This is a genomic window from Paraburkholderia strydomiana (assembly GCF_046030495.1).
Classification (GTDB): domain Bacteria; phylum Pseudomonadota; class Gammaproteobacteria; order Burkholderiales; family Burkholderiaceae; genus Paraburkholderia; species Paraburkholderia strydomiana_A.
The window spans coordinates 114,306-170,249 of the sequence record NZ_JAQQCJ010000015.1 but is presented as its reverse complement, the minus strand read 5'-3'; the positions used below and the strand labels follow the sequence as shown (position 1 = coordinate 170,249).

Below are 55,944 nucleotides of genomic sequence, written 5' to 3'. Positions count from 1 at the left end.
TTCGACGCGTCGTGCCGCACGGTCGAAAGCGCTGGTTCGCGGCGCGGCGCGCAAATGGCCGTGCTCGATTGCAGCCATCCCGACCTGCTCGAATTCATCGAGGCCAAGCATTCGAAGGGCCGTTGGAACAACTTCAACGTGTCGGTCGGCGTCACCGACGAGTTCATGCACGCCGTCGAAGAAGATCAGCCCTGGCAACTGGTGCACCGCGCCGAGCCGTCGCCGGCGCTGCGCGCGGCCGGCGACGTGCGGCAACGCGACGACGGCCAGTGGGTGTACAGCGAACGCCCGGCCCGCGAGATCTGGGACCGCATCATGCGCTCCACCTATGACGTCGCGGAACCCGGCATCGTGTTCATTTCGCGGATGAACGAGGACAACAATCTGCGCGCCGTCGAAACCATCCGCGCGACCAACCCGTGCGGCGAGCAACCGTTGCCGGCGTACGGCTGCTGCAATCTCGGACCGTTGAACCTGACGCGCTTCGTGATCGATCCGTTCGCGCAGATGAAAGGCGGCAAGCCTTCGTTCGACTGGGACGGTCTCGCGCGGCGCACCCGCACGCAGGTGCGTTTTCTCGACAACGTGCTCGACGTCACGCTGTGGCCGCTGCCGCAGCAATACGACGAGTCGCGCGCGAAGCGGCGCATCGGCGTCGGCTTCACCGGTCTCGGCGACACGCTCGTGATGCTCGGCTTGCGTTACGACTCGCAGGAAGGCCGCTTCTTCGCGGTGCGCATCGCGCAGTTGATGCGCGACGAGGCGTACCGCGCGTCGGTGGAGCTGGCGAAAGAGCGCGGCGCGTTTGCGCTGTTCGACGCCGAGCGCTACCTGGAAGCCGGCACCTTCGCGTCGCGCCTGCCCGAGGACATCAAGCAGGCGATCCGCCGCGACGGCATCCGCAACAGCCATCTGCTGTCGATCGCGCCGACCGGCACCGTGAGCCTCGCGTTCGCGGACAACGCGTCGAACGGCATCGAGCCGGCCTTCTCGTGGACCTACACGCGCATGAAGGTGATGGCCGATGGCGGGCGCGAATCGTTCGACGTCGAGGACTACGCATACCGGCTCTATCGCGAACTCGGCGGTGACGTGAAGAATCTGCCGGACTATTTCGTCAGCGCGCTGCAGATGTCGGCGCGCGACCACCTCGACATGATGGCGGCCGTGCAGCCTTACGTGGACACGTCGATCTCGAAGACGGTCAACGTGCCCGCCGACTATCCGTTCGAAGCGTTCGAAAGCCTCTACTTCGATGCGTGGAAAAACGGCCTCAAGGGCCTCGCCACGTATCGCCCGAACGAGACGCTCGGCGCGGTGCTCAGCGTGAGCCCGCCGCAAGCGGATGACACGCTCGCCGAGAACGATCTCGATCCGTTGCGTATCGCGATCGATCATCGGCCCAAAGGCGAGTTGCCGGCGATCATCGAGAAGGTCGAATATCTGACCCAGGCCGGCAAGAAGTCGCTCTACGTGGCGGCGTCGTTCATCGAGGTGACCGGGCGTCTGGGCGGTGAGGACGTGACGATCGAGCGGCCGATCGAATTCTTCATCCCCACCGGCCAGCGCGACGAATCGCAGCAATGGATCACGGCGACGATGCGCTCGCTGTCGCTCGCCGCGCGCGGCGGGTTCGTCGCGCGCAACCTGCAGGATATGCGCAAGGTCTCGTGGGATCGCGGACAGGTCCGGCTCGGCGACGTGCAACGCCTTGACGGGCATCGCGCGCCGCGCTGGCACGATTCGGAAGTGGCCGCGCTCGCGTTTGCGATCCAGCAGATTCTGCATCGGCGGGGCTTTCTCGATGCCGAGGGCAATCAGGTGCCGTCGCGCATGCTGGCGCGTCTGCCGCGTGGCCAGATGAAAGCTGAGACGGCGTTGTCGGCGGACTTCGGGCTGCGCCCGCCACCCGCTGACGCCAGTGCCGAAGCCGATGTGTTGGCGCAGCCCGGCGGCGCGCAGGGACTGCACACGATGCTCGGGCGCAAATGCGGGTCTTGCGGTGCGAACGCGGTGATTCGCAAGGACGGATGTGATTTCTGTACGGCGTGCGGTGAAGTGGGGGCGTGCGGGTAAAGCCGTGGACGTTGGTTGACCTTGGTTGAGGGCGCCGGCCGACGCCCTCAACCGTCAATCTGCGAGGCACGCAACAGCATCACCTTGCTCGATCCGATCCCCCTGCATCCCGCTGCGCCACCGCGCAATCCTGCGAAGCCGCGTTTCAGCCGACTCTCGCGTAATAGAGATTCTGCGGATGCTTCGCTTCGGCGAAGAAGAACCAGCGCTCCGCGACGAGACCCGCGTACTGCACGAGACAGGCCGCGGCCAGCAATCCGAGCGACACGCCGATCGAATCCAGCCGCGCGCCGAGCGCCATCAGCACGACCGGCACGACGAACGCGGTGACGAGAAAACCCCACTTGATGCCGCGCAGCGTCCCCGCCGACTTGCCGTGAAAGAACTCGCGCAGATTGAACGCGCCGGCCGTGAAGCCGCGCGACACCTGCACGAGCTTCGGATTGCGGATCCCGGTCGCGCTTTGCACCGTCGACTTCGGCCGCAAACGCGCATTGCGCACCAGCGACGCCGAGCGGCTCGCGCAGCCCGCGAGCGTGAGCGCGCATGCGCAGACGGCGAGCCCCACGGTCAACGCGGGCGCGCACCACGCGCTCAGCGCCGTGACCAGCGTGAAGCCCGACGCGCAGCCGAGCAGCACGAAGTTGACCAGCGTGAGCGGCGTCGCCCATTCCTGCAGGAAGCGCAGACACGCGTAGATCATTGCGGTGCAGACGAACAGCGTCGCGCTCGCCAGCACGCCGAGCCAGCCCAGCGCGAGCGACCACGGCGAACCGAACCCGTGCGCGACGCCGTAAAAAAACGCGCAGGCGAGAAACGCCGGCAGGCACAGACATTCACGCGAGAGCCACGAGGTTCGCCACATCGCGATCGCCCGCCATGCGCGCTCGGGGTGACCGAGATGGAAGAACGACGCGATCAGCCCGAGCCCGCCCAACAGCACCGACACCGCCGCGCCGATGACATAGAACGCAGCCGTGGGGGGCGCGACGAAACCCAGTTGCGCCGCGCTCTCCACGCCGACGAGCGCGATCAGCAAGCCTTGGGCCGCGCCGCTTAAAGTAGTGAGGAAAACTACGGAGAATGCCGGATTCATCGTGAGGTCCTGTGTGGATTCCGTTGGATGGGCGTTGAGATGCGCGTTTAGATGCGCGTCGCCATCGACGCGAGATGCAGTTCGCCGCGCTCCAGTTGCGCGTCTGGCGAAGCGGGTGGGAGCGTCGCGTCGGTAGCGGACGAGCCGGCCACTTTGCACGAGCACGCGTCGCTGCCGCAGCCCGACGCCGCGGTGGGCACGCGCGGCAGATAATGATTCGCGGGCCGCGTGTTCCACTCGGGCATCAGCTGATAGCCGCCCCGCTCCTCGATCGCTTTCGACACCACCGACTGCGGATCGTGAATGTCGCCGAAGAGCCGCGCCGAGGTCGGGCACGCGAGCACACAGGCCGGCTGCCGATCACGCTCGGAGAGATTTTCATCGTGAATGCGATCGACGCACAACGTGCACTTGGTCATCTCCTTGCGCGCTTCGTCGAGTTCGCGCGCGCCGTACGGACACGCCCACGCGCAGTACTTGCAGCCGATGCAGCGGTCGAAATCGACCAGCACCAGGCCGTCTTCCTTACGCTTGTAGCTCGCCCCGGTCGGACAGACCGGCACGCACGGCGGGTCCTCGCAGTGCAGACACGATTTCGGAAAATGGATCGTCTCGGCATTCGGGAAACTGCCGGCTTCGAAAGTCTGCACGCGGTTGAAGAAGGTGCCGGACGGGTCCGCGTCGTACGGGTTCAGGTCGGCGAGACTGCCCGATTCGCCCGACGTGTTCCACTCCTTGCAACTCGTCACGCACGCCTGGCATCCCACGCACACATTCAGATCGATCACCAACGCCATCTGGGTCATCTAACGCTCCTTGCCCCTGCCAGCTAGACAGTGCTTGCCGCTTTCAGTGGCGCCATTGCTGCCACCGCCCTTGCTTTGCTGCTTGACCTCGCCACTTGCGTTGCGACTTGCGCTCGCAAGTGCGCCGCTACTCCCGCCGGTTCGCGCCCCGCAGCCGCGCCGCGAACTCGCCTCGTCCCGCGAAGTAGGTTTGCACGATCCGCGAGACCACGCCGTTCGAACCCGGCAGTGCCGGCATCGCGTCGAATTGCGGCAGCGTGTGCCGCGCATCGGCTTCAGCCGGATAGATCCGCACGCGCACGTCGTACCACGCGGCCTGGCCGGTCACCGGATCGGAGTTCGACAGCCGCGAGGCCGCTGCGTCGCGACCGGGCAGTTCGTCGGTGATCAGGTGATTGAGCAGGAAGCCGCGCCGCGCTTCGTTTGCGCCCGGGCCGAGATTCCATGCGCCCGCCGCCTTGCCGATCGCGTTCCACGTCCACACGGTGCCAGGCTCGACGGTCTCGCTGAAGCGCGCCATGCAGCGCACGCGACCCCATTGCGATTCCGCGTAAATCCAGCTGCCATCCTCGATGCCGTTTTCGGCGGCCATCAACGGGTTCATGTACAGATAGTTCTCCCCATGAATCTGCCGCAGCCATGCGTTCTGCGAGTCCCACGAGTGGTACATCGCCATTGGGCGCTGTGTCACGGCAGCGAGCGGGAAGCGCGCGAGATCGGTGGCCGCGCTTTCGAGCGGCGCGTACCAGAACGGCAGCGGATCGAAGTACTTTTCTACGCGCGCGCGCAGATGATCCGGCGGCTGCCTGCCGCTCGTGCGCCCTTGCGCGGCGAGCCTGAACTTCTGCATCACGTCGGAGTAAAGCTGGATCAGGATCGGCTCGTTGAATTTGCGAAAGCCATTCTTGACCGCCCAGTCTAGATACGGGCCATTGCAGTTGCGCATGTACTGCAGCGTCTCGGGCAGCCGGTAATGGAACACGCAATTGTTCTTCGCGTACTGTTCCCATTGCTTTGGATTCGGCTCGCCCACCAGCGCCTTGTCGCCATCCTTGCCGCGCCAGCCGATCAGAAAGCCCACGCCGGAGTCCGGCGCGGTCGTGTGATTGATGATGAAGTCGGGATAGTCGCGAAAGCGCCGCACGCCATAGGCGGTGGTGAACGCGGGAAACTTCAGCCGCGACGCGAGTTCGATCAGCACTTCCTGGAACGGTTTGCACTCGCCCGTGGGCGGCACGACCGGCACGCGCACCGAATCCACCGGACCGTCGAATTCGGAGATCGGCCTGTCGAGCATCGACATCGCGTCGTGCCGTTCGAGGTAGGTCGTGTCCGGCAGGATCAGATCGGCGAAGGCGGTCATCTCCGACTGGAACGCGTCGCACACCACGAGAAACGGAATCTTGTACTCGCCGTTCGCGTGCCTGTCGGCGAGCATCTCGCGGACTTTCATCGTGTTCATCGACGAATTCCACGCCATGTTGGCCATGAAAATCATCAGCGTGTCGATCGGATACGGATCGCCGCGCCACGCGTTGGTGATCACGCTATGCATCACGCCATGCACGGCGAGCGGATATTCCCACGAGAAAGCCTTGTCGATGCGCACCGGGCCGCCGTGTTCGTCGATGAACAGGTCTTCGGGCGCGGCGGGCCAACCGAGCGGGCCGGTCGCGAGCGGCGTGTTCGGCTTGATGGCGTCGGGGCTGTTCGGCGGTTTGGCCGAGGGCGGCACCGCGCGCGGAAACGGCGACTTGTGGCGAAAGCCGCCGGGACTGTCGATCGTGCCGAGCAAGGACATCAGCACCGCGAGCGCGCGGATCGACTGGAAGCCATTGGAGTGCGCGGCGAGTCCGCGCATCGCGTGAAAGGCCACCGGGTTGCCGGTCACCGTTTCGTGCGTCTCGCCCCATGCGTCGGTCCAGCGGATCGGCAATGTGATGCGGTGCTCGCGGCTCGTCTGGATCATCTCGCCCGCGAGGCGGCGAATCGTATCCGCCGCGATGCCGGTGATTTCGGCGGCCCACTCGGGCGTGCAGTCGGCCACGCGCTCGCGCAGCAACGCGAACGACGGCGTGACCGGCGTGCCGTCGCCGAGCGTATAGCGGCCGTCGAGCGCGGGCGTCACGCCAGGTGCGTGATGCGGCACCGCGCGCCCGGCTTCTGCATCCCACCACAAATGATTCTGCGGAAACAGCGGATTGCCGGCCGGCCGTTCCTGATCACGCACGAACAGGCCGAAGTTTTCGCTGGCCTCGTCGAGATCGACGAGTTCCGCCGCGTTCGTATAGCGGCGCACGAACTCGTGATCCCACGCGTCGGCGGCGATCAGTTCATGCAGGAACGCCATGAAGAGCGCACCATCGGTGCCGGGTTTGATCGGCACCCACTCGTCGGCGATCGCCGCATAGCCGGTGCGGATCGGATTGATCGCGATGAAGCGGCCGCCCGCGCGCTTGAACTTCGAGATCGCGATCTTCAGCGGATTCGAGTGATGGTCTTCGGCGGTGCCGATCATGAAGAACAGTTTCGCGCTGTCCAGATCCGGCCCGCCGAATTCCCAGAACGAGCCGCCTATCGTGTAGATCATGCCCGCCGCCATGTTGGCCGAGCAGAAGCCGCCATGCGCGGCGTAGTTGGGTGTACCAAACTGTTTGGCGAACAGCCCGGTCAGCGCCTGCATCTGGTCACGGCCAGTGAAGAGCGCGAATTTCTTCGGATCGGTCCCGCGGATCGCGGCAAGGCGCTTTTCAAGCACGTCGAAGGCAACTTCCCACGATACCGGCTCGAACTGTGCGCTGCCCCGCTCCGCACCGGCCTTGCGCATCAACGGCTGGGTCAGGCGCGCGGGGGAGTACTGCTTCATGATGCCGGAGGCGCCCTTCGCGCAGATCACCCCCTGATTCAGCGGATGCTCCGGATTGCCGTCGATGTAACGCACCTCGCCGTCACGCAGATGCACGCGAATGCCGCAGCGGCAGGCGCACATGTAGCAGGTGGTGGTTTTGATGTCGAGCCGTTCGTTCTGCGTGCGGGCGTGGTGTTCCATGCGGAATCTCCGTCGCTGCTGCGGGGGTGCAGCGGGATGGTGCAGTACCGACCATCCTATTCGCGCTGGCGTCAGAAGGGAAATCGCGATTCGCGACGGAAACTATCCGCGTGGCCGATAGTTTCCGTCGGGCTTTCAGTGAGGCGCTGTTTCAACCACGGGCTGACTGGCCGTGCGCGTTCAACCGCGTCCCTGCAGTTGCGCGATCAACGCGTCCGGGATCTCGACGCCCTCCTGCTGCGCCGTCCGCGCGAGGCTTTCGCGCCGATAACCCGGCAAGCGCACGTCGTCGTCCTCGAGCATGATCCCGATCAACGCTTCCACGCGCGACAGATAAGCGTCGTCGCCGGCGAGCGCGCCCGGATCGATCGCCCAGAACAGATGGCCGATGCGCGAGCGCTCGCCTTCCTCGGTCAGGAACGAGCCCGCTTCGTAGCCGAAGTTCGCGCCGGTCAGCGCGGCCGCCAGCAACTCGACGACCAGCGCGAGCATCGCGCCTTTCGCGCCGCCGAACGGCAGCATCATGCCGTCGAGCGCGGCACGCGCGTCGGTGGTCGGCAAGCCGTCGCGGGTGGTCGCCCAGCCTTCGGGAATCGGCTTGCCGTCGCGCGCGGCGATCGCGATCTTGCCGCGCGCGATCTGCGACAGCGCGAGGTCGATCACGAGCGGCTCGCCGTTGCGACGCGGGAACACCGCCGCGATCGGATTGGTGCCGAACAGCGCGCGCCGGCCGCCCCACGCCGGCATCGCCCCCGGCGAATTGCTGAACGCGAGCGCGACCATGCCCGCTGCGCCCAGCGCGGCGAGATGAGCCGCACCCACGCCGAAGTGATGGCTGCGCTTCACACCCGCCACCGCGCTGCCGAATTGCCGCGCGCGTTCGATCAATGTCGACACCGCGAGATCGCAGGCCGGATACGCGAGACCGTCCGCGGCGTCGATCAGCACCGTCGCGCCGCGATCCGCGACGATGGCCGCGTGCGCGGCGGGATCGACGCGGCCGTTGCGCAACTGCGCGCAATACATCGGCAGACGCGACACGCCGTGGGACGACAAGCCGCGCAGGTCGGCATAGACCAGCGCGCGCGCCGTCGAGTCAGCGGTTGCCGGCAACGCGCCGGCGTGACGCAGTGAGCCGACGGCAAGCTCGGTGAGCGCGTCGGGAAGCAGTCGGGCCATCGATCATTCCTCTGGTTGGGTGGTTCAGGGGGCGTCAGTTTGACATGGCCTTTGGCGTCGCATCCGGGTTGGCGTCCGGTGATGTGTCCGTCAACGCCGCGGCCACCCGTTCGGCGACGAGCGAACTCACCCGCTCGTTGGCCTGCCTCGTCAAGCCGGCAATATGCGGCGTGAGAATCAGGTTCGGCGCATCGGCAAGCGGCGAGCCGCGCCGCAACGGTTCGTCCGCGAAGACGTCGAGCGCGGCGCCCGCCAGGCGCCCTTCGCGCAACGCGGCGGCGAGCGCATGTTCGTCGAGCGTGCCGCCGCGCGCCGTGTTGATCACGATCGCGCCGTGCCTGAGCCGCGCGATGCGCTCGCTATCGAGCAGATGGCGCGTCGCGTCGGAGAGCGGCACGTGCAGCGTGACGACATCGGCGAGCGCGAGCGCATCGTCGAGCGCCATGCCGCGTGCGCCGGTGCTGCGCCAGCACGGCGCGGCGGCGGGCTGTTGCGGATCGTAGCCGACCACCGTCATGCCGAGTCCGCGCGCCAGCCCGGCGACCCGCTGGCCGATCCCGCCGAAGCCGATCACCGCCAGCACGCTGCCGGCGGCTTCCCGCCCGCTCGACAAAGCCTCGCGCGGCCAGGCGCCCGCCGCGACCTCGGCGCTGTGCAGATACGCGCCGCGCAGCAACACGAGCGTGGTAGCGATCACGTATTCGGCGACGGCCTGCGCGTTCGCGCCGGTCGCCGGGAACACGGCCACGTTACGCGCGGCACAGGCGGCGAGATCCAGATTGTCCAGACCGACGCCGAGCCGTCCGACCACGCTGAGGTTCGCGCCGGCATCGAGCAGCGCCGCCGTGACCCGGGTGCGGTTTCGCACGATCAGCGCGTGCGCGTCGGCCAGTTCGGCGGCGAGCCGCTCGGGCTCGCCGAACAGCGTGGGATCGAAGCGCACGTCGAAGCGTTGCCGCAACGTGTCGATTGCCGCCTCGTCCATGAACTCGCTGATGACGATCTTCTTCGCGATGGTCGTCATTTAGCCGCCCTTTCCCGCGGCGAGGCGGCTGGCTTCGTCGAGACCGGGGTGCGCCGGTTGCGGCTTCGGCTGCGGTTGCCGCGGCGCCTGAACCTGCGCCTGCACTTCGCGCGGCGCGGCCAGGAATTCGCGTGCCGCCCGCGCATCGAATGCGCCTTCCCAGCGCGCGACCACCAGCGTCGCCACCACGTTGCCGATCATATTGGTCAGCGCGCGGACTTCGTTGAGCACGCGGTCGACGCCGAGAATCAGCGTGATGCCCGCCACCGGAATGATGTTGTGGGTCGACAACGTGGCAGTCAGCGCGACCAGCGCCGCGCCCGCCACCCCCGCGCCGCCTTTGGAGGTCAGCATCAGGATCGCCAGCAGCCCGACCTGCTGCATCAGCGTCAGATGCGTGTTGGTGGCCTGCGCGATGAAGAGCGAGGTCATCGTCAGATAGATCGCCGCGCCGTCGAGATTGAACGAATAGCCGGTGGGCAGCACGAGGCCGACGATCGCGCGCGGGCAGCCCATGCGTTCGAGCTTCTCCATCAGACGCGGCAGCACGGATTCCGTGGTGGACGTGCCGAGCACGATCAGCAGTTCCTCGCGGAAGTAGCGCAGAAGCGGCCACAGCCCCACGCCGGCCCAGCGCGCGGCCGCGCCGAGCACGATCGCGATGAACAGGATACTGGTGATGTAGAAGCACAGGATCAGCAGGCCCAGTTGCTGCAACGTGCCGATGCCGTACTTGCCGACCGTGAACGCAATCGCGCCGAATGCGCCGAGCGGCGCGAGCCGCATGATCATCTCGACGATGCGCATGAGCGTGTCGCCGAACTGCTCGATGCCGCGCATCAGCAAGCGGCTGCGTTGCGACATGATCGACAGCGCGATGCCGAACAGCACCGAGAACAGCAGCACCTGCAGCAGATCGCCGCGAGCGAACGCGCCCACCACCGAGTTCGGCACGATCATGTCGATGAAGCCCGACGAGCTCACGTGCGCGTCCGCCACGTAATGCGACATCGCGTGGGTATCGAGCGAAGCGGGATCGATGTTGAGTCCCTCGCCCGGGCGCAGCACGTTCGCGACGACGAGGCCGAGCACGAGCGCGACGGTGGTCACGACCTCGAAGTACAGCAGCGTCTTGAAGCCGACTCGGCCGACCTGCTTCAGGCTTTCCATGCGCGCGATGCCCACCGACACGGTGCAGAAGATCACGAGCGTGATCAGCATCTTGATGAGGCGAATGAACGTATCGCCAAGCGGTTTCATTTCCACACCGAACTTAGGCCAGAAATAACCGACGAGAATACCGGCGGCAAGTCCGATCAGGACCTGCACGTAGAGATGTTTGAGCACGCGCAAGATGGTGTCTCCTCCACTCGCTGCTGCCAGATGTCGAGCCGGCGCCGCTGCCGCCTGAAATGCCGGCACGGGCGGCTTCGCGGCCGGTCTCCGTGCCGGCGTGCGCCGGGAATGTGGGGGCCGCTCCGTTCGTGGCTGGCGGGCTTGCCTGCTAATCCTGCAAAGCGAGACTACCAGATGAACGCAGCGGCCGGACCGCCGCAATCAGGCGCTTTCGAACAGACGCGTCAGCACGAACTCGCGATGACCGAGCGCTTCCGCCGCGGTGAAGCGGCCGTTGATCGTGGCCATCATGCATTTGAGCAGCTTGTCGCCGCTCTGGTCGAGATTCTGCTCGCGCTGCAGGATGCCGGTCACGTCCACGTCGATATGCTCGCCCATCGTGCGGACCGTGCGCGGATTCGCGCAGATCTTGATGACCGGCACGATCGGATTGCCGATCACGTTGCCCTGCCCCGTCGGGAAAAAATGCACCGCGAAGCCCGATGCCGCGCACAGCGTCACCATCTCGGCGGCCGCCGACGACGAGTCCATGAACCACAGCCCCGCATGCGTCGGCTCCTCGGCTTTGTCCAGCACGCCGTCGACCATGCACTTCTTGCCGATCTTCTGGATGTTGCCGAGCGCCTTCTCTTCGATCGTGGTCAGGCCGCCCGCGATGTTGCCCTTGGTCGGCTGCGACTCGGAGAGGTCGTCGGTTTTCCAGCGGTTGATCATCTCCTGATAGCGGTCGAACATGAACTGGAAGCGCTCGCGCACGCCGTCGTTCGCGCAGCGCGCGGCGACGATCTGCTCGCCGCCGGTCAGCTCCGAGGTCTCGCCGAACACGAGCGTGGTGCCGAGGCCATACAGTTTGTCGAATGCATTGCCGACGGTCGGATTCGCGCCGCAGCCCGACGTGGTGTCCGACTCGCCGCATTTGGTCGACACCCACAGATCCGAGATCGAACACTCCTCGCGATCGAGCGAGGTCGCGTACTGCACCATTTCCTTTGCCGCCTTCGACGCCCGCATGATCGTGTCGTGATCGCCGTGCAGTTCGATGCCGAAGCCCATCACCGGCTTGCCCGTTTTCGCGATGCCGCCGACCACGCGCTTGGTCCAGCCTTCCTCGATGCCGATCACGATCACCGCCGCGACGTTCGGATTGCTGCCCGCGCCGATCAGCGTGCGGAAGTGCAGATCCAGATCGGCGCCGAACTGCAGCCGCCCATACGGATGCGGCAGCGCCATGGTGCCCTTGATGTTGTGTTCGACCGCTTGCGCCGCGGCGTTCGACAGATCGTCGACCGGCAGGATGATCACGTGGTTGCGTACGCCCACGCGGCCATTGTCGCGACGATAGCCGCGGAAAGTCGTATCCAGGTCAATCACGCTCATGGTGTCTCTCTCGTTCGGGTTGGTGCGGCTCGATTCCGCGAAGTGATAGTGCTCGCTGCGTGGTGCGGCAGCGCCGCTTACCAGCGCTTCGTCTTGATGTTGTGCACGTGCGCGTGCTCGCCGGCCTTGATCGGCGCAACCACCTTGCCGATGTCCACGCCGTACTTGAACACCGTGTCGCCCACGGCCATGTCTTTGAGCGCCACCTTGTGACCGATCGGAATGTCCTGCTTCGCCGGGAAGCTGACGATCTCGTCGTCGTCCATGATCCATGCGTTCAGTTGCGTGCCCGCCTTGATGCCCTCGACGACCGCCACGCCGACTGTGTCCTTCGCTTCGTGCAGAACGATGTGGATCGTCTTGCGTTCGGGCGACGCACCCGCTGCCGGGGTGCTGTTGATGTCTGCCGTGGGATTGCTCATTAGCGTCTCCGTTCGTGTGATGAATGCGGTGGGGTGCCGCCGGGGCAACGCGCTCGAAACGCGCTGCGGTGAATCGATATTAGGCGGCGACTTAGCGGATGTCAACTAGGTCATCTATATGTGTTAGAGGAGTGTTTTCCACTAGTGCCGCGCCGCTCGCGGCCTGCGAGGCCCGTGCCAGAGCGGCTGCGCGCCGATCCGTCGAGCCCGGTGCGCGATCTCGCGTTTCCCCGAGTTTGATTTCGCCTACATCATCGCCTAGACTCCACACTCATACAGATGACCTAAATAACACCGATCATCTCGAGGCGGCGTCAGGCGCTTCGAGATGCATCCGAAAAAAGCTGAACGCATGCCGGCGCCCGTGCGCGAAAAAGTCACGCCGCGCACCACCGGCCACTGGAGACACGCATGATGCTTGCCCCACTCTTCACGGCGCTCGCGCTATTCGCGCCGGCGCCGCATCCCCGGTCATTCATTCAGGCACGCGCGCCCACGCGCACGCCCTAGCGGCCCTCCCCCTGCTCGCCCCGCTTTCGTCCGATCTTCCCCACGCGCGCCGCCACGGCGCTCCACCAACATAGGGTGTGCCAGCCATGAACGTGCAGAGACTGTTTCGAACGATCGGCATGAGCTGTGTCCTGTCGGCCATGCTGGCCGCCGGCGCCGCGCGAGCCGAACTGAGCGAGGTGAAGATCGCGCGGCAATACGGCGTGAGCTACCTGCCGCTGATGATCATGCAGGACCAGAAGCTGTTCGAGAAACACGCGGCGCAGGAGGGCATCAAGGATCTGAAGGTGTCGTGGGTCGAGTTCGCGGGCGGCAACGTGATGAACGACTCGCTGCTCTCCAACTCGTTGCAGATCGCCTCGGGCGGCGTCGCGCCGCTCGTGCTGCTGTGGTCGCGCACCGCCGGCACGCCGGTCGAGGTCAAGGCGCTCGCCGCGATCAATTCGATGCCGCTGCTGCTCAATACGACCAACGCGAAAGTGAAGACGCTGAAGGACTTCACCGGCCAGGACAAGATCGCGTTGCCGGCGGCCAAAGTGTCGATCCAGGCGATCACGTTGCAGATGGCCGCCGAAAAAGCATTCGGCGCGGGCAACCAGGGACAGCTCGACAAATACACCGTGTCGCTCTCGCATCCCGATGCGCAGCAGGCGCTGATGTCCGGCAACAGCGAGGTCACCGCGCATTTCGGTTCGCCGCCGTTCCAGGAGCAGGAATTGCAGAAGCAGAACGTGCATACGGTGCTCAATTCGTACGACGTGCTCGGCGGCAAGTCGAGTTTCAATCTGGTCTGGTGCACGACGCGCTTCTATCAGGAGAACCCGAAACTCACGAAGGCCTTCATGGACGCGCTAAATGAATCGCAGGCGTGGATCAATCACGACAAGCACGCAGCCGCGGTCGCCTACCTGCGCATCTCGAAGGAGAAGAGCAGCGTCGAGGAAGTGGAAAAAATGATCACGTCGCCCAACGTGTCGTTCACCACGGTCCCGCAGAACACGATCAAATACGCCGACTTCATGGCGCGCACCGGTCTGATCAAGAAGAAGCCGGCCTCGTGGAAGGACATGTTCTTCCCCACCGCTCAATCCCTGCAAGGAAGCTGACATGCGCGCCGCGACTCAAGCCACGCCTTATCCCGACTCCGCGCCGCTACTCGCCGTGCGCGGCGTGACGCTGCAATACAAGACCCCGAAGACGCTCGTGATGGCGACCTACCGCGTCGACTTCGAAGTGTTCAAGAGCGATCGCTTCGTGTTGCTGGGGCCGTCCGGCTGCGGCAAGTCGACCTTGCTGAAGAGCGTCGGCGGCTATCTCGCGCCGACCGAAGGCACGATCTCGCTCAAGGGCAAGACGGTCACGCGGCCGGGCCCCGACCGGATGATGGTGTTCCAGGAATTCGACCAGCTATTGCCCTGGAAAACGGTCCGGCAGAACGTGATGTTCGCGCTGCAGGCCTCGCATCGGCTGCACGGCAAGGAGATCGAAGAGCGCGCGATGCACTACATCGAGAAGGTCAATCTCGCTTCGTTCGCCGACAGCTATCCGCATACGCTCTCGGGCGGCATGAAGCAGCGCGTCGCGATTGCGCGCGGCATGGCGATGGAGCCCGACATCCTGCTGATGGACGAACCGTTCGCCGCGCTCGACGCGCTCACGCGCCGCAAGATGCAGGACGAACTGCTCGCGCTGTGGGAGGAGACGCGCTTCACGGTGCTGTTCGTCACGCACTCGATTCCGGAGGCGATCAAGGTCGGCAGCCGGATTCTGCTGCTGTCGCCGCACCCGGGCCAGGTAAAGGCCGAACTGGAAACGGCGAGCACGCCGCAAGAGGCTGTTGCGCTCGAAAAGCGCATCCAGCACATGCTGTTCGAAGACGAGATCGAGAGGGCGGAAAATGTCTGACATGCTTACTCATGACGGTTCCGGTCAGCGCGACGCGCCCGCGGTCGTGCGGCGCTCCGAGGTGGTCCGCGAGCCCGCGGAAACCCGCGAGTTCAGCGTCGTCGAAAAGCCGTTGTCGCCGTTCGAGCGGCTCTACAACCAGGCATGGATCCGCAAGCTGATCATCTTGCTGTTGCTCGCGGGCGTGTGGGAAATCTATGGCCGCGTGCTGAACAATCCGCTGCTTTTTCCGACCTTCAGCGCGACCATCGAGGCGTTCTTCAAAAGCATCGCGAGCGGCGAACTGCCGGGCAAGGCATGGGCGTCGATCCATGTGCTGCTGATCGGCTACGCCTGCGGGATCGTGCTCGCGGCCCTGCTCACGGCGGCGGCGATTACCTCGCGCATCGGCACGGATTTTCTGGAGACGATGACCTCGATGCTCAATCCGCTGCCGGCCATCGCACTACTGCCGCTCGCGCTGATCTGGTTCGGCCTCGGCAACGGCAGCCTGATCTTCGTGCTGGTGCATTCGGTGACGTGGTCGGTCGCATTGAATACGCACTCGGGATTTCTGTCGGTGAGCAATACGCTGAAGATGGTCGGGCGCAACTACGGTCTGCGCGGCGGCCGCTATGTGTGGCAGATTCTCGTGCCCGCCGCGTTTCCGAGCATCCTGACCGGGCTGAAGATCGGCTGGGCCTTCGCGTGGCGCACGTTGATCGCAGCGGAGCTGGTGTTCGGCGTGAGTTCGGGTTCGGGTGGTCTCGGCTGGTTCATCTACGAGAACAAGAACCTGCTCGACATCGCCAACGTGTTTGCCGGACTGTTCACGGTGATCCTGATCGGACTCGCGGTCGAGAACCTGATTTTCCGCGTGCTGGAGCGTCACACGGTGCAGCGCTGGGGCATGCAATGAAGGTAACATGATGAACGAACCGAACCGGGACCGCCGTGAGTGCAATCCGCTATTTCGTGACGTTTCTGTCGGTGGCGCGGCACGGCTCCTTCGCGGCCGCCGCTGAGGAAGTGTGTCTCACGCAGGCCGCGGTCGGCCTGCAGATGCGCTCGCTCGAACGCGATCTCGACCTCGTGCTGTTCGATCGCGCGGCGCGTTCGGTATCGCTCAGCGCGCAAGGCCGCGCGGTGCTGCCGCTCGCGGAAACGCTGGTGGCCAACTACCGCCAGATTCTCGCGACCGGCGACGCCGGTGAACTGTCCGGCACGGTGCGCGTGGGCGCGCTGGTGTCATCGCTGATGGGCGCGTTCGCCGATGCGATGCTCAAGCTCAAGCAGCGCTATCCCCGTCTCGATCTGAAGCTGTTCACGGGCTTGTCGAGCGATTTCGCCGCACGCGTGGAAAGCGGCGAACTGGATGCGGCGATCGTCGCGCAGTCGCCGTCCGCATTGCCGGCCGCGCTCAAATGGACCATGCTGTATAGCGAGCCGATGGTGTTCATCTCACCGGCGGGCGCGCCGCACGCGTCGATCGACGCGCTGCTCGAAGAGCCCTTCATCCGCTTCGACCGTCACACGTGGACCGGCGTGCTGGTCGACAACGCGCTGCGCCAACTCGGCACGGCGCGCCACGAAATCATGGAATTGAACTCGATCGAAGCGATCTCGGAGATGGTGCGGCGCGGCTTCGGCGTGTCGATCGTGCCGCTGCTCGCCAACGCGAACTGGACCCGCGAGTCGGGGCTCCAGGTGACGCCCTTGCCGGAGCGGGTGACGCCGCGCCGGGTCGGGCTGCTCGAGCGGCGCGATCATCCGCGCGAGGCGTTCACGGACGCGGTCAAGCGTCATTTCATCGACACCGCCGAGCTTTCCTCTTCAAGCAACGACTCGCCCGGCCGCACCCGCGTGAACTGAACGCGCTGGCGGCTCGCGGCGAAGCGCTCGCCTTCGAGGCGCAGGCACATGTATTCGGACGTCTCCAGATCGCCCGCTTCCGGAAAGTCCTCGCGATAATGCGCGCCGCGCGAGTTCTCGCGCAGCAGCGCGGATTCGGTGATCGCGCGGCTCACGAGGATCAGGTTGCGCAGATTCATCCAGTCGTGCCACGACAGATTGAAGCGTAAGTCGCGGCCGTCGACGCCGGTCTGTTCGAGCTGCGTCTCCAGTTCGCCGAGCTGGCGGCGCGCGCGTTCGAGCCCCTCGGCGTCGCGCAGGATGCCGACGTCGTTCCACATCACTTCGGCGAGCGCGTCGCGGATCGCTTCGAGGTCGCCCGGCGGCTGATGCAATGGACGCGTGCAACGCGCCATCGCCGCGTTGAGCGCGTCCGTGTCGGCGGTGGCGAAATAGCCGTGACGCGGCACCCAAGCCGCCAGTGTGTCGCCCGCAATGCCGCCGAACACCGTCGAATTCGCGACGCCATTGCCGCCCAGCCGGTTCGCGCCGTGCACGCCGCCTGCATCCTCGCCGGCGACGAACAGGCCCGGCAACGTGGTCGCGCACTGCGCGTCGAACACGACGCCGCCCATCATGTAGTGCGCGGTCGGCACCACTTCGACGAGGCCGCCCGCCAGATCGAAACCGCAATCGGCGCAACGCTCGACCATCCCCTTGAACTTCTGACGCACGCTGTCCGCGCCGAGATGATGCATCTGCAGATAGACGCCGCCATTGGGCGTCGCGTGCCCGGCGCGCAATTCGCGGAAGATGCTGCGCGACACCACGTCGCGGGTGGCGCGCTCGGCGCGCGGGTCGTACGCCTGCATGAAGCGCTCGCCCGCGCCGGTCAGCAGATAGCCGCCCGCGCCGCGCAACCCCTCTTCGAGCACCGTGCCGGTCATACGCGTACCCGCGCCCGCGAGCAATCCGGTCGGATGAAACTGCACCATCTCCATGTCGCGCAGCGTGAGGCCGGCGCGCAACGCCATCGCCATGCCGTCGCAGCTCTTGTCGCCGCTCGGCGTGTGATAGCGATACATGGTCGGGCCGCCGCCGGTCGCAAGCAGCACCGCGCGCGTGCGCACGAACACGAATTCGCCGCTGCGCATGTCGATCATCAGCACGCCGGCGAGCGTCGCGCCGTCGCGGCTGCGGATGAACTCGACCGCGCGATGCTCTTCGAGCCGCTCGATGCCGCGCGCCCACACCTGCTCCGCAAGCCGGTTGATGATTTCGATGCCGGTCTGGTCGCCCTTGTGCACGGTACGGTCGAACGTCTGCCCGGCGAACGCTTTCTGCCGCACCGAGCCGTCCGGGTTGCGGTCGAAGAAGCAGCCCAGTTCGTTTTCGAGTTCACGAATCCGTTCGAGCGCGCCCGTCACCAGCATCCACGCGAGGTCCTGATTCGAGAGCCACTTACCGCCTTCGATCGTGTCCATGAAATGGCGCTCGACCGAATCGCCCGGCGCGAGCGCGACGTTGTAGCCGCCCTGCACCATGCGCGTACAGCCGCATTTGCCGAGCAGCCCTTTGACGGCAACGGTGATGCGCAGGTGCGGCGCGGCGGCCTGCGCGTGCAACGCGGCGAACAGGCCCGCGCCGCCGCTGCCCAGAATGAGGATGTCGGTATCGAACTGTTTCATCGCGATGCGCTCTCCGATGCCTCAAGCACGAATGCCGAGCGACGCGAGCACCGCGTCGCGCTGCGTGCGCGTGTTCTGTTGGACGGCGGTGTAAAGGCTGCCGCCGTGACTGTCCATCGCAACCAGCAGCGGCCCGAAGCCGTGAATGCGCAAACGCCACAGCGACTCCGGATTGAGATCGTCGAGATCGACGTCTTCGATCTGCTCGATCCACGTGGTTTCGAGCGCCGCCGTGCCGCCGACGATCGCGAGGTACACGCCGCCGAACTCCGCGAACGCCGCGCTCGACGCCGCGCCGAGCCCACCCTTGCCGATCACCGCGCGCACACCGCAGGTTTGCATCAGCGGCGCGGTGAAGCGCTCCATGCGCATCGACGTCGTCGTGCCGATGCACACCGGCTCGTAGCCCGCCGGATGCTGCGGCGAGACGTCGACGCGCCGCACGTTCGGCGCGGTATGGATCACCGCGTGGCCGCGCAGATCGAAGCGCGTGGCGCGGCCGTGATCGAACATATGAATCTGGGTGGCGTCGCGAATGCCGAACAGCGTGCGGTTCAGCGTGACCGTGTCGCCGATGCGCAGCGCGCGGATCTGCGCGTCGCTCGCGGGCATGTCGAGCGTGTGATGCGTGCCGTTCGCCGGTGTGCTTAACGGTGTGCTCATGGACGTTTCAGTAGCCATACTCGACTCCCTGCGCGCTCAGCGTGGCGCGCGCGCGCCGCGCCGAATGACACTGCATGTTCACGGCGACCGGGTTCATCGTGATGTGCGTCGCCGCGAGCTCGACATGCACGGCGAACGCGGTCGCATCGCCGCCGAGCCCCTGCGGCCCGACGCCCAGCTGATTGACCGCCGCCGACATCTGCCGCTCCAGCGCCGCGCCGTGCTCGTCGCCGCAGTGCGTGCCGAGCGGCCGCGTGGCCGCCCGCTTGGCCAGCGCGACGCACAGGTCCGAGGTGCCGCCGACGCCCACGCCGACGATCGTCGGCGGACAGGTCTTGCCACCGGCCTCGACCACGCAGTCGATCACGAAGCGCCGGATCGCGTCGACACCCTCGGCTGGAATTGCCATGCGCAGAAACGAGTTGTTCTCCGAGCCGCTGCCCTTCGGAATCATTTCGATCGACAGCGTGCCCGGCGTCGCGTCGAAATCGATGTGGATCACGGGCACCCCGGCGCCGCACGAATTCTGCTCGTTGTGACGCGTGAGCGGATGCACGACCGACGAGCGCAGCGGATGCTCATGCGTGGCGCGCGCACAGCCGCTGCGGATCGCGGCCTTCAACCGCAGGCCGTCGAAGCGCACACCCTCACCGAGCGTGACGTTGTAGATCGGCAGGCCGGTGTCCTGGCACAGCAGATTGTCGGCTTGCTCAGCTACCACGATGTTCTGCCGCATCGTGCCGAGCACGCGGCGCGCGGTGTCGTTGCGCTCGCTGGCTTCGAGCTTGGCAATGCCGTCCTTCACGTCCGGCGGCAACTGCTTGAGCGAACGGACATACAAGGTGCTGGCGATCTCTTCGATCAAACCGTAGTCGACGGTGAAGCCCGTCATGTCCTGTGTCGTTTCCATCGTCGTCGTTTCCATTGAGGCCTCTTCAGGCGCGCGCGTTCACAAGGTCAGCGAAAGCGCAAATGCCATCCCGATCACGAACGCGCCGCCCGCGGTCAGCGCGATCAGATCCTTGCGCAAGCCGCTCCACGGCCGGAACTCGATCAGCAGCAGCCGCACGCCGCCGATCAGATGCGCGGCGAGCAGCGTGACCAGCCCCCACTCCGCGAACACGAAGCCCGGCGCGCGCGTGACGGCAAGGAACGATTCGAAACGCGCGGCGCCGTTCAGCGCGCTCCCGAGCGCCCAGAAATGCGCGGGCAGGAAGAACGCCAGCGCGAGGCCGGACAGGCGGTGCACGAGAAAAGCCCACCACGCCGGATGATTGCGCGCGCGGAAGTCGAGCTTGCGGCCCGGCGTGACGGCGCGTGGATGAGCGGTTTGGGTCGTGCGGGTGGTGGAGTTCATGCCGGCACGCCCGCGATCAATGCGTAGACCGCGCGCAAGCCCTCCAGCGCCAGCCCGACACCGATCAGCACGCTCGCGCGCGCCGCCCAGAGGCCGCGCCAGTTTAACCACTCGTCGGCGATACGGCGCAGGCCTACCGGAACGTGCAGCGCCGCGGCGATCACGAAGACCGCGTAAAACAGGCCCCATGCGACGTTGCCGTGCAGACGCGCGATCACATCCACCGCGCGCAGTCCGCCATGCACGACCCAGATCATGGTCGCCAGATGAATCGCGACGCACAGCGTCAGCACCATCGCGGACAGGCGTTGCAGCCACCACGCGTCGAAGGTCCGGTTCATCGCTCGCCTCCTGTCGGCCGCGCACGCCCCGCGCGTTTGAGGCCCGCGATGCTCGCCGTGGGCGCCAGCGCTTTCGGGCAGCGTTCCGTGCACGAGCCGAGGGTATGGCACGAGTGGCAGCCGGCGTCGGTGGCCACCGCGTCGTGGCGGGCGCCCTGCTGCACGTCGCGCACGTCGTTGACGAGCGTCCACGCGCGATTGAGCGCGGCCGGCCCGAGATAGTCCGGTTTCCAGCCGACCACGTCGCAACTGGCATAGCAGACACCGCAGCCGATACACTCGATGCCCGCATCCACCGCCCGCCGTTCGGGCGACGCGGGATCGACCCGTTCGAGCGGTGCGGAGCGATCGCGGTTGCCTGCGAAATAGCCCTTCGCATCGCGCCACTTGTCGAAAAACCGTGTCATGTCGACCGCCAGATCCTTGACGATCGGCAGATGGTTCAGCGGCGCGATTTCGAGCACCTCGCCGGGGCGCCGCAGCACCTGCGCGACGTGCGTGCGGCAGGTCCAGCGCGCGCGGCCATTGACGGTCATCGCACAGGAACCGCACATGCCGACGCGGCACGCGAAACGGTAGGACAACGTGGCATCGATGCTGCGCTGAATGTGCGTGACGACGTCCAGCACGGTCTGGCTCGCGCGGCGCGGCACCTCGAACGGCTCGAAGGCGCCGTCTTCGGCTCCGCGCCAGACGCGCACGCTCAGCATGTCGCTGACGGATGGCTGCATAGGGTGATGGCCTGATAGTTCTGTGGTGCTGTGGGGAACGACTGGCTGACCATCAGGTTAGGCCCACGTGCGCGTGCCTGAAAGCCAGTAATTCTTGGCGTGAGGACAAGGGATTCTTGCGCAAGCGGGACGGCCCGATGCAATGTCGCGACGAACCGACAGAATCTATCTCATCTAGATGTGCTAGATGACTTTGTCGTTTAAAATCGGGGCGGGTCCCACTTTAGCGAGCGGCGTCGCGCGACTCGCGCTTTGCAGAGGTTTTCATGAGCACGCTCGCCATCAATCCGCCCGCGCTGGGCGGCACGCGGTACAAGGAAGTCAAGAGCGCGATCCTCGCCGCGCTCTCGGCCGGCGAATGGAAAGGCGGCGAATGCATTCCTTCGGAAAAGCGCCTCGCCGAACGCTTCGGCGTGTCCATCGGCACGCTGCGCAAGGCAATCGACGAACTCTGCGCGGAAAACATCCTGATCCGTCATCAGGGGCTCGGCACCTTCGTGTCGATGCACCAGCGCGACCGGCATTTTTTCCGCTTCTTCCGGATCGTGCGGCGCGACGGCGACAAGGCCTATCCGGTCGTCACGCTGATCGACTTCAGGAAGGCACGGGCGTCGCGCGAGGTGGCGGCCGCGCTCGGCATCGAGACCGGCGCGCGGGTGTTCCAGTTCGTCAACGGCCTCGCGCTGCATGGCCAGACGGTGCTGATCGAACACATCACCGTGCCGGAAGCGCACTTTCCGGGCCTTACCGAAACGAAGCTGCGCAACCGGCCGAACACGCTGTACAACTTCTATCAGGACGTGTTCGGCATCAACGTGGTCGAGACCGATGAACGCGTGAGCGTCGCGCTCGCGAACGAGATCGAGAGTGAGCAGCTCGGCGTCGAGCTCGGCGCGCCGTTGCTGGAAATCCGCCGGATCGCCTATTCGTATCACCGCAACGCGGTCGAGTTGCGGGTGTCGCGGCTCAACACGGCGGAGTACGAGTACATCGGCGCGCGGCCTGGGCGAGATGAAGAGAAATAGGCGGCGGGTGGACGGCAACGCGCCCTCACCGTGCGCCCGCCCCGTGCATCATGCGTCGGTCAGATCGGCGTCAATACCGGCTCGCCCGCGAAATGGCGCTTCGCATTGCTCAGGAAGTTGTCGATCGAGGCCGTGATCGCCTCCGGCGAACGGCCGCCCACATGCGGCGTGAGCACCACGTTGCGCAATGTCAGCAAAGCCTCGGGCGGCTGCGGCTCGCCTTCGTAGACGTCGAGCCCCGCGCCGGCAATCGCCCCTGAGGTCAGCGCGCGCGCCAACGCGGCCGTATCCACCACGCTGCCGCGCGACACGTTGACGATAAAGCCCTGCGGACCGAGCGCGTCCAGCACACTCCCGTCGATCAGATGCCGCGTGCCCGCTCCACCGGGCGTCGCCACCACCAGAAAATCGCACCATTGCGCGAGTGCCTGCACGCTGTCGAAGTAACGCAGCGGCGAGCCTTCACGCGGCTTACGATTGTAATAGCCGATCTCCATGTCGAATCCCGCGCCTCGCCGCGCGACCTTCTCGCCGATATTGCCGAGCCCGGCGATCCCCAAACGCTTATGCGACACGTTCGGCTGCAGCGGCAGCGTATCGCGCCAGACGCCCTTGCGCGTGGCCTGATCGAGTTGCGGCACGTCGCGCACGACCGCGAGCAGCAAGGCGAACGCATGATCGGCCACGCAATGATCGTTGGTGCCCGCGCCATTGACGAGCACGATGCCGCGCGAACGGGCGTGGTCGACGGCGAGGTTTTCATAGCCGGCGCCCGATGCGCTGACCAGTTCGAGTCGCGGCATCCGGTCGATTGCGGCGGCGCTCAGGCCGATCGTGCCGTTGGTCAGCACGGCGCGAATCGTCTCGCCGTGCGCGGCGATCGCGGCGTCGTGCTGAGCGGTCTCGGGCGCGTAGACGACCTCGAACGCCGCCGCGATATCGGCGCGGCTCGCGTCGTTCAAATGGATCAGCACCAGCAGGGATGGCTTCATGACGGCGTTATGGTTGACGACGCGGGTGGGTGGAATCCGTGGGCACCGAGTGTAGCAAGGCTCGACAATGCGTGCTGCGGTCATGCGTCTGGGTACCCTTGCCTTTGCCTTTCATCCTTCACCGCGCACACTGCCGGATCGTATGCGTCGCGCCTCAAGTCCCCTGCCTGCGTGGCCGTTATCCAGTTGGATAGAGTTGTGCAAAAACGGTGCGCCGCTTGCCTTTCTTTTCAGCAGATGCCGAACCCGTCTTAAAATAGCCGCAACTTCGATCCCGAGACCCTCATGCTCGATATTGTCCCGCGCGGCTCCGCGCCTCCAGAAAGCGCCCCTAAGGAAGCCTCCTTGGGTAACAACCCGACGGCAGCCCCCCACGGCGACGATTCCGAAATGTTCGAACTCGCGCCCGTCTCGCTCTGGCTCGAAGACTTCAGCGGTGTGCGCACGTTGTTCGATACGTGGCGGGCCGCAGGCGTGACCGATCTGCGCGCGCATTTCGCCGACGACCCGCAGCGGGTCGCCGAATGCGCGCATAGCATCCGCGTGATCAAGGTCAACCAGAAGACGCTCGAACAGTTCGAAGCCGCCGATTTCGACGCGCTGACCAGCAATCTCGCGTCGGTGTTCCGCGACGACATGCTCAAGACCCACCTCGAAGAACTCTGCCAGTTGTGGGAGGGCCACGCGCAGTTCACGAGCCAGACCGTCAACTACACGCTCGGCGGGCGCCGGCTCGACGTGCTGCTCAAGGGCGCCGTGCTGCCCGGTCACGAGGCGCGCTGGGACCGCGTGCTGGTGTCGGTCGAGGACATTACCGAGCTCGAAGGCGCGCGCCGGCGCGTGACGCTCGCCGAGCAGTACGTGCGCGGCCTGTTCGAGCATTCGCCGGTGTCGTTGTGGGTCGAGGATTTCAGCGCGGTCAAGCGTCTGCTCGAGGGCGCGCGGGCGGCCGGCATCGCCGATTTTCGCGTGTTCACCGACGTGCATCCCGAGTTTGTCGAACGCTGCATGCAGGAGATTCACGTGCTCGACGTGAACCAGCACACGCTCGATATGTTCGCCGCGAAGGACAAGAAGACCCTGCTCGCGCGTCTGCCCGACGTGTTCCGCGACGACATGCGCCCGCATTTCCGCGAGCAGCTGATCGATCTGTGGGACGACAAGCTGTTCCAGCAACGCGAGGTGCTCAACTATTCGCTCGACGGCAGCGAGGTGCACGTGCACCTGCAATTCTCGGTGCTGCCGGGCCACGAGCAGAACTGGGACCTGGTGCTGGTCGCGCTCACGGACATCACGGCGCGCAAGAAGGCCGAAGCCTATCTGGAGTTCCTCGGCAAGCACGACGTGCTGACCAGGCTGCGCAACCGCTCCTTCTACGTGGACGAACTGAACCGGCTCGAACGCAAGGGCCCGTGGCCGGTGACGATCATCATGGCCGATCTGAACGGCCTCAAACGCGTGAACGACCAGCTCGGCCACGCCGCCGGCGACGCGCTGCTAAGGCGCGCGGGCGAAGTGCTCGCGAAAGCGATGGAGTCGCCGTTTCACGCGGCGCGCATCGGCGGCGACGAGTTCGCGATTCTGATGCCGGACACCGACGAGCGCGGCGGCGCGGCGATGATCGATGCGATCCGCCAACTCGTGGAGATGAACAACCAGTTCTATCCGGGCTCGCCGCTGAGCTTCTCGATGGGCGCGGCGACCTGCCAGCGCGGCGACCGGCTCGAATCGGGCGTGCAGCGCGCCGACCTGCTGATGTACGAGGAAAAGCGCGCGCACTATGCAAACCGGCCGGCTGCGGATGCGGCCAGTGGTGGTTAAAGCCGGCGGTTGAGAGCCGGCGTTTGAACCCCTGACGGCGCTGGGACGCGGCGTGGCGATATTGACGGCGTGGTGGGTCTGCGGCGTTCCCAGCGCATGGGCATCTCGACACGCCGACCGATCACCCCGGCAACTTCGCCGCCAACACGTCCACCTTGTTGATGCTCGGCGGCGATGCGAGCAACTCGCCCGCCTGGGCCATCAGCGCAGCGGCCACCTTGCCGTTCAGATGCGCGTCACGGCCCGCTTCGTCGGGAAAGGCGTCGAAAATGCCGAAGCTGGACGGCCCCAGCCTCAGAGCGAACCAGGCGGTGGTGGCCGGCTCCTGTTCGACGAGCGGCAAGCCGCCGAGCAGAAACGCCTCGACTTCCTTTTCCTTGCCGGGCTTGGCTTCGAGATGAACGTACAGAGCGAGTTTGACCATGGCACGACTCCTGAGGTGAGACGCTGGCAATGAAATCGCTTTGCGAAACTGCGCAAAGCGCGCGGAAGCAGTCGCGAACGTTTCGCTGTCCGATGAGTGAGTATAGGCCGCGCCGCGCGAGCGCTGAGGCCGAGGCGAACAACGCTGGAAAGCGCATCCGGGTGAGAGCATGCGCATCGCGCACGCCGGTCACCGGATGGACCGCAGGATGAACGCGTGCAGGCCCGTACCGAACGCGCCCGAGCCGCGTCAACGAGGAGCGACAACGATGCTGTCCCACGTATTCGTCGGCATTACCGATTTCGAGCGCGCTTTCGATTTTTATCAGGCGCTGATGGACACGCTAGGCCTGCCCCTGAAGTTCCGCGAGACAGACCGGGGCTGGGCCGGCTGGATGGCGACCGATGCGCCGCGTCCGTTGTTCCTGATCGGCACGCCCTACGACGGTCGCCCTGCCGTAGCCGGCAATGGCCAGATGATCGCCCTGCTCGCCGCCGATCGCGCGACGGTCGATCGCGCGCATGCCGCCGCGCTCGCGCACGGCGGCGTCTGCGAAGGGCCGCCGGGTTTGCGTCCGCACTATCACGCGAACTATTACGGTGCCTACTTCCGCGATCCCGACTGCAACAAGCTATGCGTCTGCTGCCATGAACCGGAAGCGCCTGCCACGTCCGCGATTGAGTAAGCCGGCCATCAGACGGCCGGAAAGCGCAACTCGAAGCGCACCACGCCCGGCGCCGGACACTTCGCGCACGCGGTACCGCCATGCAGATGCATGATCGCCTTGACGATCGCGAGCCCCAATCCGTTCGATTCGGTGAATGCGCTGCGCGCTGCATCCGCGCGATAAAAGCGATCGAACAGTCGGTCCAGCTGCGCCTCGGGAATCGGCTCACCCTCGTTTTCGACCACCACGGTGGCGCCCGCTACGTCCTGCGTGCCGCGTAAATGCACGACCGTATCGCTTGCGCCGTAGCGCACCGCATTGACGACCAGATTGTGGATCGCGCGGCGCCACAACAGCGGATTGACCGACGCTACGCCTTGCGCGTCCACTTCGAAGCGCATGCCGCGTTCGTCGGCGGGACCTTCGAAATAGTCTGCGATCCTGATGAGTTCCGCGCGCAGATCGACCGGCTCGCGTTCGACCGACAGCGCCGCATGATCCGCATGCGCGAGAAACAGGATGTTCTCCGCGATATGGCTCAAACGGTTCAGCTCTTCGAGATTCGATTCGAGCAACTGCTGATATTCGTCCGGCTCGCGCGGCTTGGCGAGCGTCACCTGCGTCTGGCCGATCAGCGCGCCAATGGGCGTGCGAATCTCGTGCGCAAGGTCGGCGGAAAACTGCGACAGGCGTTGATAGCCGTCGGCGAGACGGTCGAGCATCGCATTGAATGCGTGCGTGAGCTGCCGCAATTCGACCGGCGCGGCGTCGCTGTCGAGCCGCACGGACAGGCTCGCCGGGCTGATCTGCGCGGCCCGCTCGGCAATCGCGCGAACCGGTCGCAGCGCGCGGCGCAGCACGTACCAGGCGAGCAGCGTCGCGGCCAGCATGCCGATCAGCGTCGCGAGCAGGATGCGATTGCGGTACGCCGCGAGCATCTGCACTTCCTGCGTCATCGGGTGCCCGGCGATCACTTCGACTTCGGCGCCGTCCTCGCGCGCTGTCGCGGTGGCGATCGCCCAATGCACCGGCACGCCGTTCGGCAAGCGGGTCTGGTGGATGTCGGCGAAACCCGGCGGGCTGTCCACGGCGGCGGCCGGCAGCGCGGGCACCGCGACCTTCGCGGGGTTCACGTCGACGAACGGCGCTTCGCCGGGACGGCGAAACAGCAGCACGTCCTGCTCCGCGCCGAGCATGGTCTCGAACAGCAGCGGCCGCGTCTTCAATTCGCTGACTGAATACAGGTCGTGCACGATCCGGCTGAAATGCTCGACGCGGCCGTTGAGCACGACGTCGGCGCGGCGTTGCAGCGACACTTGCGCTGAGTGATAGAAATACCCACCGAGCGTGCCGATCACGAGGCACGCGATCAGCGCGAACAGCACCGTGGTGCGCGCCGTCAACGAGCGCTCGGTCCAGAATTTCATGCGCCGTCGCCGAAGGTGTAGCCGATGCTGCGCACCGTGTGGATCAGCTTCTTTTCGAATGGGTGATCGATCTTCGCGCGCAGCCGTTTGACCGCGACATCGACGACGTTGGTGTCGCTGTCGAAGTTCATGTCCCACACTTCCGACGCGATCTGCGAGCGCGACAAGGCCTCGCCCTGGCGGCGCACCAACAGATGCAGCAGCATGAATTCCTTGTTGGTGAGCGGAATGTCGACGCCTTCGCGCGTCACTTTGCGGCGCAGCACGTCGAGCTTGAGATCGGCGACCTCGAACACGTCGCTCTCGCGGGTCACGCCACGGCGCAATAGCGTGCGAATGCGCAGCACCAGCTCGATGAAGGAAAACGGCTTGACGAGATAATCGTCCGCGCCCAGTTCGAGACCGCGAATGCGGTCGCTGACGTGATCGCGTGCAGTCAGAAAGATTACCGGCAGATCGCGCCGCGCGCGCAGCGCACGCATGATTTCCCAGCCGTCGATGCCGGGCAGCATCACGTCGAGCACCACGAGGTCGTACGCGTGTTCGAGCGCCATGTGCAGGCCGTCCGTGCCGGTGCGCGCGAGATCGACCGCATAGCCGCTCTCGCGCAAGCCCTTCTTCAGATAATCGCCGGTTTTCGGATCGTCTTCGATGACGAGAATGCTCATGGTGCTCGGTGCTCCAACTCGGGCTACGGCTCGCGGCCCGGATCAGGCTTTGACCCGGATCGTGATTCAGGCCGCGATTCCAGCGGTAACTCAACAGCGCGCTCCCGCGTGCGCAGGCAACAACAAACGCCGGACATGGCTTACGCGGCCATTCTACGTGGCGGCGGCGCGCCGTTCATGACGTTTTTGTCATCTGTGCGTCACGCGCGCGAGCCGATTCACGGCCTAATCTGCCAGGATCGTTCACCACCCTGGAGCAGACTCATGAAGATCGTTTCGGCGCACGCACTGCGCGCATTCGTCGCCCCCGCGCTCGTCGCCGCCGCCTTCCTTGCGACCGCGAGCGCGGCTCAAGCCCAAAACGCGGCACCTACCGGCGTGCGCGGCACGGTGACGTCGCTCTCGGGCGATCTCCTCAAGGTCCATACGCGCGACGGCAAGGACGTCGACGTGAAGCTCGCGGCGGATACGCCGATTCGCGGCGTCACGCTCGCCAACGTGAACGACATCAAGCCGGACAGCTATGTCGGCACCGCCGCGATTCCGCAAGCCGACGGCACGCTGAAAGCGCTCGAAGTCCACGTGTTTCCGGCCAGCATGCGCGGCTCGGGCGAAGGCCATCGTCCGTGGGACCTCGGTTCGAACAGCACGATGACCAACGGCACGGTCGGCTCGCTCGTGGTCAGCAACGGCCGCACGATCACCGTGAAGTACAAGGACGGCGAAAAGAAAATCGTGATTCCGCAAGACGTACCTATCGTCAGCCTGCAACCGGGTGACCGCTCGCTGCTGGTGCCTGGCGCCAAGGTCGTGCTGTTCGCTCACAAGGAAGCGGACGGCTCGATGGCCGCGAACTTCATCTCGGCCGGCGAGCACGGCGTAACGCCGCCGATGTAAGGGCGCGGCGCAGACCCATCAAGCACCCAGGCGGCCGCGTTCTTTGACGACGCGGCTTTCCAGTTCCCGTTCGCGTTGTCCTCTTCGCTCATGTCCGAATCGCAAGCGCGCCTGATCGTTCACCCGCTCGTCGTCCGCGTGACGCATTGGATCAATGCGTTCGCGATGGTCTGCATGGTGATGAGCGGTTGGGCGATCTACAACGCGTCGCCGTTCTTTCCGTTCAGATTTCCGGCATGGGCGACCGTCGGCGGATGGCTGGGCGGCTCGATCGCCTGGCACTTCGCGGCGATGTGGCTGCTGTGCGCGAACGGGCTGCTGTATCTCGCGTATGGCATTGGCCGCGGGCATTTTCGCCGCAAGCTGCTACCGGTTCATCCGCGCGAAGTCGTGCATGATGCGGCGTTGGCGCTGCGTTTCAAACTGCCGCACGATACCGGCAAATACAACGCGGTGCAGCGCGCGCTCTATCTGTTCGTGCTGTGCCTCGGCGTGCTGCTGGTCGCGTCGGGACTGTCGATCTGGAAGCCGGTGCAATTCTCGTGGCTAACCGCGCTCTTCGGCGGCTTCGATTTCGCACGGCGCGTGCATTTCATCTCGATGGCGGGTGTGGTCGGCTTCGTCGCCGTGCATCTGGCGCTCGTGCTGCTGGTGCCGCGCACGCTGCTGCCGATGCTGACCGGCCGCGCGCGGCGCGCCCACGGCACCGCGCATGAAAGGACTCAGGCATGAGCGCATCCAAACCTACCCGCGCCGCCGACGCCATCGACGCGCAAACATCGCGGATCGTCCTCGCCGATCATCAGCCGCACATCGAGCGGCTGCAACGGCGGCTGTTTCTGCGCTCGTCGCTGTCGATCGGCGCGCTAGCGATGCTTTCGGGCTGCAACATGCAGGACAACGATTCCGTCGACAAGGTGCTGTGGGCGATGTCGCGCTGGAACGATCGCGTGCAGGCGTGGCTCTTCGACCGCAACAAGCTCGCGCCGACGTATTCGGCCCGCGAGATCACCGATCCGTTTCCCTTCAACGCGTTCTATCCGGAGTTCGACGCGCCGGATATCGACGGCTCGACGTATCGGCTGGAAGTGTCGGGGCTTGTCGCGGACAAACGCACCTGGAATCTCGATCAGTTGCGCGCGTTGCCGCAAGCTTCGCAGATCACGCGTCATATCTGCATAGAAGGATGGAGTGCGATCGGGCAATGGCGCGGCGTGCCGTTTCGCACGTTCCTCGAACGCATCGGCGCCGATCTGAGCGCGCGCTATGTCGGCTTCAAATGCGCGGACCGCTATTACTCGAGCCTCGACATGGCGACGGCGCTGCATCCGCAAACGCAATTGACGCTCGATTTCGGCAACGCGCCGCTGCCGGCCAAATATGGCTATCCGCTGAAGCTGCGCGTGCCGACCAAGCTCGGCTTCAAGAACCCCAAGCATATCGCGGCGATCTTCGTGACCAACACGAATCCCGGTGGCTATTGGGAGGATCAGGGGTACAACTGGTTCAGCGGCTTATAAGCGAGCGCGCCCGCACCACTACGCTGATGCGCCTAAACGGCGGTAACGTAGCGCGCGACCGGCTTCAGCACGCGCGGCGGCGGTGCATCGTAGACGGTGCGCATGCGTTTGACTTCGTCGACCGGGCTCAGGCCGAACAGCCGCTTGAACTCGCGGCTGAATTGCGACGCGCTCTCGTAACCCACACGCGCTGCCGCCGCGCCCGCATTCAATCCATCCTGCACCATCAGCAGACGCGCGTGATGCAAACGCGTGGTCTTCACGTACTGCATCGGCGAGGTCGCCGTGACGGCTTTGAACTGCGCATGGAACACCGCGAGACTCATGCCCGCTTCGGAAGCGAGCATATCGACGTCGAGTTGTCCGTGGTAGTCCGCATGAATGCGGCGCAGTGCTTTTGCAATGCGGCCGAAATGATTCTGATGCGTGAGCGCCGCCCGAATCGCGTCGCCCTGCTCGCCGGTCAACACGCGATAGCAGATTTCGCGCACCACGCCGGGCGCGAGGATGCGCGCATCGAGCGGCGAGGCCAGGGCGTCCATCAGACGCTGCACCGCATTACAGAGCGCCGGGTCGAGCGGCGTCGAATAGATGCCGACCGGTTCGTTCTGCGCGGCGCCCTGCGTTTCGTTCAGCGCCATCAACAACTCGGCGACCATGGTCAGATCGACGCGGATCGAAATCGCGAGAAACGGCTTTTCCACGCTCGCCTCGGTCTCGCATTCGAACGGCAGCGGCACCGACAGCACGAGGTACTGCTGCGCGTCGTACTGGAACACCTGATCGCCGAGAAAGCCGCGCTTGCGGCCCTGACAAACAATCACGATGCTCGGCTCATACATGACCGGCATGCGCGGCATGGGACTGTTCGCGCGCATCAGGTTGACGCCTTCCAGACTCGAACGCGTGATACCGGGATTGGGCGCGAGCACGTCGAATAAATCGATCACGCGCTGTTGCGCGGGATCGGCCGAGACGGCTTCAGCAGAACGGGTTGACATGACGGTATAGTGACGAGCAAGAGAATAATGCTTGAAATTTAGCATCAAACAGCCTACTGCGCTTCCTGCCAGGAGTTTTAGGCAAATCTTCAAGACATTCAGGTATTCCCGCACTCCCGCTCGGATCCTATGATGGGAACCCTGCCGGATCATCCTTTTCCGCGCCGTGCCGGGCCTGGTTGCCAATTCAATGCTTCGGCGGATTCATCAACCACTGCCGGCGCTGTGATCCCGGTCTCATGTCAGGGTTAGCCGCAGCGGCAACACGCGTTGCCCGTCGCTGGCGCCTTGCACCATCACCCTCTTTGCTGGAGCTACCCATGAGCACGACTTATGCCTATGCAGCGACCGCCGCTACCGCGCCGCTCGCCCCGTTCGAAATCCAGCGCCGCGAACTGCGCGCCCATGACGTGCAGATGGAAGTCCTGTTTTGCGGCGTGTGCCACTCGGACTTGCATCAGGCGCGCAATGAATGGCAGAACACGGTGTTTCCGGTGGTGCCGGGCCACGAGATCGTTGGCCGCGTGACGGCGGTGGGCCCGGACGTGACGAAGTACAAGGCGGGCGACCTGGTCGGCGTCGGCTGTCTGGTCGATTCGTGCCGCACGTGCGCGAGTTGCGAGGAAGGTCTCGAACAGTATTGCGAAAACGGTTTTGTCGGCACGTATAACGGTATGGACCGCGTCGACGGCCAGATCACGTACGGCGGCTACTCCACTCAGCTCGTCGTGGACGAAGCGTTCACGCTGCGCGTGCCGGACAATCTCGACCCGGCGGGCGTCGCACCGCTGCTGTGCGCGGGCATCACGACGTACTCGCCGCTGCGCACGTGGGGCGCCGGTCCTGGCAAGAAGGTCGGCGTTGTCGGCCTCGGCGGCCTGGGCCACATGGGCGTGAAGCTGGCTCGCGCGATGGGCGCACATGTCGTGTTGTTCACGACGTCGCCGTCGAAGATCGAAGATGCGAAGCGGCTGGGCGCGCACGAGGTGGTGATTTCGAAGAATGCGCAAGAGATGGAAGCGCATGCGAACAGCTTCGATCTGATTGTGAATACGGTGGCTGCGCAACACGATCTGAATCCGTTTTTGAATCTGCTCAAACGGGACGGGACGATGACGCTGGTTGGTGCACCGGAGCACGATCATCCGTCGCCGCAGGTGTTCAACCTGATCATGAAGCGCCGCCGACTGGCGGGGTCGTTGATTGGGGGGATTGCGGAGACGCAGGAGATGTTGGACTTCTGCGGTGAGCATGGGATTACTTCGGATATTGAATTGATTCCGATGCAGCAGATCAATGAAGCTTATGAACGGATGCTGAAGAGTGATGTTAAGTATCGGTTTGTGATTGATCTGGATTCGTTGCGGAAGTAAGTGTTTTTTTGCCCGCGCAGCGGTTGGTTTTTTGCGCCTGCGGCGCGGGCTTTTGTTGGAACTCGTTTTGTTTTTTTGCCTGCGCGGCGCTTTGGTTGTGCTCGTATGGTGTTGGCCTTTCCTTGAGTTCATGGTGGTCTATTAGCGTTGCCCCTGTGCGGGGCGGCACTTACTTTCTTTGCATGCCGCAAAGAAAGTAAGCAAAGAAAGCGGCTTCAAACCGCTAACTTTTAAGTGGGTCCCCTGGCTTGGAGGGGGCAGTGGTGCATCTGGAATCCGTGCATTCGCACATTCCACCCCGGTGACAAAGCAGTCATCCTTCCGGCGGCGCTACGCGCGCCGCGGCGGTACTTCACTAAACCTTTGGGTATTCGGCGCCTCGGTGGGGCGGGCCGACGCCTTTTCGCTGCTAAAGAAACACCAACGGGTTTCCCCGGCATACCCGTCCGCGACGCACGCAGTGCGGAGTGGGAGCGAATGACGGCTTTGTCACTCACGCGGAATGCGCGAGCGCACCGATTCCAGATGCACCACTGCCCCCTCCAAGCCAGGGGACCCACTTAAAAGTTAGCGGTTTGAAGCCGCTTTCTTTGCTTACTTTCTTTGCGGCATGCAAAGAAAGTAAGTGCCGCCCCGCACAGGGGCAACGCTAATAGACCACAGTGAACTCAAGGAAAGGCCAACACCATACGAGCACAACCAAAGCGCCGCGCAGGCAAAAAACCACCCCTACCCTCGACTGGAGTCTGCACCGTGATTGACAGAATAACTGCAATGCGCACATTCATCCGAATCGTGGACACCAACAGCTTCACCCGCGCAGCGGAATCACTAAACCTTCCCCGCGCGACGGCGACCACCATCGTCCAGAACCTTGAAGCGCTACTCGGCACGGCACTCCTCGCCCGCACCACGCGGCGTCTGAGCGTCACCCCCGAAGGCGCCGTCTACTACGAACGCTGCGCGCAAATCCTCGCCGACATCGACGAAATGGAAGCCAGCATCCGCTATACCACCGACAACCTGACAGGTCGTCTGCGCATCGAAATGCCCGGCGCCGTGGCAAGCGCCATCGTCCTGCCCGCCCTGGACGACTTTCACACCCGCTACCCGAATCTCGATCTGGCGATCGGCGTGAGCAACCGCACGGTCGATCTGATCTCCGAAGCGATCGACTGCAGCATCCAGCTCGGCGAATTGCCGGATTCGAATCTGGTCGCGCGCCAGCTCGGTACGCTCGAACACGTGACCTGCGCAAGTCCGGCCTATCTGGCCCGTTACGGCACGCCCGTCGCGCTCGACGATCTGCGCGGACACGCCGCCGTCAATTGCATGTCGCCGCACAACGGCCGCGAAGTGGATTTCGATTTCGAGGTGGACGGCGAGGCGCAAAACGTCAAGGTCGACGGCTTCGTCAAGGTCAGCGACGAGCAGGCGTATCTCACCTGCGGACTGCAAGGCCTCGGCCTGATCCAGCCCGCGCGGATCGCCGCCCAGCCCTACCTCGATTCGGGCTTGCTGCGCGAAGTCCTGCCGCAATGGAAGCCCGTGCCGATGCCGGTCTCGGTCGCCTACATGAAGAATCGCCGCGTGTCGCCGCGCGTGCGGGCCTTCGTCGACTGGCTCGCGGAGTTGTTCGAGAAGACCGAACACGTCGATCAGGATCTCTCGCGTGTGCGCCAGTTGTTGCGCGGCCTGCATCCCGCCTGAGGCGGGTGACAGGCAGGTGACAGGCAGGTGACAGGCAGGCGCGCGCAGCGCGAACGAGCGCGTTCAGTTCGATAGCGTGACCGGCACCGGCCGCGTCAGCAGATCGACGTAGAAATTGAAAAAGCTCGGATTGTCGAAGCGTTTGACGATCGTCATCCTCTGCAAACCCGCCGGCGGCGAACCCGTATAACCCGTTGCCTTGCCGTCATTGGCGCCGAAGCTCGTATCCACGTCCACCCACTCGTCCACCGTTTGCGTCGCGAACGAAGGATGCATCAGATACGCGAGCGTCAACGTGTCCCAGATGTTCGTCGTGTAGGCCGGGTTCGTCTCGAAGCCGTTCTTGCCGTCGAAACCATAGCCATTCAAGGTCTTGAACAGTTGCGTGATGATGGTCTGCTTCGTCGGATCATGCGCGACGCGGTCGTACAGCGTCTTGTCCATCTTCACGGTGTCCGTCACGTCGAGCGGCACCACCACCTGTTTGACCGGCAGATGCAGCACGGCTTTTGCCGCTTCCGGATCGAACCACCAGTTGAACTCGGCGCTCGGCGTGGTGTTGCCCGGCACGTCGACCGCGCCGCCCATGTAGATGATCTGCTTGATCAACGGCACGATCTCGGGATGCTGGCGAGTGGCGAGTGCAATGTTGGTCAGCGGCCCGATCGCGAGGATCGTTACTTCGCCGGGATATTGCTTCACCGAATCGACGATGAAATCGACCGCGCTCCTGCTCTGCACCTGGGTGTGGGTCGCGAAACCGTCCGGCGGTGCGACGAGGTCGCCATCCGAGGTCGGCTCGGGCGTGCTCCACGCGCCGAGATAGCCGTCGCCTCCGGGGAATTGCGCGAGTTCGGCCTGAATCGTCGCGTAGTCGTGCGACAAGGCGTAATTGGCGCCCGCATACACGCCGATCTGCTTCTCGACGCCGAGGCGCTCGACCGATTTCAACGCATCCGCAACGCCCTGCTTTAGCCATTGATTTCCGGACACTACGGTAATGCCGAGTACTTTCAACGAACCCTGCGCCTGCAATTGCGCCGCCATCACGCCGAGCTGGCCGTCGTCGCTCAGCGTGTTGTAGTCGCTGTCGATAATGACTTTGGGTGGACTGGCGGCCGTGAGATTGTCGCCGCCACATGCAGGAATGGCCAGAACTACCGCCAGGATTGCCATGCACTTCAATGCCACGAGAACTCGCCTCATTGATGTCTCCTTTTTTATGCCGCTGTGCCACGCGTATAAGGAGGCCCATCATAGACGTAAAGCGAATGAAATCAAATCGTCATGCTAATTGAATCGCTTATGGAATCAGCTTGCGGTGGCGCAGATCGTCGAAGAGGCGAAACAGCATCGCTTCTGTCTCGACGAATTCGTGAAAGCCGAAACGCCGCGCTTTCGAACCGTCGCCGAACATGTCGTAATCCCACGAGAAAACGAAGTCGGCAAATCGCCACGATGATACGTCCTGATAGGCAACGGGCTGCAAGCCGTGCTTGTGCGTCATCGCATTCCACAACGGCGCCTTGTCGGCCATGACCGTATCCAGCGACAGCGGCAGCGGCGGCGCCACGTCGAGTTCGAAATAGCGGGCGATCTTCGGCCACATGTCGTTCCAGCGGAACAGGTCGCCGTTGCTGATGTTGAACGCCTGATTCTCGGCGCGCGGCTCGGTCGCGGCCCACACCGTCGCGCGCGCGAGCAGCCCGGCGTCGGTCATTTCGAGCAGCTTGTCGTAGGCGCCCGGTTTGCCGGGAAAGCGCAACGGCACGCCGAGTTCTTTCGACATCGATGCATACACGGCGATCGCCACCGCCAGATTCATCGGATTGCCGAGCGCGAATCCACCCACCACCGCCGGGCGAATCGCCGACCAGTGCCAACGCTTGCCCGCCTGACGCGATTCGAGAAAGCGCTGCTGATCGAACATGAACTCGGGCGGCATGAAGTGCGCGTCGTCCTCGCGTGCCGGCGTCTTGAAGGGACCGAGATGGCCGCCGTACACCTTGTAGCCCTGCATCAGGCTCACATGCTGCAAAGCCGCCGCGATCGGTTCGATCGCATCGAGTGTGTTGACCAGCATCGCGAGATTCGGCGGGACCAGTTCGGCCCAGCTCGGGCGGTCCTGGTAAGCCGCGTAGAACACGTGCGTGACGTGATCGAGGCCGCGCAGTTTTGCGTGCGTGTCGGCCGGATCGAGCAGATCTGCCGCGATGTATCGCACCTGCGGCCTGGTCTCGCCGCCGCGACGCGCGAGGCCGATCACCTCCCAATCGTCGAGCGTGGCGAGATGCTCGACCAGATTGCGCCCGATCACGCCTTGCGCGCCCACCACCAAAGCCACTTTCTTCGTTGCGTTCATTGCGACGCTCCTGATCGTTTCGTTCATCGCGACGGCGCGCGTCGTGCACGCCGTCCGGTCAATGAAAGATATCGGCGCCGCGGTGCTTTCGGTAGACTGCCCGCTGGCACATCACCTGTGAATTGAACTCACGATGGCACGTTTGGACGTGAACCGCTCCGGCGAACTCGAAGTGTTCGTGCGGTCGGTCGAACTAGGCGGCTTCTCCGCGGCCGCGCGCGCGTTGGGGATGACGCCGTCGGCCGTCAGCAAACTGGTGGCGCGGCTCGAAGCCCGGCTGGGCGCGCGGCTCCTCAACCGGTCCACGCGCAATCTGCAACTCACGCCCGAAGGCTGCGTATTCTATGAACGCGGCGTGCGCGTACTGGCGGAGCTCGACGAAACCGAGCGCGGCGCGGCTCTCGGCGCGACGCCGCGCGGCCGTCTGCGTGTGCATGCGAACGTGCCGCTCGGGCGGCATTATCTGCTGCCGCTCGTGCCGGCATTTCTCGATGCCCATCCCGACATCACGCTCGATATCGTGCTGACCGATCAGGTGGTCGATCTGCTGGAGCAGCGTACCGACGTCGCCATTCGAAGCGGCCCGCTCAAGGATTCGCAACTGGTCGCGCGCAAGCTCGGCGACGCCGGCATGGTGATCGTCGGTGCGCCCGCGTATCTCGCGCGTCACGGCACGCCAGGCACGCCTGCGGATCTGCGCGCGCATAACCGGCTCGGCTTCGGTTTCGCGAGAGCGGTCAACGGCTGGCCGCTCCTCGAAGGCGGCCGCAGAATCGATGTGCCCGTCGAAGGCAACGCGCTCGTGAGCGATGGCGAGACGCTGCGTCAACTGGCTGTAGCCGGCGTGGGGCTCGCGCGGGTCGCCGCGTTTCAGGTGCGGGACGACGTGGCCGCCGGCCGTCTTGTCGTGCTGCTCGACGCATTCAATCCCGGCGACACGGAACCGGTCAACGCGCTCTATCTCGGCCAGGGCGGCCATCTGCCCGCACGTGTGCGCGCATTGCTCGATTTTCTCGTGCAGCGCTTGCAGATCGAATGATACGGATGACTAATGATTGAGCATCGAGCCGCGGCACAGCAAGACCGCTTGGGGATTTTGACGCGCGTTGGCGAATTCACTCACGCGCGACCCTGATAGAAGAAACGCGCCACCAGAACGGCGACGCGTACTACCCGATGGCATTAACGCAGGCAAGTCTGCGGCGATGAACCTGAACATGCCGGGCCTTTTCCCGATAGCCCGGCAGCCCGGCAGCCCGGCAGCCACACACACAGGCGCTACAACAACGCTTCAGAGAACGTTATAGCGCCCGCCTTCATGCACGTGTCGATTTACTGCGACTCTTCCGCCCACACGGCATTCTCACGCGCCATCAGCGCCGTCGATGCCGCCGGCCCGAACGTGCCCGCCGTATAAGCGCGCGGCTTGTCGCCCGACTTGGCCCAACCGGCCAGAATCGGTTCGGCCCACGCCCATGCGGCCTCCAGTTCGTCGCGGCGCATGAAGTGCGTGAGGCGCCCGCGAATCACGTCGATCAGCAGACGCTCGTACGCTTCCGCGCGGCGCTCGGTGAAGGCCTGCTGCAAATCCAGATTCAGATTCACCGGCAGCATGTGCATGCCGCTGCCCGGCTCCTTGGCGAGCATCTGCAACTGGATCGACTCTTCCGGCTGCAACTGGATCACGAGACGGTTGCCATAGTTGCGCCCGCCGCTCGGGATGATCGAGAACGGCAGTTCTGAGAACTCGATGACGATCTCCGACACCTTCTTCTGCATCCGCTTGCCCGTGCGCAGGAAAAACGGCACGTTGGCCCAGCGCCAGTTGTTGATATGCGCGCGCAACGCGACGAACGTCTCGGCGCGGCTGCCCGCCGGCACGTTGTCTTCTTCCTGATAGCCCTTGACCGCCTCGCCGTCCACCGCCCCTGCGGTGTACTGGCCGCGCACGGTATCGCGGGCGATGTCCTCGGGCGTCATCGGACGCAGCGAGCGCAGCACCTTGAGTTTCTCGTCGCGGACCGCATCCGGGTCGAGCGACACCGGCGGCTCCATCGCAACGATACACAGCAGTTGCAGCAGATGGTTCTGCACCATATCGCGCAATGCGCCGGTCTTGTCATAAAAGCCCGCGCGGCTGCCCACGCCGACCGTTTCCGCGACCGTGATCTGCACGCTCTTGATGTACGGCGCCTGCCACAGCGGCCCGAAGATCGCGTTGCCAAAGCGCAGCACCATCAGGTTCTGCACGGTTTCCTTGCCGAGGTAGTGGTCGATCCGGTAGATCTGCGCTTCATTGAAATGCTTGCCGACCGCCGTGTTGATTTCCTGCGCGGACGCCAGATCGTGGCCCAGCGGCTTTTCGAGCACCACGCGCGAATGGTCGTCGACCAGCCCCGCCGACGACAGGTGATCGCAGATATGCATGAACAGATCCGGCGACGTCGCGAGATAGAACACGCGGCGCACCCCCTCGCGCGACGCTTCTTTCAGACGCTGGTAGTCGTCGGCCGAATCGACGTCCATCCGCACGTACTCGAACAGCGCGAGGAATTTGTCCCAGGCGGCGGCGTCGAACGCCTTCTTTTCGATGAAGGGCTTGGCCTTCAGCTCCATGAATTCGTTGATGTACTCGTCACGCGACCAGGGCTTGCGGCCGATCGTGATAATGCGGGTGTCCGGCGGCAGATTGCAGTGCAGATGCGCCATGTACAGCGCGGGCAGCAGCTTGCGAAACGACAGGTCGCCGGTGCCGCCGAAGATGATCATGTCGAGCGGCAGGTTGGGTGTGGCTGAAGCGTGTTGGGTCGTCATAGCGCGGTCGCAGCGTCGTGATGGAGGAGGCGTCGGTCAAGGAGCGGAAAAACGTGGGCGAGACGCCCGCGCCGGCGAACCGGCGCTTTTTTCCGGCAAACGCCTATGGTGCAACTTTTTGGGATTGTTTGCACGGCAACATCTGCCCCACGTTGGCGCAAGATGCCAACCCGAGGTGACAGAGGGTTGTTTCCTATGGTTTTTGTACGGGTGGAGGCGGGTCGTTTGCGGGGAGTCTTTCGTGCGGGATCTTGTTATGTGCCGCTCGCGTGGGTCTTTCCTGCGGGTCTGGCTGCAAGTCCGCTCCGCCAGGTTGACTGCGCGCCTGGTCCGCCAGTCCTCCTCGCGGGCCTTTCGTGCAAGGCTCACCCGCTGGCAAGCTCTCGCGCCGGGCCTGCCCTGCACGCCCGGCGCCTCCCGCTGCGCGTGCCGATCCAGCCGCTTCTCCGCTCCCTCAGCCGCCTGACGACGCCTCGCGCGCCACCCGGCACGCCGCCAGATCCCACGCCGCGCAGCCGACGCTTTTGAAAACCACCGGCGTCTCCGGTGAAACCCCCGCCGCACTCTCCAGCACCGAGGCAATCCCGCCGACCGTCGCCCAATCCACGCCGGCCTGGATGAAATCGCCGGCCTCGTGTTTCGCGCCGGCCGGATCGTCGACGAAAAGCGCGCTGGTGGCGATGGTGCGCGCGCCGATCTCGACCATCTCCGGCGTGAACGCGCCGACCCCGATCACGAGCCGCCCGGCACGCGCCGCTTCGTCATAGACCGGCTGCTTGCTGGTGGTCAGCGCGATCACCACGTCGACCGACTCGGGAATCGCCTGGCCGGTGAGCGGCTGCAGGTCATGCGCGCTGCCGCGATGCACGGTGCAAAACGCTTCGGCTCGCGCGGGCGCACTGCCCTTCACGAACACGCGGGCGTCGGGGAACAGTTCGCCGATCGCCTGCAGGTGGTTGAGTGCCTGCGTGCCCGTGCCGATCAGCAGGAATTCGCGCGGCTTGCGGACATCGGAGCGCGCGGCGAAGGTCTCGACGCCCAGCATCGACATCGCCGCGGTACGGCGGCCCGTCACGGTCGGGCCGTCGAGGATGAACAGCGTTTCGCCGGTGTCGGCGTCGAAGGCCATGACCTGGCCGTGGATGGTCGGCAGATTGCGCGGCCCGTTGCTCGCGCACACGTTGACCAGCTTGTGAATCGCGATATCGGGCGCCGTGGCGGGCATCGACAGCATGATGCCGCCCGCGTTGAGCGGCACCACGAGCCGCTCGGGACTCGCAATGCGCTGCTGCGCGTAGTCGATGCTCGCGCGCCTGAGCGCGTCGACGAGCGCCGCATACGGAATCAGCCGCGCGGTCGCGGCGGTGTCGAAAATCTGCGTGGTCGGGCGGGTCATGAGCGGTCGTTCCAATCCTTGGTGAAGGGTTGAGGCCGGTTTCGGGCGTGGTGCATGGGCGGTCGTCGACTGGCGGGACGCATTCGCGTCGCCGGGAGGCGTCGAGGCGTCGAGGCGTCGAGGCGCCGCGTGCGCGCCGTGACGGCAAGACGTCACCGTAACCGACCGTGGCGACATTGACCAGTCACGCCGAAAATGCCCGCGGCCTGGCGTTTGAGTCAGTGATCGGGTTGGCGATAAGGCGACGCAGAGGGGCGCGGTCGGTCCGAGACGAAGCACGGCGAGCGGACGCAGCGCACGCGGCCATCACATCTCGACTACGCCATGAACGTGCCGCGCTCGCCCCCCGCGCTTCAGGCCACGCTTCAGTCCATATTCAGAGCCAGTGCGCTACACCCTTCGCCGGAGCCCCGATCCGCGACACCCTTCGACCGTCACTGCGACGCGCCCTTATCGTCGGCTTTCTGGCCGCCCTTGAACATCGCGCGACACGCCGGGCTGAGTTCAGCGATGTGCTGCTTCATGCAGGCGGTGATCTTGTCTTCGTTGGGAATATCGGCTGCACAGAAATGCATCGCGTCGCCACGGCAAGCTTTGCTCTGTTCGTCGCGACTTGCGGCATTCGCCGGGATGGCAGCGAAGGCGAACAGGCTGGCAGCAAGGAGGCAATAGGTTCGTTTCATGTCAGCTCCGATTTCGCAAAGGTCGACGAAAATCACCAGCAGAAAGCGGGCCCGATCACGGCGCGAGGCGATCTCGCGCGTTGCCTCGCCTGCCGGACGACCAGCCGGTCACCCCTGGCGACTCACACTCGCCCTCGCTCGTCCCCTGACGCGCCCCGGCCAAGCGTCATCCCGCGCCCCGCATAGAACCGCTTCATCGTCTCGAACGGCAGATACGCATCGGCCTGATGCGGCGCGATACCCGATGGATTATGAAACCATACGCCGTCGCGATCGCGTCCGTGCAGCAGGATCAGATGACCGCCCCGCCGCTGATTCGGCCGGTCGGGATAGCGGATCTCGGGGCTCACGGAAACGATCGCCAGCGTATCGGCGTTCAACCGCGCGGCGATCTCCTCGAGCGACGCCTGCGGGAGCACCTCGACCTGAATGCCGAATGCGTCGCCCGCCCATCCGGCAAACGGCCGGTAGATCATCCCATCGACGCCGCCGTCCTCGCGCAACCGGTACACGCCATGCCGCAGGGCGTCGTCGAGCAGCGCGGCGCGCGGCGCGTGTCCGATGCGCCAGTAGTCGAGCGCGGATTCGAGGCACGTCAGGCCGCACAGGCGTTTGGCCCAGAAACGATAGCGCTGCGGGTCGGTGAAACCGCTACGCTGCCAATGCGGATCGTCGCACGGGTCGCAGCGCTCTTCGACGATGTGCGCAACCCATTCGGGGCTGCCCCATTGTGTGTAGTACGGCACGTTGGCGTGGCGCAGAGTCGGTTCGTGATGGCTCATCGGTCGGATGCAAGGTTGCGGGTATTTACAGCATGCTGCGGGGCCGCTGCATCGTGCCGTCGAAGAAACGTTGCAAACGGAACGCCGATAGATCGAGCGAGGCCGCGCCACCGTCGTTCATCTCGGCGAGCAGCTTGCCGACGATCGGCCCCATCGCGAAGCCGTGCCCGCAAAAACCGGTGGCGATCGTCAGACCTGGCACCTGCGGCGGCGCGTCGATCACCGGAATGCCGTCGGGCAGGACGTCGATAAGACCGGCCCACGATTCGACCACCTGCGCGTCTCTCAACGCCGGGAACAACGCGCGCAGTTTTTTTAACGCGCGCGGCGCGTGGCCGACGTTCGGCTGCGGATGCGGATCGCGCGGATGCAGGACGCGCTCGCTCTGCGGCACGCCGCCGGCCAGGCGCTCGCGCAGATCACGCAGACAGGCGCCGTTCAGATGGAAGCTGAACTTCGCGCGCTGCTTCCACAATTCGGGCAAAAACCACTTGAGCGCGCGGAAATGGCCGAGGGTCATGTCGACATCGACTTGCATGTCGTCGGCGAGATTGATCGCGCCGTTCGCGCGCTGGCGCACGCCGAGACCGTGCCCCCAAAACGTGGATGCGGTGATGCGCGGCAGCGGGTTGGTGCGCATGCAGGTGCCGCGCACCGCCTGCTGCGGCAGTTCGAGGCCCAGCGTGTCGAGCAGCCGCCAACTGCTCGCGCCCGCCACGCAGATGAACCGCGAGGTGCGCACCGTGCCGCGCTCCGTGACCACGCCGGCAATCGCGCCCCCCGCGCGTTCGACGCCGAGCACCCCGCAGCCTTCGAAGAACAGCGCGCCGGCTTCGGCAGCCCGCGCCGCGAAGGCGGCTGCGGCGCGGCGCGGTTCGGCCTGGCCGTCGCTCGGCGTATAGAGCCCGCCGAGCGCGGGGCCGTGCATGCCGGTCACCACCGTGTCGATCTGCCTGCGATCGAGCGTGCGCGTGTCGAGCCCGTACTGACGCGCCACGTCCATCCATTGCTGGAACGAAATCCAGTCCTCTTCATCCGACGCAACGTACAGGCAGCCGCCTTGCCGCCATTCCAGATCGACATTCAGCTCGCGTTCGAGCTCTGTCCACAGCGGGATGCTCGCCATCATCAGCGGCACTTCGGCGGCTTCGCGGCCCTGCTGGCGCACGAAACCCCATGCGCGCGACGACTGCTGCCCGGCGATCCGCGATTTGTCGAGCACCACTACCGACAACCCGCGGCGCGCCAGATAGTAGGCGGCCGCGCAGCCCATGATGCCGGCGCCCGCGATCACCACATCGGCATGGCTCGGGAACAGTTGGTCGGCGGAGGTGAAGTTCGCGTGCAGCGGGTAAGTCGTGGTCATCGGGCAGGCTGGTTTTAAGTGTGTGCATCATCTTCGCAGGCAGGCGGATTGTCCGCAATGCCGTGCGGCGGCCGAAGGCCGCGACGCCGGTGTCTGCGCGATGCAGCACTCTTTATTCGTCTCGCAGATATTTGCATATTATTCGCCTGGCAGATATTTGCAAAATATTCGCGAGACGAATATTTGACAAATATCCGTGTGACGCATAAGTTACATTTATTCGTCTCACAGATAATCCGTATGCTCCACCTCATCGCCACACCGGATCAGATGGGCCAATTGCTCGCCGCCAGCCGGCGGCACGCCGGCCTCACCCAAGCAGAGGCCGCCGCGCGGCTCGGCATCAGCCAGAGCCGCATTTCGGCGCTGGAAACCGATGCCGGCGCGCTGACGCTCGCCCAATTGCTGGCGCTTTGCGGCATCTACGGCCTGCAATTGCAGTTGCACGACAAGAGTCAGCCGGTGCCCGAGCAGGCGCCGATCGTCGAGTGGTGACCATGGCCCGGCAAACGCACTCACGGGCGCTGTCGGTGTGGGCCAACGGCGAGCGCGTCGGCGTCTGGCGCCTGCCTGCACGCGGCCCCATGGAGTTCGCCTACGATCCCGCGTGGGCCGCGTCGCCCGCCGGCCGGCCGCTGTCGCTGTCGCTGCCGTTCACGCCGGGCAACATGGCGCAAAAAGGGCATCGGGTGCTCAATTACTTCGACAATCTGCTGCCCGACAGCGACGCGATCAGAAAACGCATCGCCCAACGCTACCAGACCGAAACGCTCGATGCGTTCGACCTGCTGCAGGCCATCGGCCGCGACTGCGTGGGCGCCGTCCAGTTGCTCGCCGAAGACGGTGTGCCGAGCGGCGTCGAGCGGATCGAGGGCACGCCGCTCACCGACGACGAAATCGAGGCCATGCTGGCGCGCACGGTCAGCAATCCCGCGCCCGGCGCGCCCGACGACACCGACGACTTCCGCATCTCGCTCGCCGGCGCGCAGGAAAAAACCGCGCTGCTATGGCACGACAACACATGGCAGCGCCCGCACGGCGCCACCCCCACCACGCATATTTTCAAACTGCCGCTCGGCCTCGTCGGCAACAAGCTCGCCGACCTCAGCACCTCGGTGGAAAACGAGTGGCTGTGTCTGCGGATTCTGCGCGCCTACGGCCTGCCGGTCGCGAACGCGGAAATCATGACGTTCGGCAGGCAGCGGGTCTTGAGCGTCGAGCGGTTCGACCGGCAACTGCATTCGAGCGGGCAATGGCTGCTGCGCCTGCCGCAGGAAGACTTCTGCCAGGTGTACGGGGTGCCGTCGCATCGCAAATACGAAAACGAAGGCGGCCCAGGCGTGCTCGATCTCGCGCGGATTCTGCAGCAATCGGTGCAAGCGCGGCAGGACATCGAAACCTTGCTGGCGAGCCAGATTCTGTTCTGGATGCTCGCGGCACCCGACGGCCACGCGAAAAACTTCAGCATCCGCCTGCTCGCGGGCGGCCAGTTCCGCATGACGCCGCTTTACGACGTGATGTCGATCTGGCCGGTGGAAGGCAACGGCCCGAACCAGTGGTCATGGTTCAAGGCGAGACTCGCGATGGGGATGTGGTCGCGCAGCAAACACGACGCGTTTCGCGACGTGCAGCGGCGCCACTTCAACACGATGGCGCTCAGATGCTCTCACGGCGCGGACGCCGAGCCGCTGATCCAGCGGCTGATCGCGCAGACGCCTGGGGTAATCGCCCGGGTGTCGGCGGAATTGCCCGAGCGCTTTCCCGGAAAGGTCGCCGAGCGGATTTTCAAGGGACTGAAAAACTCCGCGGCGAAACTGGAAAAAATGCCCGCGGCGTAAGGGGCGACGGGGTCGACGACCGCTCTATTTGGCGCCTCGAACCGGCGCTCAACCTGCCGCCACGGCGCGCAACGCCCCCGTGCATCCCGCGCGCCGACACCGCCTCCCACGCATTCTCTACGATACGGCACTGTTTCCTCGGTAAAATACATTTATGCCGAATAGATACAAATTGCCCGAATGCCGGTTTATCGCTCGCACGGACGACCTCGACGGCGGTCTCACAACATACCAATCGCGATAAACTTTTCGGTACATTTGCGATCCCCCACATAGCCGGTCAATGCGCACCGAATGTGCAGGGTCGCACTGCGCCTGTCGTATCGCACTCCCCAGTACTCTTTAAGACGGCGGATTCTCACGCAGTATGACCAACGAAACACACTCACCTGACTCCATCGCAGTCGCCGAGCGCGTGCGCGAGTTGATGAGCCGGCATGGAATCGGCAAGCGCCAGCAGACCACGGAGCTTTGCCGCATCCTCGATCTGAGTTTTTCCCAGGGGCACCGCAAGCTGCGCGGCAACAGTCCGTGGACCCTGTCGCAGATCAAGAAGGTCGCCGAAGTGTTCGGCGAACCCGCCGCGCAGTTGTTCGGCGCGCAATCGCTCGATCCGGGCATGGTCGGCGCGATCGCCCAGGAAGCCGTGTTCTGCATCGGCGCGATCGAGCTGGCGTGCACCGCGTGGGTCGGCGCCGCGCTCGAACCGGGCAGCCGCCCGGAATTCGTCGCGTATTCGAAGCTCGGCCAATGGCGCGTCGCGCGCCACGATGGCACGCTCTACCAAAGCGCGTACGAAGTCCACAAGATCGAGATCTATCCGCGCCGCGCCGAGACCGACAAGCCGACCATCGCCGTGGTCGACGACGATCAGGCCAGCGCCGACAATCTGCGCGACTATCTCGAGCGCAGCGGGTTCGCAGCGGTGGCGATCTACGGGCTCACGGCCTTCGCCGAACAATTGCAAACCCAGGTGTTCGACGGCGTCGTGATCGACTGGCTGTTCGGCGCGCAAACCTCGGCGGCCGCGATCCGCGCGGTGCGCGCGTCGGAAAATCCGGACGCGCCGGTCTTCGTGCTGACGGGCGAATTGCTGACCGGCAAAGCCAGTGAATCGGAGATCAGCCAGGTTATCCGCGATTACGACGTCGCGTGCTACGAAAAACCCGCGCGTATGGCGATCCTCGTCGCCGATCTGTCCAAGCGGCTGAACCGGCCGTAACGGCGGCACTGGCGGGCGAAAACCGTGCCGTCCGGCGGCTGAAGGCGTACGCTCAGGTTGATGCCCGCTTTCACCCCCGCCTCCCGCCTCCCGCCTCCCGCCTATCATCACGCGCTTCGTACGCTATCTGCCACACCCCGCCGTCATGCGGCATGCCGCGCAGCCAACGCCCGCTGCAATGCGCGGCGCAAATCCTCGTAGTGCACCGGCTTTGACAGCGCCTCGAAGAACGGCTGCGCGCCGCGCCCGCCCGCTGCCTCCGGCTCCGGCGCATACGCGCTGACCACGATCACCGGCGTCCCCGACGACGGCCCGCCGCGTCGCGCGAAATCCGCGAGAAAGGTGTATCCGTCGCGCTCCGGCATATGCAGGTCGAGCAGCACCACGTCGCAGCGGCGCGTATCGAGCCAGGCGAGCGCGTCATCTGCATTGGGCAGGGCATGCGCGTCGAAATTCATGTGCACGATCATTTCGCTGAGCGACTCGCGGATCAGCCGGTTGTCATCGACGATCAGCACGCACGGCCGCACGCCGCCCGGCGCGGTCTGCACGGCCACGCCGGCCGGCGCGGCAGCCGCGACCGGGGTGATCGGAATCGTCACGGTGAATCGCGTGCCCTCGCCGACCGTGCTCGCCACGTCGACCGTGCCGCCGAACAGTTTCACCAGCCCCTGCACGATGGTCAGCCCCATCCCCGCGCCTTCGAAGCGGCGCGTGCGCGACGCGTCCAGTTGCGTGAACTCCTGGAAGATCAGCGGAATCTGCGCCTGAGGCACGCCCGGCCCGGTATCGCTGACGACGAAGATCAGCACCGCCGGCTCCTGCCGCAACTGCACGCGCACCGTGCCGGTCTCGGTGTAGCGGATCGCGTTGGTGACGAGGTTGTTGACGATCTGGCGAATCCGGTGCGGGTCGGAATCGACCAGACCGCCCACCCCGCTCGCCTCGCTCTCGAGCTTCAGACCGCGCGCGGCGGCCGCCATCGCGTGTTCGTCGACGATCGACGCCAGCAACTCGCGCGGCTCGAAATGCTCGTAACGCAACTCGAGCTTGCCGGCGCCGAGGCGCGCGTAGTCGGTCAGGTCCTTCATCTGTGCTTCCAGATGCCGCGCCGCGGTTTCGAGCCGCTGGATCACCTTGCGGTCGGCTTCGGAGTGATAGTTAAAGCCCAGCAATTCGATCGACGACACGATCGCATGCAACGGCGTGCGCAGCTCGTGGCTGATCATGCCGAGAAACGCGTCCTTCGCGAGACTCGCCTCACGCGCCGCGCGGCTCGCCTGGTGTTCGGCGGCGAGTGCGGCATGCTGCTGCAGCATCAGCCGGGTGCGGCGCCGCCCGTTGAGCACCAGCAACAGCGTCGCCGCCGCCGACAGCAACAGCAGCAGCAGGCCGCCCGCGAACAGCATGCGTCGCTTGTCGATGAAGTCGCGGTTCAGCGCCTCGCGATCGGCGACGTCGGCGAACCGGCGGCTCAGCGCGAGATCGTTGACCTGGTTCCAGTGCTCGCGCAACTGCGCGACGATGCCATTGGCACGCATGCGGTCCTGCGGCAACGCTTCGACCGCGGGCTGAATGTCGGCGAGCAGACGATCGAGTGACTGGATTTCGTCGAGCTGCCGATGCAGCAACGCAACTTGCGAGGTCAGCCGGCCCGTCGAGCCGGCCATCACGTGCAGCTTCGATTGCAGCAACTGGAAACGCAGCATCAGCCGCTCATAGTCGTCGTCGACGCCCGACTGGTAGAGCAGCAACTGGTTTTCGAAGCGCGCATACGCGATCTGCAACTGCGCGGCGTCCCAGTAGAAGCCGTCGTAGGTGCCGGTCAACTGCTCGGTGGCGCGCGGATTCAGCAGATTCGCGTACAGCAGATAGCCGATCGCGCCGACCGGCGCAGCGAGCGCGGTCAGCCAGATCAGCACGTAGAGAACACGGCGCCACGAACGGCGCACTATTTGACGATGAGGGCCTTGATCTGCCATACGAATTTCGAATCGCCCAACGCGCCCGTGAGTTCAGTGGGGTATGCGTCGCGCGGGTAGATAAGGAACAGCGGCCCGAAGTCGCTGATCTTCAGACGCTGGCCGTTCATGCTGTACGCGACGACCACGCCATAGCGATCGGCATCCGACACCGGCAGGGTGTAGGTGTAGTCATCGAACGTATGGAACTCGACCTGGGTGCCATACGCGCCGACGCTCTTCAGAATATCCGCGAGCAGCGGTCCTGTGAAGGTGGAGCGCGGCGTCCACGTGGTCGCGGTCGTGATCGAATGGACCGGCAGTGCGAGCAGCTGGGCCTCGGTGAAGTGATAGGTGTGGTGTGCCGCATCGGTCGTCACGCCGATCTTGCCCTGTACGTCGAGCGCGAGCGGCGCCCCCGTCTGGGCCTGCGCCCCCCATGCGGCCAGCGCGAAGATCAGGCCTGTCGCCCAGCGTGCGCGCCGGGGCGCGCTCCTTTTTTTATGCAGCATTGCAATCACGGTTGGTCACCTGCGCTCTTATCCGTTGTCTTTTGTTTGCGGGCGGCGCGGCGCCATGCCGACGCGATCCTTTCCCGCCCCTGCCCATTCATCCGGCCCAGCCTCGCTCTGGCGACATCCTGGCCGACGATGCGTCGTCACCCCTGACGCGCGATCTTTGAACCGCATGCATAATATCGCCAAAATTCTTTGTCTCACAGACGGGAACGCGCCACTGCGGCGAGCCGCGCGTGCCCCGCAGACACTCGCCCTACGCGCCGCGACGCCACGAGAGTTATGAACAAGCCGGTTTTGCCTCTGACGTACGAACAACTCGATCACTGGATCGAATCGCTGCAACCTGCGCTGCTCGCGGAGCGCTTCACGATGGCGATCGGCATTTTGCGCGGCGGCGCGCCGCTCGCGCTGATGGTGTCGCATGCGGTCGGCACACCGGTGGCGTTCCTGCGCTACGACCGCCAGTCGCGCGTGGTCGCGTGGGATTCGACGCTGCCGATCCCGCCCGCGGGTGCGAAAGTGCTGCTGTGCGAAGACATCGCGGGACGGGGCTTCACGCTCACCGATTGCATCGCATTCCTGCGCGAGCAAGGGCTCGACGTCAGAACGCTGACCGGCGCGGTGGACGACCTGAGCCGCACGCAGCCCGACTACGCGATCGATGCGCGCGGCTACTTCGCGTTGTTCCCGTGGGAGCGCCAGGCTTACACCGAGCGTTATCGCGAGGACTGGGAGCGCGTCGAAGCCGGCGCCGCACCCGCGATGGCCGACGATCACGAATACACGACCTACGCGATCGACCTCGACGGCATTCTGCTGCCCGACGTGCCGCTCGCCCGCTATGACGAAGACCTCGCCGCCGCGCTCGCCGAGCGCGACGCACTGCTGCCGTTCGAGGTGCTGCCCGGCATCGATCTGCAACGGGTTCGCACGATCATCACCGGCCGTCCCGAGATGGATCGCGCGCGCACCGAGGCGTGGCTCGCGCGGCACGGCTTCGGTCATCTGCCACTGGTGATGCGCAGCCCTGGCGCGCACGACGAAAGTCCCGCCGGCGCCGCCGCTCACAAGGCCGGCGCGGCGTTGCGCGGCGGCGTCACGCATTTCGTCGAGAGCGATCCGGTGCAGGCGCTGCTGATCGCCCAGCAAGCACCGCTGTTGCGCGTGATCTGGTGGGATGCGCTCTCGCGCACCGGCATGCTGGTCGGTGCGCGTGCCTGGAGTTGACTGAAAACGGTCGCGCGGCGCACGAAGCACGCCGCCCACCTGCTAACCCTCCCGAGCCTCCCGGCTATCCTTCCCATCGCGCAGCCGCAGGTGACGCGCGGCACGCTGCGACGCGACGACGATCAGCTTCATCGTCGCGCGCGTGGCGCCGACGAATAGCTTGCGCGCGATACGCTCGTCGAACGTTTCGAAGTCGACCTCGGTGAAAATCACGCACGGTGCCGCCTGCCCCTTGAAGCGATAGATCGACTCGAACAGCACGTCGCCTTCGCGATACTGCGGGTTGCCGAACAGGTCGTACTTGCCGGTGAAACTGCGCAGCCGATGCGGGCCGAGATGATCCAGCCCGGTCATCGCCGAGCCTTCGCGGCCGCGGAACGACAGCACCACGATATCCTGCTTGCGAAATCCCAGCGACAACGCCTGCGTGATCGCGCGCTTGGTGGCCTCGATGCCGGCCTCCGCGTGCGTGTCGTCGTAGACGGAGAGCGAAATATCGGAGCCGTCGAACGGACTGCCCGACGCCAACTCCGCGGCGACCGGCACCGACGCGCCGACCACGTCGCGCACATAGTCGAGGATATCGCGCGGGCTGCGATAGTTGGTGGTTTCCTTCAGCGTGGTCCATCCGGGCAACGCGACCGGCTCGCGCATGTACAGATTCTGCAGCGGGTCTTCGAGCCACCACCACGCGGCGCCGGGACGCAACATCCGCTCGAGCGCGGCGACCCAGGGCTGCTGAAAGTCCTGCCCTTCGTCGACGATCAGCACGTCGAATTGCCAGCGCGGCTCGATCGGGGTATCGGCAAACATCGTCTCCAGTTGCCCGAACACCTGGCCGGACTGGAAATCCGGTTCGCGGCCCGCGTCGCGTGCGATCCAGTCGCACAACTGGTGATAGTTCGCGACCTTCGCCTCGGGTGGTGCAACCCGCTCGATGTGGTCCGCCAGCGGCCGGTTGAAGCACACGTATAAAGGCCGCTGGCCGCGCGCCACGGCGTCCTTCATCACCTGCACCGCGAGTTGCGTCTTGCCGGAGCCGGCCGTGCCGATCACGCGCAGCCGGAACGGCGAGAATTCGAGCCGCCGCGCCCACGTCGCGAGTCCGCCCGCGAGGCGCGTGACGAGCGTGCCTGCCTGGCCGACCAGCGCGCTCGCGTCGGGCGTGAGCGCGAGTTCGTCGGCGAGAAAATGATGGATTTTCGATGCGCACGCAAGGTGCGGCTCGTCGGCCGGCAACGCTTCGCGGATGACGGCCGCGAGCCGGTCCTTACGCGTCGCGTCGACGATGCGCGCCGGATTCACGCCGGCAATCGCCGCATCCTTGACGATGTGGTCGGGACAGTACAGCAGTTCCTCGATGAAGTAGGTGCCCGCGCCGAACGCCGCGGTGAAGCGCCGATGCAAACCCTCGATGGTATGCGCGAGCGCGATCGCCACATTGCGCTCGGTTTGCAGATAGACCTTGACGAGCCCCTTCGGCGTTTCGCGCAGGAAACCGGTCTTCTGTTCGACGATCATCACACGCCCGGCCGGGCTCACGATCACGAAGTCGGCCTCGCCGAACACCGAGAAGTTCTGGTTCAGACGCGTCCAGTGGACGCCGTGATAGACCGTGTAGTCGGCGGGCAGCGCCTCCTCCAGCAACGCGAGCGTTTCACGTTCGCGGGCCGCCGCGCCGGTGGCGGCGAGGCTCTTCCAGTCGTCGGGGACAATGCGGGCCATGCGGTGCCTCGTCGTAGTCGGGTGCGGTCATTGTACGCAACGGGCAACGCGCTGGCGGCTTCGTCAGCGGCCTTATGCGGCGCGCAATCCGCACGCATCGTGTATCGTTGCGGATTGAACGCCGCGCACCACGCGCGGCTTGCCAACTGTAAGAAAAAGGATTGACCGGATGATTACGATCTGGGGACGGGCCAATTCGGTCAACGTCCAAAAAGTCTTGTGGTGTTGCGACGAACTGGTGCTGCCGTACGAACGCATCGACGCCGGCCTGGCGTTCGGCCGCAACAACGAGCCCGACTATCTCGCGATGAATCCCACCGGCAAAGTGCCGACCCTGGTCGACGACGACTTCGTGCTGTGGGAATCCAACTCCATCCTGCGCTACCTCGTGCTGCAATACGGCGAGGCGAGCCTGCTCTATCCGTCCGAGCCGAAACAGCGCGCGAGTATCGACCGCTGGCTCGACTGGTCGCTGTCCACCTTGCAGCCCGCCGAGCGCCCGGTCTTCTGGACCCTCGTGCGCACACCGGTGGCACAACGGGATACCGCCAGACTCGCCGCCGATATCGACGCGGTCAGCCTGCTGTGGCGCATGCTGGACACACATCTGCAAGGGCGGTTTTTTCTCGAAGGCGAGAAGTTCACGCTGGCCGACATCGTGATCGGCGCCTACGCGAAACGCTGGTTCGGGCTGGACGGCGTGGAGCGCGCGCCGTTGCCGAATCTGGAGCGCTGGTATTCGCGCATTGCGACTCGGTCGGGTTTCAAGAAGTACGTCGACTTTCCGCTGACTTGAGCCGGTGGGCGGGCGCTTGTTCCGCTTATCCCGCTCCTCGCGCCAATCACGCCTGCCACGCTGTACCGCACAAACCGGCCGCGTCTGCGTTCCGCCGTTTGTGCCAGCTGTGCCAGCGCGGGCGTCAACGTCTTGCTCCGCCACGGCAATACCACCGTGGCGGCGAGACGCGCCGCATCGGCCCACGGCGAGCCCCGCGGACCTTTATAATCGACGCATGAAGACCGCCAAGCCCGCCGCAACCGCCGACCAGGCCACCCCTGCCCGCTCCGCTCATGCTCATGAGCCGGCACACGCGCACGCCGATTCGCAGGAAGCCGCGCTGACGCTCGCGGATGAATATTGCCGCGAACGGGGCGAAAAACTCACGCCGATTCGTCGCAAGGTGCTCGAACTGCTGCTGAACTCGGGACGCGCCACCAAAGCCTATTCGCTGCTCGACGAGATGCGCCAGATCCATCCTGGCTCGGCGCCACCCACGGTGTATCGCGCGCTGGATTTTCTGCTGTCGGCGGGGCTCGTGCATCGGATCGAGTCGATCAATGCGTTCACCGTCTGCCACGATCTGACGCAGTGCCAGCACGGCATCCTCGTGGTCTGCCAGCAATGCGGCAGCGTCACCGAGTTGCATCAGCCGAAGCTGCGCCAGGCGCTGGTTGCGCAGATCCAGGACGCGGGTTATCGGCTCGCCAGCGATGAAATCGAATTGAAGGGATTGTGCGCCGCCTGTCAGGCAGCCGAAGCGTCGAGCGCGAGCGCCTCGATGCCCGTCGCCGCCGCGAAGTAACGGCGTGCCCGGCGGCCCGCTTGACGGGCCGCGCGATGCGCCGCTTCATCGCGGGATCACTTTGGCTCCCGCGCGTCAGCTTCGCAAACGTCGCATACGAACTCGCGACCTGCCTGCTGCGCAACACAGGTTGCAAAGCAACCGCAGAACTGGACCACCCGGCAGATCAACCCGCCGCGCGGGCGTCGATCGCGTCGTGCAGCAGCATCACCAGTTCCTCCGGCAATGCGGGCTTGGTCATGAAATGCTGAAAGCCTTCGCCGATACTGCGCAAGCGGTACGCGTCTTCGGTGTGACCAGTGAGCGCCACCGCGACCGACGGCGAGTGATCACCTCGAATTTCGTGGTCGCGCAGCCGCTGGATCAGATAGAAGCCATCCATGGCCGGCAGGTCGAGATCGCAGACGACAGCGTCGGGTAACAACCGCAGCGCCGCTTCGACACCTTCCTCCGCATCCGCCACGGCGCAGACTTTGGCGCCTTCCGCTTCGAGTAACAAGGTCAGCGATTCCCGGCTATCCGGGTCGTCTTCTACGAGCACGATCGTTGCCTGATCGAGTCTCAATGCTCCGTTCATTTTCTGTTGCTGCTCTAAAAAACCAGTTAGGCCGTCAGACGTGGCCAATGTTTCGTTCTGTTGCTTGCCGCCGGTTTGCGCGGCTGCGAAATTGCTGTTCATGGTTCCGACTCGATTTCATGCAACGAGTTGCAGACAGGGCCAAGATTGTAGGTCATGGCCCTGGCGCAACCCGCGCACAGTAACGCGCCAAAACTGCACGCCGATGAAAAAACGGCTTTCGGCCTTCGCTCGGACAGACCGATGCCGACACCCGATTCGCCACGGCGGCGCGTGCAAACCCCATTCGCACGGCCCTTCCCGCCAGGCGTCTTTTCTGAATTCTTTTTGCCGCGCCGGCGAGGCGGTTCAACTCGCACGGCGTTCACATCCATCTCCCTGGTAGCACGTGGCGTGCCGCGTCCGCGTCGACCGTGCATGGCGATGCTTGCTTGACGCTGTTATCACGCTTACGCGATGTGCGAGCGAGCCGGCCGTGTGGTGAGCGGCGGCGCTATCATCGTGTGCGCGAAGGCCGCGTTAGCGCCGTCGCCCTCACCGTTGCCGCGCCATGCGGCATGCGTTTGCCGACTACCGCTCCTTGACCTGAGGCCACCCGACACCATGTCCGATCTCGACTCCGCGACGCTCGACGCGCTCCGCCATGTCAGCACCGCCACACTGACCACGCAGTTGTTCAAGCGCGGCTTGCGCAATACGTTCATGCAAGGTGTCGCGCCACTCGCTTCGCACAGCGGCGCGAATCTGGTCGGGCCGGCGTTCACGCTGCGCAACATTCCGTCGCGCGAGGACATCGACGTGCTCGAACTGTTCGCAGACCCCGAGTACGCGCAGCGCAAATGCGTCGAAACGATTCCGGCCGGTCACGTGCTCGTGCAGGACTGCCGCAGCGAGCGCGGCAGCGCGTCGTTCGGTTCGATCCTTTCGCTGCGTTTGCAGGTGCGCGGCGTGGCGG

Annotated in this window: 51 protein-coding genes (2 of these 51 running past the window's edge); 21 read left to right on the top strand and 30 right to left on the bottom strand. The window is 65.0% G+C overall.

Features of this window, described 5'->3' with window-relative positions; all coding sequences use genetic code 11:
* Positions 1 to 2,076, top strand: partial view of an adenosylcobalamin-dependent ribonucleoside-diphosphate reductase gene (locus PQQ53_RS20940; RefSeq protein ID WP_408325883.1) — the 3' portion only. The gene continues 492 nt to the left of window position 1, outside the view; the window shows 2,076 of its 2,568 coding nt (coding positions 493-2,568); the start codon falls outside the window, past its left edge; its stop codon occupies positions 2,074 to 2,076.
* A 145-nt stretch (positions 2,077 to 2,221) separates the two neighbouring features.
* On the opposite strand, the gene PQQ53_RS20935 is transcribed toward PQQ53_RS20940, so the two are convergent.
* The 8 genes from PQQ53_RS20935 to PQQ53_RS20900 all read right to left on the bottom strand — a co-directional run bounded on the left by PQQ53_RS20935 (position 2,222) and on the right by PQQ53_RS20900 (position 12,385).
* Positions 2,222 to 3,172, bottom strand: coding sequence for a dimethyl sulfoxide reductase anchor subunit family protein (locus tag PQQ53_RS20935; RefSeq protein WP_408325880.1), 951 nt, complete (start codon positions 3,170 to 3,172; stop codon positions 2,222 to 2,224).
* A 47-nt stretch (positions 3,173 to 3,219) separates the two neighbouring features.
* Complete coding sequence (locus PQQ53_RS20930) at positions 3,220 to 3,978, bottom strand: 4Fe-4S dicluster domain-containing protein (protein ID WP_408325877.1); 759 nt, start codon at positions 3,976 to 3,978, stop codon at positions 3,220 to 3,222.
* Positions 3,979 to 4,105: 127 nt separating this feature from the next.
* A complete protein-coding gene (locus tag PQQ53_RS20925) occupies positions 4,106 to 7,027 on the bottom strand; it encodes a molybdopterin-dependent oxidoreductase (protein WP_408325874.1) in 2,922 nt (973 codons plus the stop codon).
* 180 nt (positions 7,028 to 7,207) lie between these two features.
* Positions 7,208 to 8,206: an Ldh family oxidoreductase gene (locus tag PQQ53_RS20920; protein WP_408148408.1), complete on the bottom strand. Its 999-nt coding sequence runs from the start codon at positions 8,204 to 8,206 to the stop codon at positions 7,208 to 7,210.
* A 34-nt stretch (positions 8,207 to 8,240) separates the two neighbouring features.
* Positions 8,241 to 9,230, bottom strand: coding sequence for a hydroxyacid dehydrogenase (locus PQQ53_RS20915; RefSeq protein ID WP_408325871.1), 990 nt, complete (start codon positions 9,228 to 9,230; stop codon positions 8,241 to 8,243).
* On the bottom strand, positions 9,231 to 10,583 hold the full coding sequence (gene dctA, locus PQQ53_RS20910) for a C4-dicarboxylate transporter DctA (RefSeq protein ID WP_408325868.1): 1,353 nt from the start codon (positions 10,581 to 10,583) through the stop codon (positions 9,231 to 9,233).
* A gap of 204 nt (positions 10,584 to 10,787) precedes the next feature.
* A complete protein-coding gene (locus tag PQQ53_RS20905) occupies positions 10,788 to 11,963 on the bottom strand; it encodes a UxaA family hydrolase (RefSeq protein ID WP_408325865.1) in 1,176 nt (391 codons plus the stop codon).
* A gap of 77 nt (positions 11,964 to 12,040) precedes the next feature.
* On the bottom strand, positions 12,041 to 12,385 hold the full coding sequence (locus tag PQQ53_RS20900) for a UxaA family hydrolase (protein WP_246291102.1): 345 nt from the start codon (positions 12,383 to 12,385) through the stop codon (positions 12,041 to 12,043).
* A gap of 596 nt (positions 12,386 to 12,981) precedes the next feature.
* Here PQQ53_RS20900 and PQQ53_RS20895 point away from each other — a divergent pair.
* From PQQ53_RS20895 to PQQ53_RS20880, 4 genes are read left to right on the top strand one after another with little or no spacing between them, the layout of a single operon-like run.
* Positions 12,982 to 14,001 carry an ABC transporter substrate-binding protein gene (locus PQQ53_RS20895; protein WP_408157168.1) on the top strand — a complete coding sequence of 340 codons (1,020 nt, stop codon included), beginning with the start codon at positions 12,982 to 12,984 and terminating at the stop codon, positions 13,999 to 14,001.
* 1 nt (position 14,002) lies between these two features.
* Entirely contained in the window at positions 14,003 to 14,800 is a 798-nt protein-coding gene (locus PQQ53_RS20890) for an ABC transporter ATP-binding protein (RefSeq protein WP_408325862.1), read from the top strand.
* Complete coding sequence (locus tag PQQ53_RS20885; protein WP_408148421.1) at positions 14,793 to 15,698, top strand: ABC transporter permease; 906 nt, start codon at positions 14,793 to 14,795, stop codon at positions 15,696 to 15,698. Before PQQ53_RS20890 ends, PQQ53_RS20885 begins: the two co-directional genes overlap by 8 nt.
* 35 nt (positions 15,699 to 15,733) lie before the next feature.
* Positions 15,734 to 16,651 (top strand): LysR substrate-binding domain-containing protein, encoded by a 918-nt coding sequence (locus tag PQQ53_RS20880; protein WP_408325859.1) that lies wholly within the window; start codon positions 15,734 to 15,736, stop codon positions 16,649 to 16,651.
* On the opposite strand, the gene PQQ53_RS20875 is transcribed toward PQQ53_RS20880, so the two are convergent.
* Genes PQQ53_RS20875 through PQQ53_RS20850 form a run of 6 tightly spaced genes read right to left on the bottom strand, consistent with a single transcriptional unit; the run spans position 16,582 to position 21,410 of the window.
* Positions 16,582 to 18,318 (bottom strand): L-aspartate oxidase, encoded by a 1,737-nt coding sequence (locus PQQ53_RS20875; RefSeq protein WP_408325856.1) that lies wholly within the window; start codon positions 18,316 to 18,318, stop codon positions 16,582 to 16,584. The two genes, PQQ53_RS20880 and PQQ53_RS20875, sit on opposite strands and share 70 nt — an antisense overlap.
* Positions 18,319 to 18,339: 21 nt before the next feature.
* On the bottom strand, positions 18,340 to 18,981 hold the full coding sequence (locus PQQ53_RS20870) for a fumarate hydratase C-terminal domain-containing protein (RefSeq protein WP_408157174.1): 642 nt from the start codon (positions 18,979 to 18,981) through the stop codon (positions 18,340 to 18,342).
* Between the two features lie 7 nt (positions 18,982 to 18,988).
* On the bottom strand, positions 18,989 to 19,891 hold the full coding sequence (locus tag PQQ53_RS20865) for a fumarate hydratase (RefSeq protein WP_408148428.1): 903 nt from the start codon (positions 19,889 to 19,891) through the stop codon (positions 18,989 to 18,991).
* Positions 19,892 to 19,930: 39 nt separating this feature from the next.
* Positions 19,931 to 20,338 carry a succinate dehydrogenase, cytochrome b556 subunit gene (sdhC, locus tag PQQ53_RS20860; RefSeq protein ID WP_408157176.1) on the bottom strand — a complete coding sequence of 136 codons (408 nt, stop codon included), beginning with the start codon at positions 20,336 to 20,338 and terminating at the stop codon, positions 19,931 to 19,933.
* Entirely contained in the window at positions 20,335 to 20,679 is a 345-nt protein-coding gene (locus PQQ53_RS20855; protein WP_408325852.1) for a succinate dehydrogenase/fumarate reductase transmembrane subunit, read from the bottom strand. Before PQQ53_RS20855 ends, sdhC begins: the two co-directional genes overlap by 4 nt.
* Positions 20,676 to 21,410, bottom strand: coding sequence for a succinate dehydrogenase/fumarate reductase iron-sulfur subunit (locus PQQ53_RS20850; RefSeq protein ID WP_408148434.1), 735 nt, complete (start codon positions 21,408 to 21,410; stop codon positions 20,676 to 20,678). The genes PQQ53_RS20855 and PQQ53_RS20850 overlap by 4 nt, the downstream gene beginning before the upstream one ends.
* 266 nt (positions 21,411 to 21,676) lie before the next feature.
* Between PQQ53_RS20850 and PQQ53_RS20845 the strand changes: the two genes are divergently transcribed.
* Positions 21,677 to 22,435, top strand: a complete 759-nt coding sequence (locus PQQ53_RS20845) for a GntR family transcriptional regulator (RefSeq protein WP_408148436.1) — start codon at positions 21,677 to 21,679, stop codon at positions 22,433 to 22,435.
* Positions 22,436 to 22,494: 59 nt separating this feature from the next.
* Here the strand turns inward: PQQ53_RS20845 and PQQ53_RS20840 are convergent, their stop codons facing one another.
* Complete coding sequence (locus tag PQQ53_RS20840) at positions 22,495 to 23,427, bottom strand: 2-hydroxyacid dehydrogenase (protein ID WP_408148437.1); 933 nt, start codon at positions 23,425 to 23,427, stop codon at positions 22,495 to 22,497.
* Positions 23,428 to 23,817: 390 nt separating this feature from the next.
* Here PQQ53_RS20840 and PQQ53_RS20835 point away from each other — a divergent pair, with 390 nt between their 5' ends.
* Positions 23,818 to 25,248, top strand: coding sequence for a sensor domain-containing diguanylate cyclase (locus tag PQQ53_RS20835; protein ID WP_408148485.1), 1,431 nt, complete (start codon positions 23,818 to 23,820; stop codon positions 25,246 to 25,248).
* Between the two features lie 121 nt (positions 25,249 to 25,369).
* On the opposite strand, the gene PQQ53_RS20830 is transcribed toward PQQ53_RS20835, so the two are convergent.
* Positions 25,370 to 25,672, bottom strand: coding sequence for a putative quinol monooxygenase (locus PQQ53_RS20830; protein WP_408148439.1), 303 nt, complete (start codon positions 25,670 to 25,672; stop codon positions 25,370 to 25,372).
* A 268-nt stretch (positions 25,673 to 25,940) separates the two neighbouring features.
* On the opposite strand from PQQ53_RS20830, the gene PQQ53_RS20825 reads away from it, so the two are divergent.
* The gene (locus tag PQQ53_RS20825; protein WP_408148441.1) at positions 25,941 to 26,357 is read left to right on the top strand and encodes a VOC family protein; all 417 of its coding nucleotides are present in this window, start codon (positions 25,941 to 25,943) and stop codon (positions 26,355 to 26,357) included.
* 8 nt (positions 26,358 to 26,365) lie between these two features.
* Here the strand turns inward: PQQ53_RS20825 and PQQ53_RS20820 are convergent, their stop codons facing one another.
* On the bottom strand, positions 26,366 to 27,766 hold the full coding sequence (locus PQQ53_RS20820) for a heavy metal sensor histidine kinase (protein ID WP_408148443.1): 1,401 nt from the start codon (positions 27,764 to 27,766) through the stop codon (positions 26,366 to 26,368).
* Entirely contained in the window at positions 27,763 to 28,434 is a 672-nt protein-coding gene (locus tag PQQ53_RS20815) for a heavy metal response regulator transcription factor (protein WP_408148445.1), read from the bottom strand. The genes PQQ53_RS20820 and PQQ53_RS20815 overlap by 4 nt, the downstream gene beginning before the upstream one ends.
* A 264-nt stretch (positions 28,435 to 28,698) precedes the next feature.
* Here PQQ53_RS20815 and PQQ53_RS20810 point away from each other — a divergent pair, with 264 nt between their 5' ends.
* From PQQ53_RS20810 to PQQ53_RS20800, 3 genes are all read left to right on the top strand, one after another.
* Positions 28,699 to 29,331 (top strand): hypothetical protein, encoded by a 633-nt coding sequence (locus tag PQQ53_RS20810; RefSeq protein ID WP_175163261.1) that lies wholly within the window; start codon positions 28,699 to 28,701, stop codon positions 29,329 to 29,331.
* Between the two features lie 90 nt (positions 29,332 to 29,421).
* Positions 29,422 to 30,063: a cytochrome b/b6 domain-containing protein gene (locus tag PQQ53_RS20805; protein WP_408325849.1), complete on the top strand. Its 642-nt coding sequence runs from the start codon at positions 29,422 to 29,424 to the stop codon at positions 30,061 to 30,063.
* Positions 30,060 to 30,851 (top strand): molybdopterin-dependent oxidoreductase, encoded by a 792-nt coding sequence (locus tag PQQ53_RS20800; protein ID WP_408325846.1) that lies wholly within the window; start codon positions 30,060 to 30,062, stop codon positions 30,849 to 30,851. Before PQQ53_RS20805 ends, PQQ53_RS20800 begins: the two co-directional genes overlap by 4 nt.
* A 32-nt stretch (positions 30,852 to 30,883) precedes the next feature.
* On the opposite strand, the gene PQQ53_RS20795 is transcribed toward PQQ53_RS20800, so the two are convergent.
* Positions 30,884 to 31,852: an AraC family transcriptional regulator gene (locus PQQ53_RS20795; RefSeq protein ID WP_408325843.1), complete on the bottom strand. Its 969-nt coding sequence runs from the start codon at positions 31,850 to 31,852 to the stop codon at positions 30,884 to 30,886.
* A 320-nt stretch (positions 31,853 to 32,172) separates the two neighbouring features.
* On the opposite strand from PQQ53_RS20795, the gene PQQ53_RS20790 reads away from it, so the two are divergent.
* Complete coding sequence (locus PQQ53_RS20790; protein WP_408325840.1) at positions 32,173 to 33,225, top strand: NAD(P)-dependent alcohol dehydrogenase; 1,053 nt, start codon at positions 32,173 to 32,175, stop codon at positions 33,223 to 33,225.
* A gap of 753 nt (positions 33,226 to 33,978) precedes the next feature.
* Positions 33,979 to 34,935 carry a LysR family transcriptional regulator gene (locus tag PQQ53_RS20785; protein WP_408325837.1) on the top strand — a complete coding sequence of 319 codons (957 nt, stop codon included), beginning with the start codon at positions 33,979 to 33,981 and terminating at the stop codon, positions 34,933 to 34,935.
* Between the two features lie 63 nt (positions 34,936 to 34,998).
* Here the strand turns inward: PQQ53_RS20785 and PQQ53_RS20780 are convergent, their stop codons facing one another.
* Both PQQ53_RS20780 and PQQ53_RS20775 read right to left on the bottom strand, forming a co-directional pair.
* Entirely contained in the window at positions 34,999 to 36,141 is a 1,143-nt protein-coding gene (locus PQQ53_RS20780) for a nucleoside hydrolase (RefSeq protein ID WP_408325834.1), read from the bottom strand.
* 97 nt (positions 36,142 to 36,238) lie between these two features.
* A complete protein-coding gene (locus PQQ53_RS20775; RefSeq protein ID WP_408325831.1) occupies positions 36,239 to 37,297 on the bottom strand; it encodes an SDR family oxidoreductase in 1,059 nt (352 codons plus the stop codon).
* A gap of 133 nt (positions 37,298 to 37,430) precedes the next feature.
* Here PQQ53_RS20775 and PQQ53_RS20770 point away from each other — a divergent pair, with 133 nt between their 5' ends.
* Positions 37,431 to 38,336, top strand: a complete 906-nt coding sequence (locus PQQ53_RS20770) for a LysR family transcriptional regulator (protein ID WP_408157192.1) — start codon at positions 37,431 to 37,433, stop codon at positions 38,334 to 38,336.
* Between the two features lie 293 nt (positions 38,337 to 38,629).
* Here PQQ53_RS20770 and zwf read toward each other — a convergent pair whose 3' ends face one another.
* From zwf to PQQ53_RS20745, 5 genes are all read right to left on the bottom strand, one after another.
* Positions 38,630 to 40,111, bottom strand: a complete 1,482-nt coding sequence (gene zwf, locus PQQ53_RS20765; RefSeq protein WP_408148462.1) for a glucose-6-phosphate dehydrogenase — start codon at positions 40,109 to 40,111, stop codon at positions 38,630 to 38,632.
* A 454-nt stretch (positions 40,112 to 40,565) separates the two neighbouring features.
* Positions 40,566 to 41,507 carry a bifunctional Delta(1)-pyrroline-2-carboxylate/Delta(1)-piperideine-2-carboxylate reductase gene (lhpI, locus tag PQQ53_RS20760; protein ID WP_408325829.1) on the bottom strand — a complete coding sequence of 314 codons (942 nt, stop codon included), beginning with the start codon at positions 41,505 to 41,507 and terminating at the stop codon, positions 40,566 to 40,568.
* A 434-nt stretch (positions 41,508 to 41,941) separates the two neighbouring features.
* On the bottom strand, positions 41,942 to 42,190 hold the full coding sequence (locus tag PQQ53_RS20755) for a hypothetical protein (RefSeq protein WP_408148466.1): 249 nt from the start codon (positions 42,188 to 42,190) through the stop codon (positions 41,942 to 41,944).
* A gap of 122 nt (positions 42,191 to 42,312) precedes the next feature.
* The gene (locus PQQ53_RS20750) at positions 42,313 to 42,972 is read right to left on the bottom strand and encodes a cysteine peptidase family C39 domain-containing protein (protein ID WP_408325827.1); all 660 of its coding nucleotides are present in this window, start codon (positions 42,970 to 42,972) and stop codon (positions 42,313 to 42,315) included.
* 25 nt (positions 42,973 to 42,997) lie between these two features.
* Positions 42,998 to 44,338 carry an NAD(P)/FAD-dependent oxidoreductase gene (locus PQQ53_RS20745; protein WP_408325824.1) on the bottom strand — a complete coding sequence of 447 codons (1,341 nt, stop codon included), beginning with the start codon at positions 44,336 to 44,338 and terminating at the stop codon, positions 42,998 to 43,000.
* A 240-nt stretch (positions 44,339 to 44,578) separates the two neighbouring features.
* Between PQQ53_RS20745 and relB the strand changes: the two genes are divergently transcribed.
* From relB to PQQ53_RS20730, 3 genes are all read left to right on the top strand, one after another.
* Positions 44,579 to 44,833, top strand: a complete 255-nt coding sequence (gene relB, locus PQQ53_RS20740) for a type II toxin-antitoxin system RelB family anti-toxin (RefSeq protein WP_408157198.1) — start codon at positions 44,579 to 44,581, stop codon at positions 44,831 to 44,833.
* A 2-nt stretch (positions 44,834 to 44,835) separates the two neighbouring features.
* Complete coding sequence (locus PQQ53_RS20735) at positions 44,836 to 46,176, top strand: type II toxin-antitoxin system HipA family toxin (RefSeq protein ID WP_408325821.1); 1,341 nt, start codon at positions 44,836 to 44,838, stop codon at positions 46,174 to 46,176.
* 367 nt (positions 46,177 to 46,543) lie between these two features.
* Positions 46,544 to 47,398, top strand: coding sequence for a helix-turn-helix domain-containing protein (locus tag PQQ53_RS20730; protein ID WP_408148474.1), 855 nt, complete (start codon positions 46,544 to 46,546; stop codon positions 47,396 to 47,398).
* A gap of 143 nt (positions 47,399 to 47,541) precedes the next feature.
* Here the strand turns inward: PQQ53_RS20730 and PQQ53_RS20725 are convergent, their stop codons facing one another.
* Together PQQ53_RS20725 and PQQ53_RS20720 are read right to left on the bottom strand one after the other, a co-directional pair.
* Positions 47,542 to 49,380: a hybrid sensor histidine kinase/response regulator gene (locus PQQ53_RS20725; RefSeq protein ID WP_408325819.1), complete on the bottom strand. Its 1,839-nt coding sequence runs from the start codon at positions 49,378 to 49,380 to the stop codon at positions 47,542 to 47,544.
* Complete coding sequence (locus PQQ53_RS20720; RefSeq protein ID WP_408325816.1) at positions 49,350 to 49,871, bottom strand: putative pterin-binding protein; 522 nt, start codon at positions 49,869 to 49,871, stop codon at positions 49,350 to 49,352. The genes PQQ53_RS20725 and PQQ53_RS20720 overlap by 31 nt, the downstream gene beginning before the upstream one ends.
* Before the next feature lie 285 nt (positions 49,872 to 50,156).
* On the opposite strand from PQQ53_RS20720, the gene PQQ53_RS20715 reads away from it, so the two are divergent.
* Positions 50,157 to 51,104, top strand: coding sequence for a phosphoribosyltransferase (locus PQQ53_RS20715; protein ID WP_408148479.1), 948 nt, complete (start codon positions 50,157 to 50,159; stop codon positions 51,102 to 51,104).
* A 42-nt stretch (positions 51,105 to 51,146) separates the two neighbouring features.
* Here PQQ53_RS20715 and PQQ53_RS20710 read toward each other — a convergent pair whose 3' ends face one another.
* Positions 51,147 to 52,829, bottom strand: coding sequence for an ATP-binding domain-containing protein (locus PQQ53_RS20710; RefSeq protein ID WP_408325813.1), 1,683 nt, complete (start codon positions 52,827 to 52,829; stop codon positions 51,147 to 51,149).
* A 169-nt stretch (positions 52,830 to 52,998) separates the two neighbouring features.
* Between PQQ53_RS20710 and PQQ53_RS20705 the strand changes: the two genes are divergently transcribed.
* On the top strand, positions 52,999 to 53,625 hold the full coding sequence (locus PQQ53_RS20705) for a glutathione S-transferase family protein (protein WP_408146789.1): 627 nt from the start codon (positions 52,999 to 53,001) through the stop codon (positions 53,623 to 53,625).
* A gap of 217 nt (positions 53,626 to 53,842) precedes the next feature.
* Positions 53,843 to 54,412, top strand: a complete 570-nt coding sequence (locus tag PQQ53_RS20700; protein ID WP_408325810.1) for a Fur family transcriptional regulator — start codon at positions 53,843 to 53,845, stop codon at positions 54,410 to 54,412.
* A 166-nt stretch (positions 54,413 to 54,578) separates the two neighbouring features.
* Here the strand turns inward: PQQ53_RS20700 and PQQ53_RS20695 are convergent, their stop codons facing one another.
* Positions 54,579 to 55,091, bottom strand: coding sequence for a response regulator (locus PQQ53_RS20695; RefSeq protein WP_408146785.1), 513 nt, complete (start codon positions 55,089 to 55,091; stop codon positions 54,579 to 54,581).
* Positions 55,092 to 55,592: 501 nt separating this feature from the next.
* On the opposite strand from PQQ53_RS20695, the gene PQQ53_RS20690 reads away from it, so the two are divergent.
* A protein-coding gene (locus PQQ53_RS20690; RefSeq protein ID WP_408325807.1) for a ribonuclease activity regulator RraA crosses the window boundary here: on the top strand, positions 55,593 to 55,944 show its start. The gene runs 368 nt beyond the window's last position; only the first 352 of its 720 coding nucleotides appear in the window; its start codon is at positions 55,593 to 55,595; its stop codon lies off the right edge, out of view.

Excerpts from the sequence above, each read along its gene's own strand:
- PQQ53_RS20935 (WP_408325880.1), bottom strand. The coding sequence starts at position 3,172 with ATGAATCCGGCATTCTCCGTAGTTTTCCTCACTACTTTAAGCGGCGCG.
- PQQ53_RS20930 (WP_408325877.1), bottom strand. The coding sequence starts at position 3,978 with ATGACCCAGATGGCGTTGGTGATCGATCTGAATGTGTGCGTGGGATGC.
- PQQ53_RS20925 (WP_408325874.1), bottom strand. The coding sequence starts at position 7,027 with ATGGAACACCACGCCCGCACGCAGAACGAACGGCTCGACATCAAAACC.
- PQQ53_RS20920 (WP_408148408.1), bottom strand. The coding sequence starts at position 8,206 with ATGGCCCGACTGCTTCCCGACGCGCTCACCGAGCTTGCCGTCGGCTCA.
- PQQ53_RS20915 (WP_408325871.1), bottom strand. The coding sequence starts at position 9,230 with ATGACGACCATCGCGAAGAAGATCGTCATCAGCGAGTTCATGGACGAG.
- PQQ53_RS20905 (WP_408325865.1), bottom strand. The coding sequence starts at position 11,963 with ATGAGCGTGATTGACCTGGATACGACTTTCCGCGGCTATCGTCGCGAC.
- PQQ53_RS20900 (WP_246291102.1), bottom strand. The coding sequence starts at position 12,385 with ATGAGCAATCCCACGGCAGACATCAACAGCACCCCGGCAGCGGGTGCG.
- PQQ53_RS20895 (WP_408157168.1), top strand. The coding sequence starts at position 12,982 with ATGAACGTGCAGAGACTGTTTCGAACGATCGGCATGAGCTGTGTCCTG.
- PQQ53_RS20890 (WP_408325862.1), top strand. The coding sequence starts at position 14,003 with ATGCGCGCCGCGACTCAAGCCACGCCTTATCCCGACTCCGCGCCGCTA.
- PQQ53_RS20885 (WP_408148421.1), top strand. The coding sequence starts at position 14,793 with ATGTCTGACATGCTTACTCATGACGGTTCCGGTCAGCGCGACGCGCCC.
- PQQ53_RS20875 (WP_408325856.1), bottom strand. The coding sequence starts at position 18,318 with ATGAAACAGTTCGATACCGACATCCTCATTCTGGGCAGCGGCGGCGCG.
- PQQ53_RS20870 (WP_408157174.1), bottom strand. The coding sequence starts at position 18,981 with ATGAGCACACCGTTAAGCACACCGGCGAACGGCACGCATCACACGCTC.
- PQQ53_RS20865 (WP_408148428.1), bottom strand. The coding sequence starts at position 19,891 with ATGGAAACGACACAGGACATGACGGGCTTCACCGTCGACTACGGTTTG.
- sdhC (WP_408157176.1), bottom strand. The coding sequence starts at position 20,338 with ATGAACTCCACCACCCGCACGACCCAAACCGCTCATCCACGCGCCGTC.
- PQQ53_RS20855 (WP_408325852.1), bottom strand. The coding sequence starts at position 20,679 with ATGAACCGGACCTTCGACGCGTGGTGGCTGCAACGCCTGTCCGCGATG.
- PQQ53_RS20850 (WP_408148434.1), bottom strand. The coding sequence starts at position 21,410 with ATGCAGCCATCCGTCAGCGACATGCTGAGCGTGCGCGTCTGGCGCGGA.
- PQQ53_RS20845 (WP_408148436.1), top strand. The coding sequence starts at position 21,677 with ATGAGCACGCTCGCCATCAATCCGCCCGCGCTGGGCGGCACGCGGTAC.
- PQQ53_RS20840 (WP_408148437.1), bottom strand. The coding sequence starts at position 23,427 with ATGAAGCCATCCCTGCTGGTGCTGATCCATTTGAACGACGCGAGCCGC.
- PQQ53_RS20835 (WP_408148485.1), top strand. The coding sequence starts at position 23,818 with ATGTTCGAACTCGCGCCCGTCTCGCTCTGGCTCGAAGACTTCAGCGGT.
- PQQ53_RS20830 (WP_408148439.1), bottom strand. The coding sequence starts at position 25,672 with ATGGTCAAACTCGCTCTGTACGTTCATCTCGAAGCCAAGCCCGGCAAG.
- PQQ53_RS20825 (WP_408148441.1), top strand. The coding sequence starts at position 25,941 with ATGCTGTCCCACGTATTCGTCGGCATTACCGATTTCGAGCGCGCTTTC.
- PQQ53_RS20820 (WP_408148443.1), bottom strand. The coding sequence starts at position 27,766 with ATGAAATTCTGGACCGAGCGCTCGTTGACGGCGCGCACCACGGTGCTG.
- PQQ53_RS20815 (WP_408148445.1), bottom strand. The coding sequence starts at position 28,434 with ATGAGCATTCTCGTCATCGAAGACGATCCGAAAACCGGCGATTATCTG.
- PQQ53_RS20810 (WP_175163261.1), top strand. The coding sequence starts at position 28,699 with ATGAAGATCGTTTCGGCGCACGCACTGCGCGCATTCGTCGCCCCCGCG.
- PQQ53_RS20805 (WP_408325849.1), top strand. The coding sequence starts at position 29,422 with ATGTCCGAATCGCAAGCGCGCCTGATCGTTCACCCGCTCGTCGTCCGC.
- PQQ53_RS20800 (WP_408325846.1), top strand. The coding sequence starts at position 30,060 with ATGAGCGCATCCAAACCTACCCGCGCCGCCGACGCCATCGACGCGCAA.
- PQQ53_RS20795 (WP_408325843.1), bottom strand. The coding sequence starts at position 31,852 with ATGTCAACCCGTTCTGCTGAAGCCGTCTCGGCCGATCCCGCGCAACAG.
- PQQ53_RS20790 (WP_408325840.1), top strand. The coding sequence starts at position 32,173 with ATGAGCACGACTTATGCCTATGCAGCGACCGCCGCTACCGCGCCGCTC.
- PQQ53_RS20780 (WP_408325834.1), bottom strand. The coding sequence starts at position 36,141 with ATGAGGCGAGTTCTCGTGGCATTGAAGTGCATGGCAATCCTGGCGGTA.
- PQQ53_RS20775 (WP_408325831.1), bottom strand. The coding sequence starts at position 37,297 with ATGAACGCAACGAAGAAAGTGGCTTTGGTGGTGGGCGCGCAAGGCGTG.
- PQQ53_RS20770 (WP_408157192.1), top strand. The coding sequence starts at position 37,431 with ATGGCACGTTTGGACGTGAACCGCTCCGGCGAACTCGAAGTGTTCGTG.
- zwf (WP_408148462.1), bottom strand. The coding sequence starts at position 40,111 with ATGACGACCCAACACGCTTCAGCCACACCCAACCTGCCGCTCGACATG.
- lhpI (WP_408325829.1), bottom strand. The coding sequence starts at position 41,507 with ATGACCCGCCCGACCACGCAGATTTTCGACACCGCCGCGACCGCGCGG.
- PQQ53_RS20755 (WP_408148466.1), bottom strand. The coding sequence starts at position 42,190 with ATGAAACGAACCTATTGCCTCCTTGCTGCCAGCCTGTTCGCCTTCGCT.
- PQQ53_RS20750 (WP_408325827.1), bottom strand. The coding sequence starts at position 42,972 with ATGAGCCATCACGAACCGACTCTGCGCCACGCCAACGTGCCGTACTAC.
- PQQ53_RS20745 (WP_408325824.1), bottom strand. The coding sequence starts at position 44,338 with ATGACCACGACTTACCCGCTGCACGCGAACTTCACCTCCGCCGACCAA.
- relB (WP_408157198.1), top strand. The coding sequence starts at position 44,579 with ATGCTCCACCTCATCGCCACACCGGATCAGATGGGCCAATTGCTCGCC.
- PQQ53_RS20735 (WP_408325821.1), top strand. The coding sequence starts at position 44,836 with ATGGCCCGGCAAACGCACTCACGGGCGCTGTCGGTGTGGGCCAACGGC.
- PQQ53_RS20730 (WP_408148474.1), top strand. The coding sequence starts at position 46,544 with ATGACCAACGAAACACACTCACCTGACTCCATCGCAGTCGCCGAGCGC.
- PQQ53_RS20725 (WP_408325819.1), bottom strand. The coding sequence starts at position 49,380 with ATGGCAGATCAAGGCCCTCATCGTCAAATAGTGCGCCGTTCGTGGCGC.
- PQQ53_RS20720 (WP_408325816.1), bottom strand. The coding sequence starts at position 49,871 with ATGCTGCATAAAAAAAGGAGCGCGCCCCGGCGCGCACGCTGGGCGACA.
- PQQ53_RS20715 (WP_408148479.1), top strand. The coding sequence starts at position 50,157 with ATGAACAAGCCGGTTTTGCCTCTGACGTACGAACAACTCGATCACTGG.
- PQQ53_RS20710 (WP_408325813.1), bottom strand. The coding sequence starts at position 52,829 with ATGGCCCGCATTGTCCCCGACGACTGGAAGAGCCTCGCCGCCACCGGC.
- PQQ53_RS20705 (WP_408146789.1), top strand. The coding sequence starts at position 52,999 with ATGATTACGATCTGGGGACGGGCCAATTCGGTCAACGTCCAAAAAGTC.
- PQQ53_RS20700 (WP_408325810.1), top strand. The coding sequence starts at position 53,843 with ATGAAGACCGCCAAGCCCGCCGCAACCGCCGACCAGGCCACCCCTGCC.
- PQQ53_RS20695 (WP_408146785.1), bottom strand. The coding sequence starts at position 55,091 with ATGAACAGCAATTTCGCAGCCGCGCAAACCGGCGGCAAGCAACAGAAC.